Origin of the sequence: Paeniglutamicibacter antarcticus (genome assembly GCF_039544305.1) — a bacterium.
Lineage (GTDB): Bacteria > Actinomycetota > Actinomycetes > Actinomycetales > Micrococcaceae > Paeniglutamicibacter > Paeniglutamicibacter antarcticus_C.
Genome location: NZ_BAABLK010000037.1, coordinates 115,344 through 173,014, shown reverse-complemented (window position 1 = coordinate 173,014; position 57,671 = coordinate 115,344). Strand labels below are relative to the sequence as shown.

Below are 57,671 nucleotides of genomic sequence, written 5' to 3'. Positions count from 1 at the left end.
CCCGCGGGTTCAACCGCCTGATGTCCGCACACACCACCATCACCCAGCCAAGGATCCCAGCGAGGCAAATCCGCTCGGCCAGCCCCAGCAGTGACGGCCACATCAGGGTGGTCATTCCCAGGGACGCGAGCCCGAAGGCGGCAATCGCCGCAAACGCGAGTGCCCCGGGAAAGGCCTTGGCCAGTTCCGGGCCGAGGCGTATCCAGCGGGTCAGCACGATGATGCCGGCCAACGCAGCAAGGAATCCTAAAGCGGCCACGCAGAGATGCACGGTGCCAATCACCGTCGCGGTCCCAGTGGACCCGGTATCCACGTCGGCCGGGAAAAAGGCCAGGACCGCTGAGCACAGTCCCCCAAGGAACATAAGAACCACACCGGTATCCCGTAAGCGGGAAACCGGAGCCACCCGGTTTATGGCGGCGATCGCGCACAAGGTGGTGACGGCCCGACCAAGAAAATTCAGGTTCATGATCCACCCGAACGGGCCAACGGCAAGGTTGCTTTCGGCATCGCTGAACACGCTGTAATGCGGCGGAAGCAACTGGAGCACAACGTCAACGAGAATATAAACGGCGACGCCGGCCATAGCCGAGGTGGCAAATCGCCGTCGGGCTCTCTGCGGTGTCGGCGGGCTCATCCTTCCAGCCTTCCACAGCAGCGCTCTTTCGCCCGTACGCCAACGGCCCGTTTCAACGCACAGAGCGTTCTTTGCGCCGATTGGTCCGGCTGCTGCTCTTTGGCTTCAGGTCTTCATGAACGGATTCTTCGTATGTGCCAACGCCACCTATTCACACCCGGCATCATGGCTCGGCACATCAAATCCATAGGTTGGCAGCTTAGAGTCATAAGTACCTCATGAAGGTGCGAGTGATGCGAGCACCGGTTGGATCCAAGGTTTCTCCCCCGAATCTTCCAGCCGGTGCTCAATTTTTTAACTCTCCGGACCCACTATGGAAATACACGGTTTCCTTGCCGGGCCCAGAGGTGCACAATCGAGGCATGGACACCATGTCCGCGCAGCAGCGCTCGATACTCATGTCGAAGATCAGGGCCAAGGACACCAAGCCCGAGCTTTTCGTGCGCGAGCTGTTGCACGCCGCGGGATATCGGTACCTGCTCCATGGACGCATCGCGCACGGAACGCTTGAGCGCCTGCACCGCCAGAGCCCGGATATTCGGTTGCCAGGAAACAAGTTGCCCGGCAGCCCCGACATCGTCTTCGCTGCGCGGAAACAAGCAGTCTTCATCCAAGGTTGCTTCTGGCACTTGCACAGCTGCGCCGCCGGGATTCATGCCCCGGCGACGAATGCCCGGTTCTGGGCCGCAAAGCGCGACCGCACCGATGAGCGCGACGGCCAAAACGCCGAAGAGCTCAAGGCGTTGGGATTCTCATCGCTCGTGCTGTGGGAATGCGAGCTGACCGATCCCGAGGCCGTTCTCCAGCGGTTGGCCCTGTTCCTCGGACCTACCTCGGTTTCCCGGCAAGAGCGGAGCGGTTAGGCGGCAGTGCGGTCCCAGCCGAACTTCTGCTTCAGCAACCGGCTCCACTTGTTGGCGGCAAGGGCAGGATGCAGCAACGCAATGCCGACGCAGTATTTGCTCATGCCCACCGGGCGGATCCGCATCGCGGACAGCGCCGCGTCAGCGGCACCGCGGCCGTCGGTGCTCTTGGTCTCGATCACAAACAGGTCCGGGCCGTGGATTGTGGTGCCATCCTGGGAATAGACCAGGTTCACGTCGCAGGTCAGGCGTTCCTCGTCCAACGGGTTCACGAAGGTGCCGCGGACATAGTCGCTGCGCATCACCGCTTGAAGGTGCGGCATCCCCTGGTGGTACTCGGTGGCCAGGCGCTCGGTGAGGAACGCCGCCGCCTGCTCATTGATGATGTCCCGGTCCCCCAGGTCGTAGGGAATCCGGTGTTTCACCGTCGCCCCGCGCAAGCCCTTGAACTTCGCCTCGAACATGCACAGGCCGGTGTCCGCGTAGGTGCGTGTGCGGATCTTGTACCGGCGGCGCCGTCCCTGCTTGTGCGCCGTGAACATCTGGAGGTCGGGAGTATCGAAGTACACCGACTCGTAGCTGAACAGTCTGCGGTCCTTGATCTGCATGATCCTGAATGCCGGGCCGAGCCTGTCCATCAACTCGGTGAACTCGACGGCGTTGAGCAGGAATTTCTTGTCCACCCGGGTTTGCAGGGCGGCCTCGCTCACGACCTCCTCAAGGGAGATCGGGTTCGCCTTCCCGGCAACGGTGTCAAGGGCCAGGGCGCAGGATCCGGCCAGCATCTGGGTTTCGGGCCTTTGGATCGTGGTCATTGCTATCGCCCCTGGTGCTGGGCAAAGCCACGCTCGTCGGGGGTCTGCGCTCCCGCATGCGCTGGAACCGGAATCGACTCGATTGATGGCGCCTCAAGCATAGTGCTGCGCTTGCCAGCCGGGGCGTTGGTGCGGAAGCGCACATCGACGATGGTCAGGTCGCGGACCATGTCGAGTTCAAGAACCAGCGTGCGCAGGATCTTGGCGTCAAGAAGCTCGGTGAGTGCGGCGTTCAGCTGGTGGGGCTGCGGGTAGGCCGCATCCAGCGTCACGGTCTGGTGCATGGTGCGACGGCCGAAGGCCGGGTGGTCGGCAACGAACATGACCAGGACCATGGCAGCGCTCAGCGCCGGGGAGAGCCAGAAAGGATCGGGGTGCAAACCGTTGATCAGGCCGATGGCCAGGGAAATGAAGTAGTAGGCGACTTCTTCCTGGGTCAGGGTGTTGGAACGGAGTCGGATGATCGACAGGATGCCGAAGAGACCCAAGCCAAGGCCGGCGCCGGCGCCTGAACCGTTGAGCAGCATCGTCACGCCGAAGATGCCCATGTTCAGTGCCAAGTAAGCCAGAGCCAGGTCCTTGCGGAAGTGCCGGCGGTAGTAGACGACACAAACCAGCAGAATAATTGCAACCATGTTGGCTGCCAAGGCTATCCAAAAGTTCATCATGTCGAACTCCAATCTTCTCAGGGACGTACGTTATTCCTCTGACTAGTACTGTATGGAGCCTTCATGAGACCAAAAGGAGAAGCAGATGAGAGATCTCTCATCTAAGACCCAGCTCCCGGACAGCCTGCACGCAGCACAGCACGAACCGGGCTCCGGTGCGAAGTTGCCCGGCCCCTGTTGAAGCATCAGCTTGCGCAGCCGGGGAGTCCAAGGGGTAGTGAAAGACGTCCAATCCTGAGGCAAAAATCTGCTGGATCGAACCGACCGGCGGCCAACGCTCCGGTGTGCAGTGTTACTGCTCTTGCTGGTAGACATCCGGGATGCCGTCGGTGTCGGCATCGACGCTGTCCCGCTCCTGGATCTTGCGGTATTGGCGGTTACGGCTGCCCAGCAGGATCGAGGCCAGGAGTGCGGCCAAGACCGAAGCCACCAGGATCGCGACCTTTGCATGGTCGTTGGCACTGGTTCCCAGACCGAAGCTGAGCTCGGCGACCAGCAACGACACCGTGAAGCCGATACCGGCCAGCAGGCTGACACCTATGAGGTCAACCCACCGAAGTGCCGGATCCAGCGTCGCCTTGGTGAATCTGGCCGTCACCCATGTTGCACCAATGATTCCGATGGGTTTGCCCAGGACCAGGGCCACAACGATGCCGATGGCCACCGGATCCACCAGTGCCGAGGCCAAGCCCTCGAACCCGCCGATGGCCACGCCGGCGGAGAAGAACGCGAAGACCGGTACGGCGAAACCCGCGGAGAGCGGGCGGAACCGGTGCTCAAAAAGCTCTGCCAAGCCCGGACCGGTGGATTGTTTTTGGTCCTTGGCGCGGTGGCGGACCGGAATGGTGAAGGCCAGCGCGACCCCGGCAACGGTGGCGTGGATACCAGAGGCGTGCAGCAGTGCCCAGGCGATGAATCCCAACGGGAGCAAGATGAACCAGGCCGCCGAAGGGTTCAGCCCGAAGAAACGGCGGTACTTCTGGGCCAGGAATCCGTAGAGCGCCATCGGCACCAAGGTGAGCAGCAGCGCAGTGGTATTGATTTCGCTGGTGTAGAAGATCGCAATGATGGTGATGGCCATCAGGTCATCGAACACCGCCAAGGTCAAGAGGAAGATGCGCAGCGGGGTGGGCAGGTGTGAACCGATGACCGCCAGCACGGCAACGGCAAAGGCGATGTCGGTGGCCGTGGGGATGGCCCAACCGGAGATGGTTTCCGGACTGTTCCAATTGATCGCCGCATAGATCAAGGCCGGGACGACGACGCCGCCCACTGCCGCGGCGACGGGAACGATGGCCTTGGAAACATGGCGCAGATCCCCGGCGACAATTTCCCGTTTCAGCTCGAGGCCCACCAGGAAGAAGAACACCGCCAGCAGTCCATCGGCGGCCCAGGCCCCCAGGCTCAGCTCCAAATGCCACGGCTCGAAGCCGACCTTGAAATCGCGCAGTGCGAAATAGCTTTCAGCGGCCGGTGAGTTGGCCCAGATAAGGGCGATGACCGCGGCGAAGACAAGCAGTGCCCCACCGATGGTTTCCTTGCGGAGGATTTCGCCGATGCGCAACGCTTCAGCGTAGCTGCCGCGTCCGATCAGCGGTCGTGTGGGAACGGGTTTGAGGCCCATAGGCGTAGGTCCTTAAAGTGGGATCGACAATATTATTGCCGACCAGACTTCCCGGCTCACCTGATTTCCACAGTACGTGAAATAGTTAGCTACCGACACCGAGTTTCCCGGTCATCGACTGGCGCATCTTCAAGCTCGCGGTGTTCAGGCCCACGATCTCGACGTTTTTGCCATGTTGCCGGTATTTTTCGCAGATGGCATCCAGGGCAGCAATCGTTGAAGCGTCCCATAGGTGTGAGGCGTGCATGTCGATGACCACGTTAGACGGGTCCATCGCGTACTCAAACTGGGTGTAGAGGTCGTTGGAGGAAGCGAAGAACAACTCCCCGTTGACCACGTAGGACGCCGTGTCCTTTGGTTCATCGACGGTGCGGGTGACGGTGACGAAGTGCGCCACGCGGTTGGCGAAGAGCACCATCGCGGTCAGCACACCGACCCCGACGCCGATGGCCAGGTTATGCGTCCACACGGTGAAGATCACCGTGATCAGCATGACCGTGGTTTCGCTCTTGGGCATCATGCGCAATGTCGAGGGCTTGATGCTGTGCCAGTCGAAGGTCGCGATCGAGACGAAGATCATCACGGCGACCAGTGCGGCCATGGGGATCAGCGCGACGATGTCTCCGAGCGCCACCACCAGGATCAGCAGGAAGACCCCGGCAAGGAAGGTGGAGATACGCGTCCTGGCGTGCGATCCCTTAACGTTGATCATGGTCTGGCCAATCATGGCGCAGCCGCCCATGCCGCCGAAGAAACCAGTGATGATGTTTGCCACACCCTGACCCCAGGATTCGCGGGTCTTGTTTGAGCGGGTATCGGTGACGTCGTCTACAAGCTTTGCCGTCATCAGCGACTCCAGCAAACCAACGAATGCCATAGCCAGCGCGTAGGGGAAGATGATCTTCAGGGTCTCAAGGTCCAGCGGGACGTTGGGCATGAAGAGTGCCGGAAGGCTATCGGGCAGCTCGCCCTTGTCTCCCACGGTGGGAACCGCCAGGGAAGCCACCACGGCAATGAGCGTCAAGACGACAATTGCCACCAACGGTGCCGGAACGACCGTGGTGATCTTCGGCAGCCCGAACACGATGAGCAAACCCAATGCCGTGAGCGGGTAAACATGCCACGGGACACCCAGCAGCTCCGGAACCTGGGACATAAAGATCAAGATGGCCAAGGCGTTGACGAAACCAACCATGACCTGGCGCGGGATGAAGCGCATCAACTTAGCCACACCAAGCAACGCGAGGATCACTTGGAAGACTCCGGCCAGGATGACCGCGGAGACAAAGTAGTCCACGCCGTGGCTGGCGACCAGCGGGGCGATGACCAGGGCAATGGCACCGGTCGCCGCGGAAATCATCGCCGGGCGGCCACCGAGGAACGAGATGGTCACGGCCATGGTGAAGGACGCGAAAAGCCCGATGCGCGGGTCAACGCCCGCAATGACCGAAAACGCGATGGCCTCGGGGATCAGGGCCAAGGCCACGACCAGCCCGGCGAGCACCTCGGTCTTGAGCAGTCGCGGGGACTTGAAGGTACGCAGCACTGATTGCCGCTCTTCCGGGGACAGGAGAGGACGCTCGGTGGTATTCGTGGCCATTGCTGGTTCCGTTCAAATGGGGGCGGCGCGCACGGCGCCGGTGACGTGCAATCTAACGGGGCGGTGTGCCCTGGTGCGGCGACGTGTTATGCCACCAAGAGGGCAGGCAGCGCGCACCGAAGAATTTAAACCCTACCCTAACGTCAGGGTAGGGTTAGCATCCATGGAGACGGGGAAATTGATGTCGAGCACCGCTGAACGGACAATGCACATCGGGGACTTGGCAGAGGCGACGGGTCTGTCCCAGCGCACCATCAGGCACTATGACGAGGTGGGGCTTCTGCCGGCCAGCACGCGCAGCGACGGCGGATTCCGGATCTATACCGAGTCGGACCTGAAGCGCATGCTGGTGATTCGTTCCATGAAACCGCTGGGGTTCACCCTTGAGGAAATGAGCGAGCTGCTGGAGACCGTCGACATCTTGGCAAGTGACGCAACGGATACCGGGGCCCGAACCAAGATGGAAGATTTCATCGCCCAAGCCAACGACAAGCGTGAAAAGTTGGCGCTGAACCTACGCCGAGCGGACGCCTTTCTGGCGGATTTGCGCACCAGGTAGGCAACACTCCCGGCACGGCCCGTCATACCAATCCGCCTGCCAAGCTCCGGGAGCGCTCTGCGGAAAGGCTTCTGAAGTTCCCCGACGGGCACTCCCCTGTTTCAGCTTTCCATGGCACTTGCGCGCAGGAAACCGCCTCGCAGGCAGGGTCTACGGCCCTAGCCACAGAACCAACGGACCGTCCCATGCAACACCGTATTCCGCTACGGACAGCGACTGATCCAGCTGTCTCTTGCTTGGCCAGTGAGTGATGGCTAAGTACAGCTGGTTCGCGAGCACCCCGTATAGTTGCCTATCGCTTTAGTTCGCAGAAAATAGTTTCCAGGACGGGAAATAGACCGATGCCGAAAAACCAAGGTTCCGCGCCACCGGTGGAGGGGGATGATCCGATCATTTCCGAGGATCATTCGTTATTGCGCAAGATTGAGGCAAACTACCCTCATAAGATCCACCCGGGGCTTGTTCCCGGGATATCGGTGGACGACCAGCGGATCAAGTACGGTACCGACCGTCTGGTCTTCAGCATCGCGGCAGTGCTGATTCTCGCGTTCATTGCCTGGGGCGTGATCTCCACCGAATCGCTGAAGAGCGTTTCGGATATAGCGTTGAGCTGGGTCGTCGCCAACGTCGGATGGTTGTTCACCTCGTTGGTTTCCTTGGTGCTGGTGTACATGATCTTCCTGGGATTCAGTAAGTACGGCCGTATTACCCTGGGAGTGGACGGAGAGAAGCCCGAATACTCGAAGTTCTCGTGGATTGCCATGATGTTCTCGGCCGGCATGGGCATCGGCCTGTTCTTCTTTGGCCCCTACGAACCGTTGGCCTACTTCATCTCTCCGGCACCGGGCACGGCAGACCCGGAAACACGCGAAGCAATTCACCGCGCCATGGCCCAGACGATCTTCCACTGGGGTCTGCACGCGTGGGCGATCTACGCATTGGTCGGAGCAGCAGTGGCCTACGGCGCATACCGCCGTGGCCGGGTCCCGCTGATGAGCTCAATCTTCACCACGCTGTTCGGCAAGCGCCAAACCGAAGGCATCCCCGGCCGCCTGATCGACATGTTCGCCATCGTCGCCACCCTGTTCGGCACCGCAGCTTCCCTGGGAATCGGAGCGCTACAGGTTGGTCGCGGGGTGGAAATCGTCAGCGGCATCGGCAAGCTATCCAATGCCGGGCTCATCATCATTATCGCGATCCTCAGTGCTGCCTTCGTGGCCTCGGCCGTTTCCGGCATCGGGCGCGGTATCCGTTGGCTCTCGAACATCAACATGACATTGGCCTTCGCCCTGGCAACCTTTGTGTTTGTCGCCGGGCCAACCCTGTTCTTGTTGAACCTCGTCCCCGCCTCGTTGGCCGAGTACCTCTCGGAACTTCTGCACATGATGAGCAAGGGACCCTCATGGGGTGGCGAGGCTGCTGACTTCTCCGCCACCTGGACGGTCTTCTACTGGGCTTGGTGGATTTCATGGTCGCCATTCGTCGGTATTTTCCTGGCCCGGATCTCCCGCGGCCGGACGATCCGCGAGTACGTGATGTACGTGCTGGTTGTCCCCACCCTGGTCGGCGCCCTGGCCTTCACCGTCTTTGGCGGCACCTCCATCTGGTTGAGGATGAACGGTTCGGACATCGGCACCGATTCATCCCCGCAGGATTTGTTCTTCAATGTCTTGGACCAGCTTCCATTGGCCCAGATCACTCCCTTTGTGGCCATGGCATGTGTTTCGATCTTCTTCATCACCTCCGCCGACTCGGCCTCCGTGGTGATGGGCATCCTTTCCCAGCGTGGCAAGGCTAACCCTGACAAGAAGATCATCGTCTTCTGGGGCCTGGCGATGATGGGGATCGCGGTGGTGATGCTGCTCGTGGGAGGAAGCACCGCACTGGAGGGCCTGCAGAACCTGATCATTGTCTCCGCCCTGCCCTTCGCCTTGATTCTCATCCTGCTGATGATTGCCTTCGCCAAGGACCTGCGCAGCGATCCCTTGATGATCCGCCGGGACTTCGCCTACCAGGCCATCGAAAACGCCGTCAGGACCGGCATTGACGACTACGGGGATGATTTCGAGCTCAGCGTGCAGAAGGCGGAGAACGGAAACGGCGCCGGAGCCGGCTTCGACTCCCACGGAGCCGAAGTCACCGAGTGGTACCAGCGCCACGACGAGGAAGGCACTCCCGTGGGATACGACTACAAGGCCGGTGAATACGACGACGGTTGGGTTTCGGAAGGCAAAGCCGCCGAAAACGCAGCCAAGGCAGGCGAGGAAGAGGATCCCAAGACCCCCTGACACCGATGAGAGGCAAAGGCCCGACCTTTCCCTGTCTTGTATGCATGTAGGCCGTGGTTGGCCAGATCCCCGCAAGGGAGATGGCAGAGCACGGCCTGCGTCGTTTTCACAAGTTCCCGACCTCTGGCACCGCACGGATCCTCCCGGCAACCGATTCCAGGTGTCCGGCCCGGACGGCCGATTCAAGCCCGGTCTGCAGCCACTGGGAAACCTTCTTGGTCATGCGCGAATATCCCATCACTCCCATCGCCTCGCGTTTGAGCTCGTCAACACCCCATTGCCCGCCCTCGAGCACCAGGGCACACATGAGGTTGGCGATCTCGCGGGGAGCGATCTCCTCGATCGCGATCTCCCGCGCCGCGAAGCCCGTGCGGTAATTGGTCCATTCCTGCCCCCGTTCACTGGCGGTGCAGATGAAGCCATCGACATCGGGTTCGTGGAGCCGTGGATCCAAGGCAGCCAACATGGCGTCTTCCCTGGCCCCCGAGACCCTGCCGGATTCATAGGCGTTGATGGCCAGCTTGGCCAGGCGCTTGGGATCGATCGGGGCTTCGGCCGCAAGAATCTCTCCCAGTAGCGCAGCAGCCTTCTTCTTGCCCGCCTTGGTACCCAGGTCATCGAGTTCAGCTTGGTTCCCCACCTGGCGCACCCGCCAAGGCACATAGTCCGTGGCCTTGCCGGGCTGGCGCTGCGGAGGCATCCCGGGGTCCACGGCCTCTTCGGTTCCGTTGTGCCTCGAGGCCGCCGTTGGATGCGGCTTCCCCGCATCCGGTTCCCGGGTTGCCCGCAGGAGTTCGGCCTCCAGGGAATCAAGGACCTTGCCTGGATCCTCAAGCCAAGCCGGCAGCCAGATCCGCGCCACCGCGGACCAGCCAAGCAGATCGCGCAGGATAGCTTCCGGCAACCCGTCGCGGTCCCCCACCGTCTTGCGCCGGGCCCAGGGTTCGTTGTCCAGCAGTATGGCCATCACGGGCTCCTTGGGGGATTCGGCCAGGGCTACGGTCACATCGATCCTGAACTCGGAGAGTCCGACGTTGGTGCGCACGTGGTGCCCGCGTTCACGCAACGCGACCGCCACCTGATCGCGGTGCCTGTCGCAGATCATAGCCACGGTGGAACCCTGTCCCAGTGCCCGTGCACCTTCCAGCGCCATGTCGAGGTACGCCCGCAGGTGCTTGATGCCCAGTGCCGAGGAGTCCTCGGCACGCAGCTGCCCGGGGTCGAAGCTGGAGAACACGACGACCTGGCGCCGGGCGCGGGTGATGGCTACATTCAGCCGCCGCTCGCCGCCAAGGTTGTTCAACGGGCCGAAGTTCAGCGGCAGCTTGCCTTGCTCGTTGGCGCTGAAGGCGGTGGAAAACAGGATCACGTCCCGCTCGTCGCCTTGGACGTTTTCCAGGTTCTTCACGAACAGGCCCTCGGACCCCGCATCCAGGGCCGCCTCGAGACGCTCGTCCGGGTCATCGCGCAGCAGGGTCTCGACAAGGTCGCGCTGTGGGGCGTTGAAGGTGACGACGCCGATCGACGGGGTCGAATCCGGGGATGCGGCAAAGCGCTTCTTGATTTCCATCACGATCTCGTTTGCTTCCACCGGGTTGGTGCGCAGCACACCGGCATCCCCGGAGCGGTGGAAGGTTCCCGGGACCCTGCGATGGGTGATGCCATAGCCCGGCGGCGCCTGGGACGTGGAGCCGTTGCGCGGGGAGGGAAAGGAGGAGAGCTTGCCCTCGTAGTAGTACTTGTTGCTGAAGGCGATCAGTGACTCGTCCTGGCTGCGATAGTGCCAGGACAGCCAGCGGCGCCCGATGCGCGCCATGACGGCCTCGCTGAGGATCGATTCCTCATCGGCGACCAGCAATTGAGATTCCGGGTCATCCTCGCTCCCGGTGGACACCTCGGCAAAGGAGCTTGGCGGCATCTGCTTCGAATCCCCGACGATGACCGCGGACTTCGCACGGCCCAGGGTGCCGATCGCGTCGGCGACCCGGATCTGGGACGCCTCGTCGAAGACGACGATGTCGAATTCCCCGGCCCTTGGCGGGAAGAACCTGGCGGCGGAGTCCGGGCTGACCAGCACGCAGGGCAGGATGGTGGCCACCAGGTCGCCATAGGAATCCATGAGCTGGCGTACGCTCATCCCGCCGCGACGGCGCTCAAGCTGCCGGGCCAGTTCCCCCACGCGGCTCTCGGATTTCTTGAGTTCGGTCGCGCGACGGGTGATGATTTTCTCGGGCAGGGACTTGCCCAGGTGCTTGCGCAGCGCCTGGGACGAGGAAGTGAAACGCTCGATCATGCGCATCTGGGTGTCGGTGTTGAAGGTATCGAATCCGTGGGTGCCCAGCCTCTCGGCTAGGGACGATTCTGCGGTGCCGCGCATGAATCCGCGCCATGCATCAAATGCCGGGAAGTTACCGGTGGCCAGCTGTGTCCACGCCTCATCCAGCCCGTGTGCCTTCAGCGGTTCGAGCGCTTCGATGAATGCCACCCAGCGTTTCAGCCCCCGGCCCCGGGAAACTGCGCTGCCGCGCTCGTTGGCACTTTTCAGGTAGCTTCCCAGGAATCCGTGGGTGGAAGGCCAGATCGAGTGTGTGCGGGTTTCGGGTGGGATCGCGCCGGCCAATCGATCCCAAGCGGCGGCGATGCACCGCAGCTCGGCAGCAAGCTCCGGGGCCAACGGAGCCTGGCGGCCCAGGGCCTCACGCAGCGTGTGGGCGTATGAAGCATTCGTTTCTGCACCTGCGACAGGGACGAACCGGGAAAGGTGCAGCAGCCGGTCGCGCTGTTGGGCCACCGAGTCGATGTCGCCTTCAATGAACGGGTTCCAGTGTGATCCCAGCACGACGCCAGGGGATTCATGCAGGTTCGCAACGAGACCGGAGCATCGGGCGCGGGCCTCGATGAGGGAGTGGAGAACGGCCACGAGGTTCTTGGCATCCGATTCGTTGCCTCTCCAGTGCGCACCGAAGTATTCACAGATGACCTGAGCGCGGCGCTTCTTGCGTCCCAGGCCGAGGAATCCAAACCTGTCGGCTTCCGCTGCGGCAGCTTCCACCGGGGCAAGATCCATTTCCAGAACAACGGGGTCCACCACCTTAGGGAGCCAAGGCATCGACGTCGCCAGCTCGGTGGCTTCGGCCAGCAGCTTGTGGGTGCGCTGGCGCCACGTCGGTTCGCCGACCGCATCAAGCACCTCCAGCGGCACCACGGCATCGATGAGTTCGGCAAGTTGACGCAGGTCCTCGGGACCCGTTGCCGCTTCGATAAGCACAGTGATGGCCGCCTCGGCGTTGGCGAGCCCTGCATCGGCCAACGCGGCATCTAGCTCACGGGTGGATGCAAGCAGGGCGTCCATGCCCTCACTGTTGATCGGTCCGGCGATGAAACCCCAGGAGTGATCGTTGCTCGGGGCCGCTGGCTGCGCGGTTTCGGGCAAGCGCAGAAGCGTCTCGCGCACCGCGGCGAGCTCTTGCTGGCCCGCCCGGGCGGCAAAGGATACGGGGACCGGCAGCGCCGGGATCTCCGGGTCCATGGACAGGGCGGCGTTGTGTGCCCCGTAGGCGGAGACTCCGGCAGGGTTTGGATCGTGCAGGTCGCGCGCGTAGGAGCGGAGTCTGCGCGCCGAAGATTCCAGGTCCCCTTCCGCTAGCTTGATCCCGGCGTGGTCGGCGAAAACCAGGTGGTCCAGCGAGGCCTTGATCTGGGCGCGCACCGCATTCGGGGAGGACCTCTTGTCATGCAGGTCCAAGGCGAATTCGCCCAGTCCCACCTCGTCCAGGCGCTTGCGCACCACTTCGAGCGCCGCACGCTTCTCCGCCACAAAGAGCACCTTCTTGCCTTCGGCCATGGCGTGGGCAAGCAGGTTGGTGATGGTCTGGGACTTTCCTGTCCCCGGAGGGCCCTCCAGCACAAAGGTGCGACCGGCGGAGGCTGCGGCGACCGCCTCAAGCTGGGACGAGTCGGCGGGTACCGGGCAACGGGCCGCCAGCGCATCGAGGTCCTCCACCAGCGCCCCGGAATCAGTGCCTGCAGGATCGTTGAATACGCTGGTTGGGGATTCAACCAGGTGGCGCACCAACGGGGCGGCCATAAAGGTCTCCCAGTTTTCGTCCAGGTCCCGCCACATCCTGAACTTGGCGAATTGCAGGATCGCAAGATCCACGGTTCCCTCCACATGGAAGGGAAGATCCGCTGCCACCAGCGCCTCACGCAGTGCCGCGAGCGCCGCGGGCACATCGATGCCAGAGGCATCGAGCACGGGGTCCTCGAAACCGGGGATGCGCAGGCCGAATTGCTCGTGCAATTTTTCGGCCAAGGCAAAGTTGGGGGTGGAGGTTCCGGTCTCGTCGATTTCGACGCGGTAGTGCTTTCCGCGTCCGGCGGGTTTCAGGTGGACGGGGATCAGGAACAACGGGGAACGCAAGGCACGCGACTCGACCGACCAGTTCAGCGAACCCAGGGCGAGGTAGAGGTTGTTTGCGCCGTTCTCATCGGTGATCCTCTTGGCTTCACCTGCGAGCCTGCGCAGCCGTGAGACGTATTTCTCCTCCTCCAGCCGGGTGTAGACCCTTGCGCGGGTCAGGAGCAGCTCGATGCGGCGTTCGATGGGAAGCAACGGACCCGAGGAGTAACGTTGTGCATCCAGCGCACCGATCTCGTTGGCCGGCAGCAGCTCGATGGCCTTGCCGTCGTTGATCAGGTCCTCGAACCCGTCAACCACCGATTCGGGCACCGCCAGCGGGACGCGTGAGCGTTCGGTGAAGTTCAACAGCCGGTTGCGCAAGGACAGATCGAGCAGCCCGTTCTTCCATGCCGTGATGCGTGGTGGCTCCGTCCTTGAAGTGGAAAGCGGTGTTGGGAGGCGTCGTTCGGATTTTTCCTTGAAGAAGCGCTCGAGCGTATCCGGGGCAGCCGCCTTGTACTCGATGACAACGGGCCGTCCTGTATCCGAGAGGCCGCGGGCCGGAAGCGGTGTGATCCCGGAGCGTCGCGCGGCCCTGACATCAACCCCATAGACCAGGCGCCCGGCAGCTTCGGCACCTTGGGCGTACTCGCGCAGAGTACCGGCCGATGCCTCGGCGATGGGCTGTGGGATCCCGCTGGTGACACCGGTGCTCTCCACAACACGCAGGTGCCCGGCGCCGATGAGGTTCAGCAGAGCGCTTGCGCCCTCTGCATCGAGGCTGGCGCTGGGCAGTGCGCCGTCGGGGATGCGCCAATACGCCAAAAAGGCGTGGTCGGTGGACAGCCAGATCACCGAGTTGATGCCGATGGCTTCGAGCAGCGCGGCCAGCAGCAATGTGGTCTCCAGTGCGCTGCCGACGCGTTCAGTGAGGACCTCCTGCGCGCCGCGGAGGTATTGCCCTCCCACCTCGCCCAGGTCCCAGCCCGTGGGCTGGGCACCCAGGCGGATGCCGCGGGAGCCGAGCACCTCGAAGATGCACGACACCGACAGGTCAACCCGTTCGGTCCCGCCCACCGTGGTTTCGAGGTCTTCGCCACCGGTGCGCGTGCGAAACAGGTCCCCGGCAGCGGAGAGCAGTTGGCCAAGCGCCGGATGCTGGGGTTGCACGAATGCCGCCAGCAACTCGGCGTTCGCTTGGTTCGAAGCGCCGGGCCAATGGCTTGCCGGCAGTAATTCGAGCTCGCCTGATTCCTCGGCAATGAGCTTTCCGTTTTCGGCCACCCTGACCACGAGCCGGCCCGGACTCCGCGCATCGACCAGGGAGAAGGCGGCCAAATCCAGCACCACGTCCAAGTCGTGGACTGTGCTGGTTCCGCACGGCAATTCCATGGACCGACGTGCCACGGCGGAAACCGGCAGGTTCCCGCGCATGGCCACCGCCGTCACCAGGACCTGCCGGGCCCTTTGCCCGTGGTTATCCAGCACGATCCGTTCAAGGATCCGGGCATGGGTGTGTGCGGTGGCGTAGTTGACTGTTTTGCCGTGGGTGATTCGCACCGAGACCGGACCGGCACCGGGTTCACGGGCTGAAACCTTCCCCATATCGCCTACGGCAAGGGATTGCAGCATCTGACGTACTTGGTCGGCCGCATCCTGCAATTCCAACCCGGCCAGGAAGTCCGTACAGGTTTCCAGGCTGCGCTGCGCTGCTCCGGAATCGAAGTCGGTGTTGTTCGCCCAGCCTTGGCGAATTTCCTGCACCGCCCGCGTCAATCGTTCCTGCGCCATTGTCAGTTCGGGGTCTGTGGAGGAGAGCAACACGCGCAATTGGGCACCCAGTGCGCCGACGCCGGTGGAGACCTCGGGGGTTTGAAGGACGTGGTCGAGCTTGTTCGACAGCTTCGTCCAGCCTCCTGCGGCGATGCGCATCGCCCGCTTTTCTTCAGCGAACCCGGCCAAGGCACCTGAGATGATTTCCAGTGCCGCTCCCACGTAGTCACCCTGGACACTCACGAGCGCATCCCTCTTTCCTGCGTGGGCCCGGCCGGTCGCGGGTGCTTGGATTCACTTAGTAGAACTTATCCCATCAACCCCGTGTGCGGGCCAAGAAACGTGAAGGCGGGTTCTTTCCACTTTGACGATGTGAACCGGCTTTCACGCTATCAGCCAGCCTCGGCAAGAACGCCGCAGGACGAAGCACACCGCGGTGTCTCGCTCTTGCTAGTGTCCCGCGCCGTAAATTCGTTGAATAAGTGTTAAAATTGATACATGGCACGCACCGGACGCCCCAAGGCAGAACTGATCCTCACCGATGAAGAACGCGACCAGCTTTCACGATGGACCCGCAGACGAAAGTCCTCCCAAGCGCTGGCGCTACGTTCACGGATCGTCCTGGCCTGCGCCGAGGGGATGACCAACAAGGACGTCGCCACCTTGGTCGGATGCTCGGCACCGACGGTGACGAAGTGGCGCTCACGGTTTGTGGATCATCGATTGGATGGGCTCAGCGATGATCCACGCCCGGGACGCCCTGCCACCATCAGCGCCGATTAGGTCGAAGACATCGTGGTCGCCACCTTGGAAAGCACTCCGGAAAACGCGACCCACTGGTCCCGCTCCAAGATGGCCGAACGCAGCGGACTATCCAAGTCCACCGTCGGGCGGATCTGGAAAGCCTTTAGCATCAAGCCTCACCGCACCGACGGGTTCAAACTCTCCAACGATCCGTTCTTCGTGGAGAAGGTCTACGACATCGTGGGTCTCTACCTGAACCCGCCCGAATCCGCCGTCGTCCTGTCGGTGGATGAAAAGTCCCAGGTCCAGGCTTTGTCCAGGTCGCAGCCCGCGTTCCCGATGATGCCGGGCATGCCCGAAAAGCGCACCCATGACTATGCCCGGCACGGCACCACGAGCCTGTTCGCCGCCTTGAACGTGGTTGACGGGACCGTGATCGCTTCCACCCATCGCAAGCACCGGGCCGTGGAGTTCAAGAAATTCCTGGCCAAGATCGATGCGCAGGTCCCGGAGGAACTGGACGTGCATATCGTCTGCGACAACTACGGGACACACAAGAGTCCGACCATTGTGTCCTGGCTGGCCCGGCACCCGCGGTTCACGATGCACTTCACGCCCACGTACTCGTCCTGGATCAACCAGGTTGAGCGATTGTTTGCCGAAGTGACGCGGGAACTGCTCCAACGCAGTGACCACCGAAGCGTGCAGACACTGGAGAAGGACCTGCGCAACTGGGTCAAGGGATGGAATGAAAATCCCAAGCCGTTTATCTGGACGAAGACTGCCGAGGAGATCCTTGAATCGTTGGGACGACTATTGAAACGAATTAACGGCGCGGGACACTAGGTACTTTCGACACCGCGAGCTCCAAGTACGCCGGATAAGGAGGCTGCAGATCTCCTCACAGTGGCCGCGAAGAACTAAAGACGGATCGCAAGGAACCACTCTCCTCATCTTTCAAGGGGCTATTGATCAGGCACCCGGATAGTCTCATGTACCAAAGCGCTTCCATTGCCGGGTGCCGGTCTTCTGGAACGACGGACCGGCGGCCGGACTGCAGTGGCGCCTATCCAGAGCAATGCCCCCACAAAGCAAGGAAGCCAAGACCTCATGAGAAGCACCAGCATCCCGCAGTCCCTGAGGATGAACCCGGACTCGACTGCCGACCTGCACGAAACTTACAAGTACTTGCACGCCAACCCGGAGTTGTCCATGCAGGAGCACCGGACCGCCGACTACCTGGCCAAGCGCTTGGAAGATCTGGGATTGGAAGTCTTCCGCTGCGGAGGCACCGGAGTTGTGGGCGTGCTGCGTAACGGCGAGGGTCCGGTTATCGGTCTGCGTGCGGACACCGACGGATTGCCGGTCCTCGAAGACACTGGCCTGGATTATGCAAGCACCGCCACCGGCAAGCTTCCGGACGGCACCACCGTCCCTCTCATGCATGCCTGCGGTCACGACACTCACATGGCCACCGCATTGAAAACCGCCGAGCTTTATGCAGGTGCCCGCAACGCGTGGTCCGGGACCGTGGTGTTTATCCTGCAACCCGGGGAGGAAACGGGCGTCGGAGCCCGCGCCATGGTCCAGGACGGACTCTGGGACAAGGCCCCTAAGCCCGAGGTCATCTTCGGCCAGCACGTGATGGCGTCCCTGGCAGGAACCGTCAGCTTGATGCCGGGGGCGGCAATGGCCACCGCGGATTCCTTCAAGGTCACCGTGTACGGCCAAGGGTCCCACGGGTCCATGCCAGAAAACTCCGTCGACCCCATCGTGTTGGGCGCTTCCATGGTGCTGCACTTGCAGAGGATCGTCTCAAGGCAGGTGGCCCCCCAGTCTTCCGCAGTGGTGACCGTCGGCTCGTTCCACGCCGGGTTGAAAGAGAACATCATTCCTGACCGCGCGGTGTTCACCATCAACGTGCGCACCTTTGAAGCCGAAGTCCGCGACATGGTGCTCTCCTCGATCCGGCGCATCATTGCCGCCGAGGCCCAAGCCTCCGGCGCCATGGAACCGCTGATCGAGGATATCTCCGCTTTCCCGCCATTGCACAACGACCCGACGGAGACCGCGAAGCTCGCCGAGGCGTTCCGTGCCGAATTCGGCAAGGAGCATGTTGTGGACGGAGAACCGGTGATGGGCAGCGAAGACTTCGGGGCTCTGGCAGCCGCCATCGGTGTGCCCTCGGTGTTCTGGTTCTTCGGCGGCAACGACGCCGCGGCCTTGGCTGCCGGCACCCCACCGGCAAACCACTCGCCGTTCTTTGCCCCGGTTATCGAACCGACACTGAGCACCGGGGTCCAGGCGGCGGTGCGCGCACTGTTCTCGAAGCTCGGCAAGGTTTGATGTACCCGACGTTTTTTCCATCCAAGGGACACTTGCGTGATTGGTGAGGTGCCGCGAGGCTGGTTGGACACCTCACCCAACCCGTGGCAAGGACGCATGATGCTGAAACTCGAAGACCTTGATCTGGACATGATCGCCAGTGTCATGCAGGATGATGGTTCCATGGGCGCCGAGTACTACCTGGATCTTGACACCGGCGATGTAGTGCTCCCCGGATTCTCGGACGACCTGGAGATTCAAGACATCCAGGAGGGCAACTACGTCTGGATCGATCGCATCGAATCCTATGAGTCATACCGGCACATGGAGGATTTCACCCACGCACTGCCCGAGGGCCAAGCCCGCATGAAACTCGAGCAGGCGTTGATCCGCAGCAAACCGTTCCGTCATTTCAAAGAAACATTGAACTCATTCCCGGATCAGCGCAAGGCGTGGTTCGATTTCAAGGACGAGGCCATGCGCGAGGTGATCGTGCGGTGGTTGGTCTCCGTCGAAGCCATCGAGGATCCCGACCCCGACTCAGAAAGCGAAAACCTTCAGGAGTAGTGGCTTCGCTGCCTCGCAACCCCAAGTATGGCTTCGCAGCGAGATAGCGGGCGCCATTAGACCCATTGTTTAGTCGTGACATCCGGAATCGACAGACCTGTCACGGGGCAAGCCAACGAGCTGCAGCGCCGGAAACCCGCCAACAAGCAGAGCCTTTTTCCTCTCATTTATCCCTACACCGAAAAAACTAGCTAGCTTAGCTAGTAATCAGATAGTATTGGCAATGCGTTACCCATGCTGTGCCGGCCTGAACATTCGTTGAAGAGGTTTACACGTGAGAGTCCAGATTTGTCTTGATGCGGTGAAGAAGGCCGAACGGCTGGTCGATGCCTTACGGCTCGGTGACGATCTAGCCGTGGAAGCGAGCCGGGATGGCGGGGTGCGCAACATGCGCCTGCTGCGTAGCACCATCGCCGCGAACGACCAGGTCGCTGCGATCGCAGCTATCCACGCACTGGCCCAGATCGGTGACGAGGAAGCCGATGTCGTCCTCTCTGAGTTGCTCTCCAGTGACCAAGGGTTCATTCGCGAACATGCCGCGTGGGCACACAGTTCCCGAGCACCACGCGCAGGATCCTTGGGACGCCTCATCGGGCTGGTCTCTTCCGGGGGGTTCGCCGCCATGTTGGCCCAACGCACCTTGGAGGGCTGGGCGGTCCCGGCACCGGAAATGGTTGCCGTCGGACTCGAAAGTGCGTTGTTGGGTGTCACCGAACCGGCACGCCGCTATCGATTGGTGGAAACCCTGGGCTTGGTGCAGCACTCCATGGCCGCTTCTCCCCTGACCCGCATTGCGCGGGACGCTGCCGAAGAACAAACAGTCCGCGTCGCAGCCGTCATTGCCCTGGGACAGCGAAGCACCGAGGAATCAACATCCACAGTGCTTCAGGAGATCGCCCAGGGAACCGGCCTGCTCGCAGAAGCCGCACGGCTTTCACTGAGCGATCTTTCCGAGGCGACGGGACCGGTTGCCACTGAGGTTCCTGCCGCACGCGAAACGGGCCTGACCGTTGCCCAGCTCTTCCTGCATGCCGATATCGATGCGGAACTGAGCCAGGCGGGCAGCGGGGACAACGGCGGGATCGCCACCTTGTTGGTTCGCTTGGGCGATGCCCTGGTCGCCGGCCACGAGGACGGATCCCAAACCGACGGCAGCCAGGTTCCGGTCGACCGAGTGTTGACGCTTTCGCGCGGTGGCCTTGAAGCGGCCGCGCAAAGCATGGCCACCTTGGCCGAGGAACAAACCGGACACCTCTACGGCCGGGTTCCGCTATTGCAGGGACCTTTGCCCTCGGCGAGCGCATGGCCGCTGCGCGTGGCTGCCCGCCGGGGTATCCACCGCATCCTCAGATCCGTGGGACATGTGGACGCACTGCACCTGCGTATGGCGGACGTGGGCAGCCTGGCTGCTTTCGATGTTGCCCGGAAGCTCGATATCCCTGTCATCTTCACCGCGGCGCCCGACCCGCACGCAGTCATCAATTCCATGGATCTCGCCGGACAGCTGACCCGGGAAAACTTTGGGGAAATCGACGCCGTGGAACATTTCTGGTTCCGCGCCCGACTGGTGCAGCGCATGGCGTCCAATGCCGCCCACACCATCTTCTTCCCCAGGCCCAACCTCGAAAACGACATGAAGCAACTGGTGGGCCTGGACATGGCCGCCGAACCGAACAGGCACACCATTGTTCCCGAAGGAATCGATTTGGGTGTCGTCGACCACGCAGTCCGCCGGGCCCAGGAGCACGCCGCAGGACAGCAAGCGGCCGAGCCGCTTCAAGAACTGGCCGAACTACTCAGTGCCCTGCCACAGGAGCGCCGTGGTTTGCCGCTGGTCATCAGTGTGGGGCGCTTCCACCGGGTCAAGGGAATGGCTTCGATCGTAGAGGCCTGGGCGAACTCGGATCTGCGCAACACCGCAAACCTGTTGCTGATCGGCGGGAACATGAAGAATCCCTCGGCAGATGAACGTGAACAGCTTGCACGGATTGATTCAATTATCGATCCGGGCGAACGTGCCGCGCACGGGCTGTTCCTGCCGGGCCACCGCCCCAACGGCACAGTGGCCCACTGGGTTGCAGCCGCACGTACCGGGCTACCCGGGTTTGCGGCACCTCGCGGGGTCTATGTCTGCGGAAGCCTTAAGGAAGAATTCGGCATCGCGTTGCTCGAGGCCATGGCCACGGGCCTGTTGGTGGTTGCGCCCAATGGCGGAGGCCCGGCCACCTATCTGGAGCAGGGACGCACCGGATTCCTTACCACCACCTGGGACACCAGCCTCTTGGGCAACTCCATCACCGAGGCACTGGCCTGCGCCGCCGCGGAAACCACCGAGGAGCGTGCGAGGTATTCACGCGCCGTCGTCGAGGCCGATTTCACGGTCGAAGCCATGGCCCGGGCCCTGGCCAAGGTATATTCCGATGTACACCACGCAGATGTGGAACTTCAAAGAGAGTTGGTTTCCGCCCCATGACCCTGCTGATTATCTCTCCCGACTATGCCTCCCACCTATACCCGCTGGCTGCCTTGGGCACCAACTGGCTGGAAGCGGGCGAACGGGTGGTGGTCGCCACGGGGGAAGCGACCGCGTCAATCGTGGAGTCCTTTGGTTTTGAGCATGTGCACCTGCAGCTGAGCCGTGGCTCGAATCCCGGGGTGATCCGGGCCGAGGAGCAACCCGACGGCGAGGATGATGCGCTGCGTGGGTTCTTTGCCGCCACCCGCCTGGGCATGGTCCAGACATTGGCGTTCCAGGCCGAGGCACGCATGAACGACCTCATGTGGGAACCGGTGAAGACCGCGAAGGCCGTGCAGAAGATCGTCGAAGAAGTGAAACCGACGACGATCATCGTGGACCACTTGGCCTTCAGCGCACGCCTGGGCATGGTTGCCGCCGGCATCGAGCACATCGACGTGGTCCTGGGCCATCCCACGGCCCTCCCCCTCCCGGCGGCTGCGGAAGTCTACGGCCTTCCCCCGGCCTGGCCAACGGCATTCTCCCCTGAAGACCAGGAAATCGAAGAGCTGCGCAACCTTTGCACCCGGGTGTCCGAGTCGTTTACCTCCGAGTGGAATTCGGCCCTGGCCCAGTTGGCGCCCCAGCTCCCGCCTTCCCCCGATGCCTTTGCCGAACACGGCGACGTGCTGGTCTTCAACTACCCCGGTGAGCTCATGACCGAAGAACGTACCGGACACCTGCCCCCTCACGTCTTCATCGGCTCGTCGGTTCGCGCCGAATCCGCCGAGGACCACATCGAAGCCTGGCTCTCGGAGAGCGATGAACCCTTTGTCTACGTCAGCTTCGGCAGCTTCCTATCGGTGCGCGGGGATGTGCTCAACAAGGTTGTCACCGCCCTGAAGGAATCCAATATCCGCGCAGCCGTTGCCTACGGCTCCGCCGGAGCCGAGTCCTTGGGCGAGGTCCCCGAAAACTGGCTGGTGGGTGAATTCCTGCCGCAGGTCACGCTGCTGGGTTCGGCCGCCGCCGCGGTGACCCATGGCGGAAACAACTCGGTCACCGAGTCCCTGACCTTCGGGGTGCCCACCGTCGTCCTGCCGTTTTCGACCGACCAGTTCGCCGGGGCCGCTGCATTGGAGAACATCGGCTTTGGTGCGGCACTGGCACCGAACACCGCCACGGTTCAAGAGCTCCGGCTAGCCCTTGGCGCCATGCTCTCCCTTCCACAGGACACCCGCGATGAGCTGCACTCCCTGGGCCAATCGCTGCGCGACGGTGCAGGAAGCGCCCAACTGCGCGCCGCCTTGGCCAAGGCAACCGGGCCCAGTAGGCAAGACCCCTCGCGCGTTGGATAATTGATCACGACGTTGGCTCTAGGAGAGGATTCCCGCAGGGCCTGATCAGCTGTCCGTGGTTCCCTCGGACCGTCCCTGTTGCGTCGCGCTTGGTCTGCCGATGGCCGGGGCATCCCGGGCATGCCGTGGATTTTTTGTCTCGACCTCGTCGCCCACCGCCGGCTCCTCATCGTGCGGCATCGCGGGCTTGAGCCGCAGGCTTGTCAGCAGGCCCAGCACCAGGACGCCGGCCGCTATCCAGGCGGCCACGGAGACACCTTGAGTCAATGCGTTGCGCGCCGCATCGGCGATGGCTGCCGTTTGCGGATTTGATGCCAGTGCGGAGATCGTTCCGCCCGAGCTGTGGGTCACCGAGTCGACGGCACCCTTCAGTTGCGGGAACTGGGCCACCAGCCCCGAGACCTGGGACTCGGTGGAATTCTTCAAGGTGGTGAACAATGCGGTGCCCAAGATCGCGATTCCCAGTGCCGAGCCCACTTGGCGTGCGGTGGACTGCGTGGAGGCGGCCTGTCCCGATTGCTGCACCGGAACATCGGCCAAGACCACTTGGGTCAGCTGGGCGGTGGCGAACCCCACCCCGATCCCATAGACAAAGAGGATCACCGACGTCATCCATGTGGAGGAATCCGGTCGGATCAACAAGGCCAGGGTGGCGACCGAGATGATCTCCAATCCAACGCCCAGCTGCACCATGCGCACCGCGGGCAGCGACTTGGACAGCGCCGAGATTGCACCCGAGGCCACGAAGGATCCCACTGCCAGCGGCACCAAGGCCAGACCCGCCTGGAGTGCGCTGAGACCAAGAACGTTCTGGAACCACAGCGGAAGGGAAAGGATCAACCCGAACTCACCTAGGCTCACCGTCAATGCAGTGAGGTTTCCGCGTGAGAAAGAGGAGATATTGAACAAGGAGAGATCAAGCAGAACACTACGATTGGCCTGTGACCGCGAACGCTCCAGCGCGATAAACCCGGCCAGCGCCAGGATGGACAAAACGAAGGTCGCCGGTACCGGGGAAAGCCCGAAGAGGGAGAAGGGTGCATCGGAGTTGGCGCTCCACCACCCGTAGTGGCGCCCCTCGATCAGGCCGAAGGCCAAAGATCCAAAGCCCACCACGGAGAGCAAGGCACCGAGGTAGTCATCGAGCCTCCCGGTGGCGGTCTCCCGGGACTCGGCAACGAAGTACAGCACCCCGCCTGCGGCTATCAACCCGAGCGGGACGTTGATCAAAAACGCCCAGTTCCAGCTGTAGGAAGAGGTCAGCCAGCCTCCGACGATGGGCCCCACGGCGGCCATGCCACCGATGGTCGAGCCCCATACGGCGAAGGCGATCGTGCGCTCCTTGCCACGGAAGTTGGCGTTGAGCAGTGAGAGGGTGGTGGGAAGGATCATTGACCCGCCGATTCCCTGGACGGCACGCGCCGCGATCAACCACATCCCCGAGGGCGCCAGCGCGCACAATGCCGAGCTCACCAAGAAGAGCAGGATGCCGAGCACCAAGATCCGGCGTCGCCCCACCCGGTCCGCAATCCTTCCCCAGACCAGCAGCAGCGCGGCGAAGACCAAGGTGTAGATTTCTTGGATCCACTGGACCTCGGTGGTGCTCAGGCCCAGGTCGTTGATGATCGCCGGAACCGCGACCGCCACGATGGTGCTGTCCATGATGATCAGGGCCACGGACAAGCTGATGGCCCCGAGACCGAACCAGCGCAATTTCACGTATCTGTCTGTAGTTGCTTCCACGGTTCACACACTACTCCTAGGTAGTTCCATCATGGAAGCACTTTTTCGGGGTTATCGAACCGTTTTGTCATCGGCCAACCCGGTGCGGGTTCCAATTTCCCCGGCTTTACAGGGGTCGGGTCGATCTCTTGTCATGCCCTTCCCGGCGTAGGAGATGTCTACCCCTATCGCTGGACTAGCCGTGAAGTGCCCGGGCAAGATCCAGCATGGCCTCGGCCGCAGCCGAAAGCTTGGTCTTCTCGGGCCACACGATGGACACCGGAACATGCTGGACCCCTGGATGGATCGGGCGCACCGCCAAGGGCCGACCTTCGTAACTCACGTCCCCGGCCGGGCGCTGGACCAAGATGGCGTATCCCATGCCGCGCGCCACCATGGAACGGGTGGTCTCGAAGTCTGTGGTGCGGAAGCGGACCCACGGAGCAAGCCCCTCCGCGGAAAACATCATCTCGGTGTTCTGGCGGCTTGGGTCCACGTCTAGAAGGATCATTGGCTCGTTGACCAGCTCGCTCAGTGCGACGTGCTCGCGTGCGGCAAGTCCATGGTCGGCCGGCAGCACTACAGTGGGCACCGAATCGGCCAGCTTGCGCTTGACCAGCCCGGCAGGGACCGCCAAATCGTAGGCAATACCCAAGTCCAGGCGCCCGGCAAGCAGCATCTGGTGGATCTGATGCTGGGTTCCGGCATGGAACTCGAGCTCCACTTCCGGATGCCGTGTGCTGAATTCTGCCAGCAGCTCGGTCAGCAGCGTCGGGGCCAGCGAGGAATAGCATCCAACCACAAGTTGCCCGCGCAGCGCTTTCCCCGAACTGGCCGCCAGGGTTTGAAGGTCGGTGGCCGCATGCAGGAGGCTACGCGCATGGGCGAGCACGTAATCCCCGGAGGGCGTCAGGGTCACTCCGTGGGCCTTTCGCCTGATGGTCAGTTGGGTGGCGAAGATGCGCTCCAACTCATTCAATGCCCCGGTGACCGCCGAGGGAGAGACCAGCAGCGCCGACGCGGCCGCGGCAATGGAGCCCTGTTCACCCACGGCAACGAAGCATTCGAGCTGCCGCAAGGTATAGCGCGCCATCACTACCACTCCCAAACCGTGGATATATCGCTAAAACAAGTACTTTACCTGACGATATGCCCTCGCTCACACTGGTAGTCACGATCATCAAGGTTCCGTCGGCCCAGGAGTACACACATGAGCAACCAGCCCAGCAGCACCACCGGATGCCCGTTCACCGGGGAGCTTCCCACCGATCCGGCCGAGCTAGCTGCCCTCATGGCGCAGGTTCCCGCCACCGGCGAAGCCGCCGCGACCGGCATCGAAGCCCCGGTTGCCGACTGGGTGACGATCGAGGATCTGTACCGTGATCCGTTCCCGATCTACCGCAGGATGCGTGGAGAAGCAGCCGTGCATTGGGTCCCCGCGGTCAACCGCTACATGGTCACCTCATACGCCGCCTGCCACGAGATCGAGCAGGACGAGGCCATCTACTCGGCCGACGAGCACAATTCCTTGATGAAGCGCTCGATGGGCCATTCGATGCTGCGCAAGGACAATCCCGAGCATCAGGTCGACCGCGACTCCTACGGGGCCACCCTGCGTCCGGGCACCATCAAAAAGCACTGGAACGCCATCTTCGAGGCCAATAACGAGAAGTACCTCGCCGAACTGCTGGACAAGGGCCCGGGCGCCGACTTTGTCTGGGACTACGCGGCCCCCTACACCGGTGAAAACCTGCGCATGGTCATGGGATTCCATAACGCCACGCAGCAAGACCTGCAGCGCTGGAGCCAGACATTGATCGACGGGACCGGCAACTACGCCGATGATCCCGATGTCTGGGCGCTGGCCAAGAAGTCCTCGGACGAGGTCGATGCCGCGATCGACGAGATGCTGCCCTACCTGGCCAAGAACCCGGAGCCCTCGCTGATCTCGGGCCTGTCCTCCATGCCGATCCCGCTCGAGGCGATCCGCGCCAACCTGAAAATGACCATCGGCGGCGGACTGAACGAGCCACGCGATGTGCTGGCCACCACCGTGTGGGCGCTGTTGAACAACCCGGACCAACTGGCCGCCGTGCTGGCCGAGCCCAAGCTCCACTCGGTCGCCTTCGAGGAGTCGGTCCGCTGGGTCGCACCGATTGGCATGTACCCGCGTGAAACCACCAAGGATGTCGTACTGGAAGGGGTCAACCTGCCCAAGGGCGCGCGCCTGGGCGTGGTGCTGGGCGCCGCCAACCGTGACCCAAAGGTCTTCGAGGACCCGGAAGCTTTCAACATCTTCCGCCCGAAGAAACCGCACCTGGGCTTCGGTGGCGGTGTGCACTTCTGCGCCGGCACCTGGATCGCCCGCGCCCAGGTAGCCCAGGTCGCGATGCCTTCGGTGTTCGAGAAGCTGCCGAATCTTCGACTGGATCCCGCCGGAGAGACCATCGATGCCGGCTGGGTTTTCCGCGGCATGACCAAGATGGCGGTGCTCTGGGGCTAGTCCCTGAACCTCGCCCTTTCTAAAGCTTCAGCCGAATCCACTTCTAAGGAACACCGACATGCCTACCATTACCTTCACCCAGCCATCCGGAGAAGCCACGGTTCTCACCGTAGACGAGGGCACCTCGTTGATGCGCGCCGCTGTCACCAACGGCATCGAGGGAATCGTGGGCGAATGCGGTGGCCAAGCCATGTGCGCGACCTGCCATGTCTTCGTCCGTCCGGAATTCGCCGACCAGTTGCCCGAGATCAGCGACGACGAGGAGGAAATGCTCGACTGCACCACGGCCGAGCGGACCGAGTCCTCGCGCCTGGGTTGCCAAATCAAGATGTCCTCCACGCTGTCGAACATTGTCGTCGATGTTCCTTCGGACCAGGTGTAGCCGCCATGGAAGCAGCCAAGTTACACGCCCCTGTCCTGATCATCGGTGCCGGACAGTCGGGGATCCAGGTCGCCGACTCCCTGCGCTCCGAGGGCCACACCGGGAACATCACCATCCTTCACGACGAGGATGGCGTCCCCTACCAGCGTCCCCCGCTGTCCAAGGACTACTTGGCAGCAGATACACCCGCAGCGCCATTGCCCTTGCGCGGCCCGAATTTCTTCCTCGAGAAGAACATCACCTTGCTCACCGGCCGGGCAGCCGCCGTGGACACGACTGCCCGCGCCGTCACCCTCGAAGACGGGAGCGTGCTGGAATACGCACACTTGGTCTTCGCCACTGGCGCCGCCAACCGTCCGCTTCCCTGCTCCGGAGCGGATCTGGCCGGGGTCCATGCGCTGCGCACGCTCTACGACGCAACAAACCTCCAGGGCGCGCTGTCCAACGCCCGCAAAGTGGTGGTGATCGGTGCCGGGTTCATCGGGTTGGAGTTCGCCGCCGGGGCCAAGGCCCGGGGCCTTGAGGTCACCGTGCTGGAATTCGCCCCTCGCCCCATGGGCCGGGCGTTATCAGCAACGTGCTCTGACTGGTTCGCCTCCCGACACACGGCCGACGGCATCGACCTGCGCCTGAACGAAGGTGTCGCGGCCATACACCGCGACGGAGAAGACCTGGGCGTCGAGTCGACCACCGGTGAACGCTACGCCGCGGATCTGGTCCTCTACGGCGTGGGCGTCATCCCGCGCACCGAGCTGGCGCAAGCGGCCGGTTTGGCCGTTGAGAACGGCATCCTTGTCGATTCCTCCCTGTGCACCTCGGTGGACGGCGTTTTGGCCGTCGGGGACTGCGCCGCGTTCCCCAGCATCCACACCGGGACCACCACCCGCATCGAATCGGTGCAAAACGCGACCGACCACGGCCGGCACGCGGCGCGCAGCATCCTGGGGGCACGCGATCACTACACCGAGGTCCCGTGGTTCTGGAGCACGCAGGGAAAAATTCGACTTCAGATCGCCGGCATTTCTGCACCAAGCGACGAACCGGTAGTGCTAGGGGACCCCAGCACCGGAAAGTTCTCCATTGCACTGCTGCGCGACGGGGTGTTGGCGGCAGTCGAATCAGTGAATTCGGCGGCGGACCACATTGCCGCCCGCAAGCTCGTCGCCCGCGGCATCAAGCTGACGCCGCAGGGCCTCACAGCACCCGGATTCAGCCTCAAGGCCTTGGCGAAGGAGACTCAGGCGGTACCCGCCTAAGACGGCGCGGCAATCAGGCCTTCGGTTCTCAGCGGGCGATGGGACGAACACAACGCTCTCTTCCGCCGCCGCGGAAGGCCAGTACGCCTCCGTGGATTTTATCTAGCCGATTCGCCCTGACACGACTCGGGCTGTGCAGGTTACAGCCCAAAATATCAACACTCGCTATGCCACCGGACCGTTCGGCCCCGGTGCACGACTCCCCCCATCAGGAGCATCATGAGCCGCACCCAAACCCCAACCCAACGCGCCAACCAGCGCCGGGTCGCCTTCGCCACCATCATCGGCACCACCATCGAGTGGTACGACTTCTTCATCTATGCGACGGCAGCAGGCCTGATATTCGCCGAGCTCTTCTTCAAACCGGCTGGTGCCGAGATCGGATTACTGCTCGCCTTCGCCTCCGTGGGCATATCCTTCCTCTTCCGCCCGTTGGGCGCATTCTTGGCCGGACACTTCGGCGACAAGATCGGACGCCGCGCCATGTTGGTGCTGACCTTGATCATGATGGGCTCGGCCACCACGCTCATTGGCGTGCTGCCGACGTTCGCCACTGCCGGGGCCGTCGCCCCAATCCTACTGCTGACCTTGCGCATCCTGCAGGGCATCTCGGCCGGAGGCGAATGGGGAGGCGCGGTCTTGATGGCAGTGGAGCACGCTCCCAAGGACGGCCGCGGCCGCGCCGGTGCTTTCCCGCAGCTCGGCGTTCCGCTGGGCATGCTGTTGGCCTCCGGCGTCATGGCCATCATGACCGGGATCGTTTCCCCGGGTGAGGCCTTCATAGCCTGGGGCTGGCGCGTGCCGTTCCTGCTCAGCTTCATACTGATCGTCGTCGGATACTTCATCCGCCGCTCCGTTGAGGAATCCCCGATCTTCGAGGAAATCGCCGCCAAGAAGAAGCAGACCAAGGTCCCCGCCGTCGAGCTGTTCCGCAAGCACTGGCTCCTGGTTGTCCTTGCCGCGCTGGTCTTCGCCGAGAACAACGCCGCCGGCTACATGACCACCGGTGGCTTCCTGCAGGCCTATATGACCGATCCCGAGGGACCCATCGGCTTCACCCGGACCCAGGTCCTGCTTGCTGTGTCCTTCGGTGCGGTGATGTGGTTCATCTTCACCTTGCTCTCCGGTTTCATGGCCGACAAGATCGGGCGCAAGAAAACCTACATCATCGGTTTCGTCTCCCAGGCGCTGTGCGTGTTCCCGTTGTTCTGGCTGGTTAACTCCGCCAATCTGGGCCTGCTCTACCTCGGATTCGCGCTCTTCGCCGTCGGGCTGGGCCTTTCCTACGGTCCGCAGGCGGCACTGTACTCGGAGCTGTTCCCTGCCTCGGTGCGCTTTTCCGGGGTCTCGATCTCCTACGCCCTGGGGGCGATCCTCGGCGGTGCATTTGCCCCGATGATCGCCACCGACCTGGTCCAGGCCACCGGCAGCACCACAGCAGTCTCGGTGTACCTGTTGGCCATCACCCTGGTGTCGTTGGGCGCAGTGAGCCTGCTCAAGGACCGCACCGGCATCGACCTGTCCATTGAAAACCAGGCCGAACAGGAAATCGGAGCCACCATTTTCGACAAGCGAGTGCTTCCAGCCGACGTCAAGTCCACGGTGCTCACCCGCTGAGCCGCTCAACGTATAGGTGCAGGCTCGCCCTATATGTTGAGCCTAGCTTTCCCGCGGGCGAGTGAAACGTTGGATTCCTCGAAAGTCTCAGGGGTCATGCTTGCGCTTCCCGTCAAAAGGGAAGTCTCATTTCTTGAGGAGGAAGCCAATGTATCCACTCGTTCGGTACCAGCAGGCCATGTAGCAACCAAACAGCCACGGGTCCATCACAGGCCCGATTACCTCGATCGCGAGCGCTTGATCCCCCAGACTATCCAAACAGGAATTTCCGCCACCGCAACCAACCACGACACAGCTGCCACCGGTATCCAGGCATCTGGGTCGGTGGCGGAGTCGGATCAAACGGCGCCAAGAATGAGCATGCCCAACGTCAAGAAAAGGAACAGTCCACCCATCAGGGTGTGAATCTTGCGCCCGCTGGCTGGTTTTTTCCTCGTAACCTTGCAGCTGGCCGTCGGAGCGGCTAGCAAGTGCGGAAGACCACGTCCTGCCGTTCCTTGTGCGCATTGGTATCACGGCTGATGGAGACGTGCTTGATGTTCGCGCACTCTTCCAGGGAGTAGATCGACATGTCGTTGCCGAACCCCGAAGACTTGTACCCTCCGTGCGGCAGCTCGGAAACCACGGGAATGTGGTCGTTGATCCATACGCATCCTGCCTGGATTCCGCACTGGCCCGCATCGAGCGGTTCACGTCGCGCGTCCGGGCCGAAGCCGCCAACCCGTAGATCGTGTCATTGGCCAATTCGATGCCCTCGTCGTCGATATCGAGGGGCAAGGCGACGAGCACGGGCCCGAAGATCTCTTGCTGCACCACCTCGGAGTCCTGTGCAGCATCGATGATCAACGTCGGGCGGTAGTACGCCCCGGCCGCCAGGTCTCCGCCCGGCGCCACGCCGCCGGCGAGCACACGGGCACCGGCTTCCTTGGCCCGCTCGACGAATACGGCAACAATGTCCCGGTGCTTGGTGGTGATCAGCGAGCCCATATCGATCGGGGCTCCCAGCACGACGGTGTCCATCAGTTCCGCGACCCGCGTGGTGAAGGCCTCGAACAGGGGGCGCTGGATGTGGGCACGCGTCGCCGCAGTGCAGTCCTGCGTTGATGATGGACCCGGCTACGGCACCGTGGGCGGCGGCCTCGATATCTGCATCGTCGAAGATGACCATCGAAGCCTTGACGCCCAACTCCAGGTGGACCCGTTTGCCCGACTCGGCGGCCAGCGCCATGATCCTGCGGCCCACGGCGGTGGAACCGGTGAAGGAAACCATTGCCATATCCCGGTGGGCAACGAGATGCTCGCCAACATCCCGGCCGCGGCCCGCGATGATGTTGATGACCCCGTCGGGGATCCCCGCAGCACTGGCGGCCTCTTCGAAGAGCAACGATGTCCTGGGGGTGTTCTCCGCGGGCTTGAGCACTATCGTGTTCCCGTCCGCGATCGCGGACAGAACCTTCCAGGCCGCCATCTGCAGCGAGTAGTTCCACGGGGCAATCGATCCGATGACCCCTATCGCCTCCCGGCGGACCATCGAGGTGCCCCCAGTACCATATTTCCCGGCTGCCACGCTCGAGAGCTGGCGGGCAGCTCTGGCTAAGAACTGGATGTTGTCGATCGTGCCCGGGACATCGAAACCGGTGGCCAGGCGCAGGCTCTTGCCCGTTTGCTCGGTCTCCAACGCGGCGAACGCCCCTGCCCTGCGCTGGACTTCGGCCGCGAAGGCGAGCATCGCGCTGGAGCGTTTTCCCGGCAGGAGTCCGGAGCAAATCGGCAGGGCCGCCTTGCCAGCAGCCACGGCGTCCTGGATGCTGGCGTGGAACTGGGTTCCGGTGATTATCCCGGTGGCAGGGTTGATCAGCTTGACCTCGGCCCCGCGGCCACGACGGTACTAGCCATTGATGAACTGGTGATTTGCCATGCCGCGCGCTATAGCTTCGTCCAGGCGTCTGTCAGGGCGCCACGGAGGATCTGTTCCATTTCATTGAATTCGTTGCCTCCGATGATCAGGGGCGGGGAAAGTTGGATCACCGGTTCGCCACGGTCATCGGCGCGGCAGTACAGCCCGTCGGCGAAGAGCCGCTTGGAGACGAAATCCTTGAGCACACGTGAGCTTTCCTCGGCGGTGAAGGTCTCCTTCGTTGCCTTGTCCTTAACCAGTTCGATGCCGTAAAAGTAGCCGTCGCCGCGCACGTCACCGACGATGGGAAGATCCAAGAGCTTTTCCAGCGTGGAGCGGAAGGCACCCTCGTTGTCCAGCACGTTCTGGTTCAGGCCCTCACGCTCGAAGATATCCAGGTTGGCCAGCGCTGCCGCGGCGGCCACCGGATGCCCGCCGAAGGTGTAGCCGTGCTTAAAGAAGGAACCATCCGAAGAGACCGCGTCGAAGATCTTGTCACGGGCCAGCATCGCTCCCATGGGGGCGTACCCGCTGGTCAGGCCCTTGGCGCACGTCATGATGTCAGGAATAAAGCCGAATTTTTCGGCTCCGAAGTAGGTGCCCAGACGCCCGAAGCCACAAATGACTTCGTCGGAAACCAACAACACGTCGTGGCGGTCGCAGATCTCGCGCACGGCCTGGAAGTAGTTTGGCGGTGGCGGGAAGCAGCCTCCGGAGTTCTGTACGGGTTCAAGGAAGACGGCGGCAACCGTGTCGGGGCCCTCCGCCATGATCATGCGTTCGATTTCGCGGGCGGCCCAGGCGCCGAATGCTTCCTCGTTCTGGCCATGTTCCGGCGCCCGGTAGAAATTGGTGTTTGGAATCCGGTGGGTGGAGGGCACCAGTGGCTCGAAGTCCTCCTTGATTTCCGGGATCCCGGTAATGGACAAGGCGCCGTGTGTGGTGCCGTGGTAAGCGGTGTTTCGCGATAGCACCTTGTGCTTGCCGGGCTTGCCAATGGCCTTGAAGTACTGCTTGGCCAGTTTCCAGGCCGACTCAACGGCCTCTGAACCGCTATTGGTGAAGAAGACCTTGTTGATGTCCCCGGGGGCTAGCGCGGCAAGTCGTTCGGCAAGTTCGGCGGCCGGCTCATTGGCGTATCCCCAGAGCGGGAAGAACGCGAGCTGCTCTGCCTGCCGGCCCATGGCCTGCGCGATCTCGGAGCGGCCGTGGCCCACCTGAACCGTGAAAAGCCCGGCTAGGCCATCCAGGTACCGATTGCCCTCGTCGTCATAGATGTATGCGCCATCCCCGCGCACCATCAGTGGGACCTTTTCGGCCTCGGTGGGCTGCGGGACGAAGTGCATCCACAAGTGCTTCTGTGCTGCAGCCTTGGTCTGCGCTGCGGTTCGATTGCCGGCCAACTGTGTCATTGCCATCCTTCGCCTAAATCCGATGAATCCATCACTTCTCACTTATAAATATCGTACATATCTTGATAATTGACAAGCTTTTACATCTCAATTTCATAGATTTACTTCGAAAACCGAAAATAGCGGACGGCCTCGTTGAGCTCGCTCAATCTATTTGGCCGGGGCGCCCCAGTCATAACGGCTGCTGTGCAACTTGAGGTAAACGGAGGTTTCGATGGTCGCCACATCCTCGAGGTTCCGGATTGATTCCAGGCAGTCGTAGAGCTGCTCGTCGCTGGCACAGACCACCTCGGCCAGCAGGTCGTGAACCCCGGCAGTATGGACCAGGTAGGACACCTCGCTCAACGCCGAGAGTGATGCGGCGACCCCGGGGGCGTTGCGGTGAACCCGAATCCCCAGCATCGCCTGGCGGGCGAAGCCCAGCTGCAGCGGGTCCGTCACAGCGACAACCTGGACGACGCCGGAGTCGACCAGTCGCTTGATCCTTAGGCGCACCGCGGCATCGGAGAGACCGACGGATTCAGCGATGGCCGAGTACGAGCGCCGCCCGTCTTCCTGCAATTGGGCGATGATCTTGAGCGACACTTCATCGAGGTCTGCAACCCTGTGCTCCATGGGGACTCCTTGGTGGTCGTGGGGCCGCAGGATGGCCCCTCGCGTTGAGGTTAGCATTTCGCTCAGGTCTCCGGGCGACACAAGAGTGCAGTGGCACCCCCAGCCATACACAGGCGCAACCATAATCGCAGGCGGCATCGGTTCACCGCGTGGAGCCCAAATGCACCAGACGATTTTGCGAAAAAGAAGACAAAAGCAACAGAATACTTTGAAAGTCTTGTCTTAATCGGTGATCTAGGTCATATTTGATCGAATATGTTTCTTTGGACAACGGATTTCAAACTCCGGTACTTGTTCGGTGGAGTGACGGCCAGCGCGTTCTTTGCAGATTCTGGCCGGAACCGACGAACCCTCCGGTGAAAGTAGAGCGTCGATGACCCAGACAACCCCCAGCCTTCGCAGAGTCGTTGGCCTGAGCGGACTAGTACTCTTTGGACTGGCCTACATGGTGCCTTTGGCGGTGTTCGACACCTTTGGCATCGTCACCACCATGACCGAGGGCCACCTTCCCGCCGCCTATGTCGTCACCACTCTGGCCATGCTCTTCACCGCGTACAGCTACGGGCAAATGTCCAGGGAAATTCCCCGGGCCGGTTCCGCCTACGCCTACTCACGGTCCGCCTTCGGTGGCCACGTGGGCTTCCTGACCGGTTGGGGGTTGATGCTCGACTACGTCCTGCTGCCCATGCTCGATGCCTTGGTCATTGCGATCTACCTGCATGCCTCCTTCCCTTCCATCCCGGCCGCTGTCTTCATCATTGCCGTGCTGGCACTATCCACGGCTCTCAATATCCTCGGCATCAAGTTGCTGGTGAAGGCCAATGCCGCATTGATCGGGGTGCAGGTCGTATTCTTGGTTTGTTTCCTGGCTCTATCCCTCAAATCCCTGGCGGCCGGCGAAGCACCTTCCCTCCTGGCACCGCTGATGAGCGAGGACCTGGACGCCTCGAAGGTCTTTGCTGGTTCCGCGATCCTTTGCCTCGCGTTCCTGGGATTCGACGCGGTGTCGACCCTCTCCGAGGAGGCCCGCCATCCTCGGAAAGACGTACCGCGCGCCATTTTGCTGGTGACCATCTGCGGTGGCGTCATCTTCACCGGCACGGCATACCTGGCCGCGATTGTCTTCCCCAATTGGCAGGACTTCCAAGATCCGGATGCGGCCGCCATACAGGTCATGCAGCACGCCGGTGGCGCATTCCTGGGTGCGTTCTTCGTTGCAGCCTACGTGGCCGGTTCGTTCGCCTCGGCGATGACGTCGCAGGCCAGTGTCTCGAGGATCCTGTACTCCATGGGCAGGGACAATGTCCTGCCACAGAAGGCGTTTGGCCAGTTGCACCGGAAGTACCGGACCCCCGTGACAGGCATCGTCATCGTTGGGGCCATTGGGTTGACCGCGATTTGGATTGATCTCGAGCAGCTTTCCTCGATGATCAGCTTCGGCGCACTCTTTGCCTTCTCCATTGTCAACTTGGCCACCATCAAGCACTTCTTGATCGATAAGGGACAGCGCGGGATGTCAACAATGATCCGCCATGGCGCGGTTCCAGCCATCGGCTTCGCCCTCACACTGTGGCTATGGACCTCACTTTCGCCGACCACCTTCGTCATCGGTCTGGTATGGCTGACGCTCGGTGTTGCATGGCTGGCCTACATCACCAAGATGTTCAGTCGTCGTCCGCCCGAGATGGATCCCTACAGGCAGGACGAGCTCGTGACCGATGAGGCTGACGAGGAAAAAACGGCCGTCCACGTCCGCTAGCTCAAGGCTTCACCGTTCGTTGCGATCATCTGACAGTCTTTGGGGAGCCAGCGGGATGTTGAAGGTGGCCGTGAAACAGGCAAGGAGCTCGACCGGGATTCTTGGTCGAGCTCCTTAGTTTTCGTTGTCTCGGCTTGGGGCAGGCAAAACGTGCATCCATCGAGGAGCCCGTTGGCTGATGCCACAAAGCACGGAACGCAGCACGTGGCTCATCTCGGACACGGGCCGGAGGGTTTAGGCAGACACCAATACATACACGTGCACCTACCCAGCTGGCGCAGGCCGAACAGCATCTTTGCGTTCCATCAATTGAGGTAACCCACGTATTAGACGCGATTTGGCGCCATGGGCTCGGCCAGCCTTCCTTGGCACGTTGAACAGGTCGACGTCCAAAACTACCCATACCACCGAGAAGAAAAAGCAGAGGGCTTGATCAACAACGGTATTTTTCTGCTGAACCACCATGACGCAGTAGGCGATAAGGATGTTCCGGGCTGAAGCCGCAACCGCCTGCATCGGTCCCACGAGGTCAGATGGACCTCACTGCCAAAGGGTTCCTACGGGGGCTTGGCTGAATCGCCCACGTACACATTTTCCGTCCGGAATTCCAATGCACGAAAACCAACGGGCAAACCGGAACACCAAGATCTTGGCCATGAACCAACCACGGATATTGACGTTGATGGCCAGCGGTTTCCATAGGGATGGCAGTCTTTGCGACCTGAGGCGGCGATTCGCCTTCATGGGGGGGCCTTGGATCCGAAGTTTGCGCGTAAGGTCGTCTCTATGACAGCTCAACGAGGCTCGCACCTCAGCCGCTCCAGGGGATCACAATGAGCCCGAAACATGCCAACGCCACCACCGATGAGGTGCACGCTCCCGGCGTGGACTCGAAAGCCCTGACTGGTCTGCGGCGATGGAATATCGCCCTGACCATCTTGCACCTGGCCCAAGCGATCGCCGTGCTGGTTCTGGCCACCGACTTCGCGATCACGGTGACAACGTCGTTCCAGCAAGGACCTCCCGGAGCCCCGGCACCTGCGCCGGAGGCTTTTTTCGACGTGCGGATCGGGTGGGCGATCGCCGCATTCCTGATCCTCGCCGCCTTGGACCACGGCCTGACCGGAACTCTGATGCGAGGCCGCTACGAGAACGGCCTGCGCAGCGGTATCAACCGTTTTCGCTGGATCGAATACTCCTTCAGCGCCACGATCATGATCGTGCTGATCGGCTTCTACAACGGCCTCACCGGGCTTGCTACGGTCATCTTGATCATCGGCGGCAATGTCGCCATGATCCTCTTCGGCTGGCTCCAGGAATTGATGAACCCGCCGGGTCGGGCGCGCACCACCATGTTGCCGTTTTGGTTCGGCACCCTGGTGGGACTGGCTCCGTGGATCGTGATCCTGGTGAACCTCATCGGCGCGACGCAGGCAACCGACGGAGCGATACCGGGCTTCGTGTACGGCATCGTCATTTCACTTGCGGTCTTCTTCTCCAGCTTCGGGGTAAACCAGTGGTTGCAGTACCGCGGCATCGGACCTTGGAAGAACTACGCGTACGGGGAGAAGGTCTACCTGGTGCTCAGCCTGGTGGCCAAGTCAGCCCTTGCGTGGCAGATCTTCGCCGGTTCACTGTTCGTCTAGGGTTTTCTGGCTTCCCGTGTGCGGTGTGTGACGTTACTGGCGAAACCAAAAGATGTTTACGTGAAGGAGGGCGTGGGTATGCGGCAATCGCCGCTACCCACGCCCTCCTTCATTTGTATGCCGCTACCGCTGCCTGAAAACGGTGTTTTGCCATTCCTTGTGCGCGCTGGTGTCATGGGACAGCAGCACATGCTTGACGTTGGTGTAGTCCTCAAAGGAGTACGTACTCATGTCCTTGCCGAACCCGGAGGACTTGTATCCACCATGAGGCATCTCAGAAGCCATCGGAATGTGCTCGTTGATCCACACGCATCCGGCTTCGATCTCTGCCGCTGCGCGCATCGCCAGGTTCACGTCCTTGGTCCAGGCGGAAGCCGCCAAACCGAAGGCGGAATCATTCGCCAAGGCAATGGCCTCGTCCTCGGTCTCAAAGGGTAGTGCCACCAGCACCGGGCCAAAGACCTCGTCCTGGACGATTTCACTGTCCTGCTCAGCACCGATGATCAACGTCGGACGGTAAAAGTAGCCGGGCAGCTCCGGCGCGCAGCCTCCGGCAACGATGGTGGCTCCGGCATCCACTGCTCCCTGCACCATGGAAGCAACCTTGGAACGATGGGCTTCGGAGATCAAAGATCCCATGTCGGTGTCTTCGTCCAGCGGGTCCCCCACCACCATGGATTCCATCAGCTCCGCCACCCGTGCCGTGAATATCTCAAAAAGCGATGAATGCACATACGCCCGAGTCGCGGCCGTACAGTCCTGCCCCGCGTTGATCGTGGACCCGGCGACGGCTCCGTGGGCCGCCGCCTCCACATCCGCGTCCTTGAACACCACCAGGGGCGCCTTGCCACCGAGTTCCAGGTGGACCCGCTTGCCGGTTTCCGAGGCCATCTCCATGATTCGGCGTCCAACCGCGGTGGAACCGGTGAAGGAACTCATCTTGACCAATGGGTGCTTGACCAATGCCTCGCCTACCTCGCGTCCGGAACCGACCACCACGTTGATGACACCCTTAGGAATCCCCGCTTCGGCGGCAAATTCGGCGAAGAGCAAGGAAGTTCCGGGGGTCAACTCGCTGGGCTTGAGGACAATAGTGTTTCCGGCGGCGATGGCCGGCAGGATCTTCCACGCCGCCATTTGCAACGGATAGTTCCAGGGCGCAATGGAACCGATGACGCCAAGGGGTTCCCGACGTATCATCGAGGTCGAATTTCCCGCATAGTCGCCCGCCGCCAGTCCTTGGAGCTGGCGGGCAGCCCCGGCAAAGAAGTTCACGTTGTCGATGGTTCCCGGAACGTCGAATTCGTTGGACATGCGCGTGGTCTTGCCCGTTTGGGCCGTTTCCAGCTCAGCCAACCTATCCGCGTTGAGGCTCAAGACGGCAGCGAACTTCAGCATGTGTTCCGAGCGTTCTCCTGGGGTGAGTTTCGCCCATGCGGGGAAAGCCGCGGCAGCAGCCTGAACCGCGTCATCCACATCTTCGACACTGGCATAATCAATGCTCTCGGCTTCTTTCCCGGTGGCAGGATTCACGTGTGGGAAGGTGCCTCCTGCGCCGACCCGGTACACGCCGTCAATGTACTGGTGTCCGTGGCTGTTCTCGTTCATTCGTTGTTCCTCTCGTGTGCTGTGTCAGCTTCGGGGGTGGCAGGCGTGAAATAGACCTTGCGCAGTGTTTCGGTCGCCGTCCAGGTTGTTTCCATTCCCTCACTCAAGCGCATCAGCGCTCCGGGGAATAGTTCAATGCGTTGTTCCGGTATGTCGCCAAATGGCTCGATAACCACCGATCCGCGGCCTGCAGTGACAACAAAGATCTCTTCGGCCTCCACATCGAACATCGTTCCGGTGCTCATTTCCCACACACCGAACTCGGTCCCCGCCAGGACCCCCAAAGCAGCGAACCCGGTGCTGGGAGCATTGCCGCCGTCCTGTTCCGCAGGCACCGAACCATGAGCCACGTGAAGTGCTGCAACATCAATCCGATGCCCCTCACCCAAATCGACGTATTGGTCGGTGGCTTCGACTGTTTCTGGATTCTTCACGAGTCGAATCCCATTCCCACGGCGTCAAGTGCTTTGAGCAGTGGACCGCGCTTGCCCTCGTTTTCGTCGGCCTTGATCATGGCTGCTGTTGTTGCCTTGACGCCGATCCACGCGAAAGGTTCGGGTGGGAAGGGCAACGGCAACTTCTTGACCATCTCCAACTCGGTGCGTTCGGTTTTTTTACCCGAGAGCAAATCCAGCATCACGTTCGCGGCGAAGCGGGTGGCGCCAACTCCCAGGCCGGTGAAACCGGCCGTGTAGGCCACTTGTCCGGAGTATGCAGTGGTGAAGAACGGGAAGAAGCGGGTGCAGGTGTCGATCGCCCCGCCCCACTTGTGGGTGAAACGCACGTGGCCGAGCTGCGGGAACGTTTCGTGGAACTGCCGGGCCAAGGTCTCGAAGGATTCGGGGCGTTGGTCGTGCTCGGCGTTCAGCGAGCGTCCGTAGTGGTAGATGGCGTCCCACCCGCCCCACAGGATCCGGTTGTCTGCCGATAGCCGGTAGTAGTGGAAGCGGTTGGCGCTGTCCGCCAGACCGAATCGATCGTCCCATCCGATGGAGCGCATCTGCTCATCGGTGAGGGGTTCAGTCATCAGTGTGTAGTCATAGACCGGAACGGTGTGCAGGCGCATGCGCTTAAGCAAGGAGGGGAAAGCGTTGGTTCCCAGGGCCACCTTGGCCGCGAGAAGCTCTCCGGCGTCGGTGGTGAGCACCATTTTCCCGTCCCGCCGTCCAAGTTTGCGGACCGGGGTATTTTCATGGATCTCGACTCCCAGTTCCAGCGCTACGCGCTGGAGTTCCCAGGCGAGCTTGGCCGGGTGCAGCAGTGCGGTGGCGCGCTTTCGCCACAGTCCGCCCTTGTAGGTCGGGGATTTCACCAGTTCGGCCAGTTCGGCTTGATCAAGGAAGTAATCCCCGATGTCCGGGTTGTGGCCGGCTGCCAGTTCGGGAACCTGGTAGTCCTCAGTGGCAACGTTCATTTCGCCGGTGCGCTCGAACTGGCAGTCCATCGAGTACCGTTTGATGGTTTCCTCGATCTCCTCGAGGTTCGCCAGTCCAAGCCGGGTCAGTTGTTCGTTTTCCTTGGGTAGGTGCTGCTCACCGTTGGATTCTCCGTGGGTCAGGCTGGCATCGCAGAAACCGCCGTTGCGCCCGGAGGCTGCCCAACCGATCCGGCCGCCTTCGAGCAGCGTGACCCGCCGAGCCGGCTCGCGTTCCTTGGCCAGCACTGCGGTCCAGAGCCCCGAGTATCCGCCGCCGACGATGGCAAGATCGGTTGAGGCCTTGCCATCCAAGGCTGGCAGCGGCTCTGGCCGACTGGGGTCATCGAGCCAGAAAGGCGTGGTGGAGGCCGCCGCCAGCGAGGACGTCGGGTCTTGGACATGGGTGCGTGGGTTGTTCGTTGCGGGGTTCATGGCTTTTTCCTTTGCGGTCGGCTCTAGGAGCCGGCCATGGTCTTGACGATGTCGGATGAGGAGTTGCCGGATTTCTTGAGCACCATTCCCACGGACAGCAACGCCAGCAGCGTCAGCGCCAGCATCACCACGGAGACCGCGGCAACTTCCGGTCGCAGGGCCACGCGGACGGCGGAGAAGATGTAGACCGGCCACGGCGTGTAACCGGGCTGCTGCACAAAGCTGGAGAGGATCGTGTTATCCAGCGACAGGGTGAAGGCCATCAGTGCGCCGGCGAAAATGCCCGGCCCTGCCAGTGGCAACGTTACGTCGCGGAAGCTGCGCCACTTGGTGGCGCCCAGGTCTTCGGCGGCTTCTTCCAGGGACCTGTCGATGCCGGACATGCGGGCCCGGATGATGAAGGTGACAATGGCGGTGGAGAATGCTGTGTGGGCGATCACCAGACGGAAAAGCCCGTTGTTGAACATCCCCATCCCGCCGTCAACACCCAAGGTGACGAACCAAGGAAGCATGGAGATGCCGTCAACGATCTCCGGGGTGACCAACGTGATGGCCAACAGTGCGGTGAGCACGATGGGCCACTTGCTGCCCTTCTTGGCCCGCGCCAAGGCAATGCCGCCGCAGGTTCCCAGGATGGTGGCCAGCACCGCGGTGCCTGCCGCGGCCTTCAGTGAGGTCATCACCGAGGCGATGATGACGTTGTTGGAGAGGCCCGAGAAATAGGCGTCGGTGCCGAACTCATCAAAGGAGGCCAGCAACCGGCCATTGTTGAAGGAGTAGATGACGATGACGGCGATGGGCAGGAACAAGAAGATGAAGACGATGACGCCCCAGCCGCGGAGCAGTGTATCGGTGGTGTTCCGGCGTGCGGGTCGTTCAGCCACGGTGGCCTCCTGGATTCGTCTCGTTGGTGCTCATTGACCCCTGCTGTGGCGTTATTGGGCTAGCGGCTGCCGGGCCGCGGGCACCCACCGTTTCCTTGATGCCTTGATTTGGCCATGCATCCGGGTCTTGGCCGTCTGCTGTGTTGGATCCTGCCTCCGGAGCAGCGGGACGTACCTCGACCCGACCGACCCGGTGAATGATCGCCTTCAGGGCCAGTCCCAGCAGGCCGGCAATGATCACCACGGCGAGGGTGAAGAGCATCAGCACCACGGCCATGGCCGAACCAAGTGCCCAGTTCTGCGCATTCTGGAACTGGTTGGCCACCAGTTGGCCGATCATCGTTCCGTTGGCGCCTCCCAGCACGGAGGCGGTGATGTAGTCGCCGGTCAGCGGGATGAAGACCAGCAGGCAACCACTGATCACGCCCGGTGCGGCCAGCGGCAAGGTCACCTGGAAGAAGGTCTTGAATTTGCCCGCGCCCAGGTCGCTGGAGGCCTCGCGTAGGGCGGCACCGGCGGAATCCATGGCGACAAAGAGGGGCAGGATCATCAGCGGCAGGTAGTTGTAGATGACGCCGATCTGCACTGCCGCCCGGGAGTAGAGGATATCCAAGGGTGCGGCCAGCAAACCGATCGATTGCATGGCCTCGGAGACAAAACCATCCGGGGAGAGGATGATCTGCCAGCCCAGGGTGCGCACCAGGAAGTTGGTCCAGAACGGAACCAGCACCAGGGCCAGCAGCAGCCCGCGGCGCTTGGGCGGGACCTTGACAGCCAACCAGTAGGCGAAGGGCAGTGAAATCAGCAGGCACGCGATGGTGCCAACGATCGAGATGCGCAAGGTGGCGGAAAAGACGGAAAGGAACGTCGGACCGACGGCTTCGGCGTAGCGGTCCAGGGAGATCTGGTCCATGGAGTGGGTGGTGAACTGGTCGGGCTTGAAACCGAAGCTGTACCAGATGACCAAAGCGACCGGGATGGCGAAGAAGAAGACCATGTACGCCCAGGTAGGGAAGGACAGGGCGCCGGGCCCGAGGAACCGGCTGAAGAACTTTTTCATGCTCCGCTCCTTGCCTGTGCGCGGGAGAAGATCTCCACGCGGCGCTGTTGGGCTTCGTTCATTTCCGAGGGGGTGAGCCGGTCGAGGATTTTCTGCGAGGGGAAGATCAATTCCGGCAGTTCCAGCTCTTCTGCCTCGGCAGCTTCCTTCAAGCCCTTGGTCCCGACCGGGTAGCCGATGTAATCCATCTGCTCGAAGGCGATCTCGGGAGAAATCATGTGGTTGATCAATGCGTGGGCGGCGTCCGGGTGCGGAGCACCGGACGCTATGGCCCAGTTGTCCATCCAGAGGTTGGCCGAGGGCGTGGGGTAGACGAATTTCCATTTGTCCGGATCATCGGTTTCGAGCATGCCTTGCCGCGCGTCCCCGTTGTAGGACTGCATGAGCGTGAAGCCACCCTGGACCATACCGGTGGATGCGGATCCGACGTAGGCCCGCACGTGCTTGGCCAGCTTCTCCACCACCGTCTTCTCGCAGGCGTCCAGGTCCTTCTCGGAGGTGGTGTTCATATCCACCCCTTGGGCGCCGAGGGCAATGGAGCATACTTCCCATGGATCCTCCAGCAGCGCGGTGCGCCCAGAGGCCTGGTCCATCGCAACGTCCAGGAAATCCTGCCACGAGGTCATGTTTTGCTTGATCTTGGTGGTGTCATAGACATACCCGGTGGTCCCCCAGGCTTTGCAGATCGAGTACTTGTTCCCCGGGTCCCACACCTGGTCGGTGAAGTTGGGATCCATGTTGGAGAAGTTCGGGATCAATTCCTTGCGCAGGGGCTGGAGCAGCTGGTGCTGCGCCATCTGCGGGATCATCAACCCGGTGGGTACGACGATGTCGTAACCGGAGGTGCCGCGGGTGGCGGCAAGCTTGGAAATCAGTTCCTCGTTGGAGCCGAAGGAATCGACCTGGACCGTGGCCCCGGTCTGCTCGGAGAAGGCAGCGATGGCTTCCGGCGGATCGTAATCGCCCCACGAGTAGAGGTTAACTTTTGGTTCGATTTTGCCGTCGGGCGCCGGGGAGGCCGCCATCCCCTTGGGGGTGCCGCACGCGGCCAGGCCCAGCAACCCTGCGGCTGCGGCACCGGCAAAGAGGGAACGGCGGGAGAATTCACGGCTCAACCCGATGGGTGCAAGCAGCTTGATATAGGGGCGCGCGGAGGCGCCGTACCTAGCTTTCATCGGCGTACACCTTGGCAGCTGCGCCGTCCCATTCGATGATGACGTCCTGGTCTGTGGGTAGTTGCACCGCTTGTGCCTGGGGAATGCGCACGATGATCTCCTTGCCGGCACCAATCAACAGGACATATTGGACCGTGTCTCCCAGGAAGGAAACGCTGGCTATGCGCCCCGGTACCGAGTTTGGCGCCTGGGCCGATTCGTCAGCCAAGCGCAGGCGCATGGATTCAGGACGGATCGCCACCTGGACCTGCTGGCCAAGTACCAGCGGGATGCCGTTGGCTTCGCCACCCGCCGGGTGGATGAGCGTCTGGTTCACCGAACGCAGCCCCACCGCACCGTCCTTCAGCGATTCAACGGTGGCGTCCACGAAGTTCTGCTTGCCGATGAAGCCGCCCACAAAGCTGTTTGCCGGGGATGTGTAGACTTCCTGGGCACTGCCGATCTGTTGGATCTTGCCGTCGTACATGACCACGATCCGGTCGCTCATGGCCAGGGCTTCCTCCTGGTCGTGGGTGACAAAGACGAAGGTGATGCCCAATCGCTTCTGCAGCAGCTTGAGCTCGACCTGCATCTCCTCGCGCAGCTTGCGGTCCAGCGCCGACATCGGCTCATCCAGGAGCAGGACGTCGGGTCGGTTGACCAGTGCACGGGCCAGGGCGATGCGCTGCTGCTGGCCTCCGGAAAGCTGGGCCGGGCTGCGGTCCGCGAATTCCAGCATCCGCACCATGGACAGCGCCTCGTGGACACGCTCGCCGATTTCCTTCTTGGGGGTCTTGGATTGCTTGAGTCCGTAGGCGATGTTCTCGGTGACATTCATGTGCGGGAAGAGTGCGTAGGCCTGGAAGACCGTGTTCACCGGGCGCTTGTGCACCGGCATGCCCACCAAGTCGACGCCGGCCAGCTCGATCGAGCCTTCTGTGGGGGCTTCGAAGCCGGCAATCATGCGCAGCAAGGTGGTCTTGCCGCAGCCCGAGGGACCGAGCAGCGAGATAAATTCCCCGGCCTTGATCTCCAGATCGAGGTCCTTGATGGCTGTCACGGCGCCGAAGTCCTTGCGCAGTGAGCGGATCGAGAGCTCTCCGGTGGTGGCTGGCGCGGCTGCGGTGATGGTCGTGGTGCTCATGCTGCTCCTTCGGTGTGGTGGGTCATCGACGTGGCGGAATCGTGGACGATCCGGCCGTCGGCAATCGTGAGGCGGTTGGTGACCGAGTGAAGTTCGCCCAACGGCGCATTAAAGGGGTCCCGGTCCGCCAGCGCCAGGTTGGCCGTAGTGCCCACGGCAATCCGGCCGGCCGCATCCACCCGGTTCAGCCGTGCCGAGCCGGAAGTGTAGGCGCGCAGCGCATCGATCAGGCCAAGGCCCTGGTCGGGGTTCAGCGCCGGGTCACTCCCGTCTCCTCCGGCCTCGGTACGGGTCACCGCGGTATGGATACCCTGCCAGGGATCGGGGGTGGAGACCGGCCAGTCCGATCCCATGGCCAGCGGGGCGCCGGCGTCCAGCAGCGCCTTGAAGGGGTACTGCCATCCGCTGCGTTCCTTACCGAGGACCGGAACGGTGAGTTCGAGCATGGCTTCGTCGTTGCAGGCCCAGAGTGCCTGCATGTTGGCGGTGATCCCGAGTTCGGCGAAGCGCGGGATGTCGTCCGGATCCACCACCTGCAGGTGGGCAATGTGGTGCCGTCCGGTACTGCCGGGATTGGCACGGCGGGCAGCCGCGAAGGCGTCCAAGCCGTGGGTGACGGCACGATCTCCGATGGCGTGCAGGTGTACATCAAGGCCAGCGGCGTCCACGGCGGTGATCGCTGCGGTGAGGAAGTCTGGAGCGAAGTAGTTCAGTCCTGTGTCTGCTCCGGGACATCCGCAGGAATGGTAGGGCTCGGCCATGGCTGCGGTTTGGCTTTCGATGACCCCGTCCAGCATGAACTTCACGGCCGTTGCCCGGAACTTCGTTCCACGCTCTTGGCTTCTGGCCACCAGGCTCCGCACCTGGGCCGGGATGTCCGTGACGTCGCGCGGCCACCACAGGGCCCCCACGACGTCGGCGCTTAGTTCGCCGGCCGCGTCGGCATCACGGTACGTGTCGTAGGGGTCTGCATGTCCGGAGTAGTTTCCGAGGATGGCATCCTGCCATCCGGTGATGCCCATTGAATGCAGGTATCGCTGGCCCTCGAGGAGCCCCGCACGGAATTCTTCCGGGGTTTCCTCCGGAAGCAGGTCCGCCACCATATCCAGCGCCGCTTCGTGCAGGGTGCCGGTGGGGTTACCAGCCGCATCGCGCTCAATCCGTCCACCGGCTGGGTCCTGGGTAGCAGCGGTAATGCCGGCGCGTTGAAGGGCCAGAGAGTTCACCCAGGCGCTGTGGTGGTCCCGGTTCATCAGGAACACGGCCCGATCCGCAACGATCGCATCAAGGTCGGTGGCCAGTGGGGCTCCGCCGGGAAAATCTGACATGGTCCAGCCACCGCCGCGGATCCATTCAACAGCACCTGCAGGACCGTGGACATACGCGGCGATCACGGCCAGTGCTTCGTGGCTGCCTTCGGCCTCGCTAAGATCGCAACCGAGCCGCTCCATGCCGGCGAACACTGTGTGGACGTGGGCGTCGATGAAGCCCGGAGTGAGCAATGCGCCACCGGCGTCGATGGTCACGATTCCGAGCCGTGCATGGGCTGCAAGGATTTCCTCGGCGGCACCCATCGCAACGATGGTGCCATCGGCGATCGCCACGGCGTCGGCGTTCAGCAGTTCCATCCCGTCGAAAATGCGCGCGCCGTGGATGACCGCATTCGCTGTCGGTCGGGACACGACAGGCACTTCATTGTGGCTTACATCACTTGTCATGATGAATAGCCTAAAGGTGACTCGAATTATAGTCAACGGCGTTGACTATGTTTACTTGACCGTCTTCACCCAGGCTGCCGTTTCGGCCTCTTACACCCGCGCAAGTCCGCCGGGTCAGGGTCCTTCTTGCGCGATTCTTCCGTCGCGCCCGGCTGCGCTGGACGGTAACCGGTCCGCCCGCCGGGCTATGGATTCCAGAAGCAAGTCGACCGCCAATTCGTAGGTCGGGTCCTCGTCAATGGCCGGCAATTCTTGGGCAGCAGCGGCGATAGACGGAAAATCCTGCGCGTCCACTTGGGAGTATTCATTGCTCCATGCTCCGGTGTCTTTTTCCTGCTCCGCGTGCGGCAAGATCCGGAAAGCGGCATCCAGGCCGGCGAAGGCCAGGTTCAAGTCATCGATGACTCGATAGAGGCGGGCTGCCTCCTGCGCGTGGAACCCTGCCCGGAAAAGCGCAGCCAAGATTTGCTCCACTATTTGCATCTCGCCACTACGGCGGGTCACGCGGGTGACACCCAAGACAGCTGCCTCCGGGTGCGCCATGTAGACACGACGGCTGCGGTGCATCAGGTCGCGAATCGTTTCCAACCAGTCTGCGTGCGGTTCAAACTCTTCGAGGGCGGAAACCATCAGGCTGTCCGCGATGGCAAGGATGAGCTCATCTTTGTTCTTGAAGTGCCGATATATCGCTGTGGGATCCACGTCCAGTGCTGACCCCAGCTTTCTGAAGCTCAGGGTGTTGCCCCCTCCGCTTTGCAAGAGCTTGAGCGAAGCGGCGACAATCAATTCAGGTGACAATGAGTTTCGAGGCGCCCGCATGAGCCAACCCTACGCCACCGGCTTTGGCCGTGGCTGATAATAAACCACAGCAAGTTCGCGGCATGAGTGGCTACCCCCGACGCCCGGCTAGCCACTGAACAGCTGCTGGGGTTCGCGTAGTGCGGTCCTACCGCCCTGAATCCCGTTCAACCAATACGTAATTTAATTTGCGACTAGCCTTCCAAAGGTCAATATTGCCGGTTGTGCTGGTGTCGACCGAACCCAATCCGGCAGGAAGCCCTTCTGCCCACATCCACCCGTGGTGTTCGGCGAGCGCCTGCAGGTTCTTCCTGTTGCGCTCGTGAACCGCGGTGGGCAATGCGGGGAAACTTCCCAGGATCAGGGCCCCGTGGACAAATCCGCGCCCGCTTGCAGCTTCGAGGGTCAGCGCCGAGTGGTTCAGTGTCCCGAGATCCGGTCGGGTGACCACCACCAGGTTCCCGCAGACGGCCTGTGCCAGCTCCGCGATGGTTTCACCGGCAGATGTGAGCTTCACCAGCAGTCCCCCGGCACCCTCCACGAGGATTGTTTCGTGTGTTTGGGCCAGTTCGTTGATCCGCGCCACGTGTTCCTCCAGCGTGGGCAGGTTGTCGACGGTGGACCGCCCGCCTTGTTCCAGGGCGGCATCGACCGGGGCCATTGGTTCGCGCAAGCGGATTCCCTCGGCGAGCGTGAGTTCCTTTGGGTTACCCAGCCAACGGCCAATATCTTGCGCGTCCCCGGACTCACCGGGCAGCACCCCAGTTTGGGTGGGCTTGTAGACGGCCACGCGATCCCCGCGCTCCAGGGCTTGTGCGGTCAACGCTGCGGTGACCACGGTCTTGCCCACATCGGTGTCTGTCCCGGTGACAACGTAGATCACGATGCATTCCTTTCCGTGGCGCTTGCTGCATCTGCCGTTTGGGCCCCCGCGTGGGCATTCGTCGGAACCGTGGTGGGTGCTTGGAAGGACAGCAGGTGTATCCAGTCCCGGTGCCCCGGCTGCAATTCAATTTCCGGCAAGGCGCGGGCAGCCTCGAAGAGCACCAGTTCCGTTTCCAGTCTTGCCAACCCCGCTCCCAGGCAACGGTGAATCCCGAAGCCGAAGGCCAACGAGTCATCGCCCGCTTCTCCCAGTGCGCCACCGGAGAGGCGCAGCACCAGCTGCTCGCCTTTCATGAAGCTCTCCCCGTCAATGTCCGTATCGGCCGTGGCGATGCGCCGCCAGGTGGGTACCGAAGAAGCACGTGCCAAAACCCCGCTGACGATTTCCTTGGCCTTTTCCTCTCCGGTCTCGGGATCAGTACAAGCGGGCCACAAGCCTTGGTCCAAAGCGTTGAAGAGTGTCGTCTGGATCAGCATGGAGGTTGTTTCCTGCCCGGCAATGGCCAGGAAGTATCCCAGGGAGCGGATCCGGCCCGACTCCACCCCGGCGTTGTGCAGCGCCGCGTAGAGGTTCCCGTCATCACGTCCGATCCCCTGCTCGACGCTGTCCCGGAGCCATGCATAGAATTCCGCGGCGCTTGTTGCCAGTTCGAGTTGGCGCTCCTCGGTGGGCCATCCCCAAAAGAGCTCCAGCGAGTCTTGGCTCCAGCGCTTAAGCAAGGAAGGTTCCGGTACCGGAATGCCGATGAGTCGGTGCATGATTTCCGGAGGAAGCACCGCCGCCAGTCCGACAGCCAGATCCACTCCCGCGCCCCGGCGGTACTCGTGCTGCAATGTCCCACAGATCTCCTTGACCCGCGCCCTGATGAATCCGTCTTGGGCAGCAACTTTCGCCGGGGTGAAGAACCCGGTGACTATCCGGCGCACCGTGCGGTGTGCCGGGCCCGAAGCACTGGCCAGGACCGGCGGCAAGGCAAACTTCACGGAGGCCAGGATCCGCAGCGCTGCCGGCGTCAGGTCGATCGCGGTGCTCAGCGCGTTGGCCGGACTGAAGTCCTCGACCCGGCGCAGGATTTCGCGCACCACCTTGGGGTCTTCGATGCTGCGGTAGCGCTGGTTGATGGCTGCCGGGTAGGCCCTTTCCAAGGGGATACCCAGGGGCGCCTCCAATCGATCCAGAGTTGGGGTGGTGCTGAAGGGGCAGCTCATACTGGTTCCTCGGTGATGGTCCTGGCTACGGTCTGCAAGGCTGTGACCAGTTCTTCTGGTTGGTGGTGTGCGTGGGCGGTGATCCTGATGCGGGAGATTCCGTCGGGGACGCTGGGCGGTCGGAAACAGGCGACGGCAATCCCCTTTTCCCGCAGTGCGGCGGTGACCCGCATGGCGGCATCGGCACTGGGCATTCTCACCGAGTGCACCGCCCCGGCGCCGGGCTCGATGAGACCGCGTAGGCCGGAATTCCCGGACAGCGTCTCGTAAACAAGGTCCGTGTTCCGGGCCAGGTTGTTCAACCGGTGAGATGTCGCCAGTTCCAGCGCCTTCAACGCAGCCCCTGCCGATGCCGGCGCCAGCGCGGTGTCAAAGAGGAAACTGCGTGAGGTGTTGACCAGATGCTCACGCAATGCGCCGGCGTTCGGGCCGCCGAAAAGCACGGCCCCGCCTTGGGCGCCCAAGGCCTTGGAAAGCGTTGCCGTGACCAGCACGTGGGTGGCGCTGGACAGCCCGGCGGCGCATACGGCGGAGCCCCGCTCGGTGGCAGCCAGCGAATGGGCCTCGTCAATCACCAGCAGGGCGTTGTACTCAGCGCAGAGTTCCGCGATCCGGGCCAGCGGGGCAGCATCGCCGAGCAGCGAGTAGATGGACTCAACCACCACCGCGACCCGTGGCCGGGGTGTCTGCTCTTGGAAGTTTTCGCGCAGCAGCCGTTGGATAACTTCAGGGTCATTGTGTCCGGCCATTCGGACCTGCGCTCCGGAGAGCCTGGCACCGTCAATCAGGCTCGCGTGGGCGTGGGCGTCGAGGATGAACAGGCTTCCGGGACCCCCAAGCGCCTGGAGCAGGCCGAGGTTCGCCATGTATCCGCTGGAAAACACCAGGGCTTTCTCGCGACCGCTATAGGTGCTCAGGGCCTGTTCCAGTTCTCGATGGATTCCCAGGGTTCCGGTGGCCACGCGGCTGGCTGTCGCTCCGGCGCCGTAGGTGCCTACCGCCTCGGTTACCGCTTGTTGGACCTCGGGGTGCCGACTCAACCCCAAGTAGTCATTGGAGGCAAGGTCCATCAGCAACCCGCGTGAGGTATCGGTGCGCTGGAACCCTCGCAGCTGGCGCACCCGGGCCCGGGATTCCAACCAAGAGGTCCAGTCCTCAGGCACCGTGGATCTCCTCGATGGCTCCGGTCAGCGCGACTCCCAGGGTGCGTAGCTCCTCTTCGGTGCAGATATAGGGCGGCATGACGTAGACCAGGTTGCGGAAGGGGCGGACCCACACCCCGCGGGCCACGGCCGCATGGGTCAGTTCATGAACCTTCACGGGCACATCCAGCTCGATCACTCCCACACCGCCGAGCACCCGGACGTCCTTCACCGCGGTGAGATCCGTAGCAGGCATGAGCGAATCGTGCAGGCCCTTCTCCAGTTTTGCGACCTGTTCACGCCAGGGCGCCTGGGGGGATCGTGGGTCGCCGGGACCGGTCAGCAGATCAAGCGAAGCGCAGGCCACGGCACAGGCCAACGGGTTTCCCATGAATGTGGGCCCGTGCAGCAGTGCATTGCCGGTGCCGGAGGAACCGATGCGCAGCGTCTCGGCCACCGCCGGGGTGCACAGCATGGCCGCCAGCGAGAGATAGCCACCGGTCAAGGCCTTGCCCATGCACATGATGTCCGGGACAACATTCGCCCATTCGCCGGCAAAGAGTTCACCGGTGCGGCCGAACCCCGTGGCAATTTCATCGAAGATCAGCAGCAGGGAATGCTCGTCCGCGATCTCGCGCAAAATCCGCAGGGCCCGGGGCGGGTAGATGAACATCCCACCGGCTCCCTGCAGGACCGGTTCGCAGATGATGCCGGCCAGTACCGTTGCGTGCTCCGCCGCGAGACTCCGGGATTCGGTTTCCCAGTCGGCCAGCAGCGCTTCATCGTATTCCCAGGTTCCGTCCTCGGTGCGCCGGGCGCTCGGTGGCCGGGGCAAAAATACCTGCTCTCGTCCCAGCGGCGCGAAGGCGGCGTGCATCCCGTCCACGGGATCACACACGCTCATCGTGGCAAAGGTGTCCCCGTGATAGCCGCCTCGCAGCGCCAGGAATCGCTGCCCGGTACTCTTGCCGCGGGCATCTTGGTACTGCAGTGCCAGCTTGAGCGCCACTTCAACGCTGATGGATCCCGAGTCGGCCAGGAAAACGTGCGCAAGCTCCCCCGGCGCCATGGCCACCAAGCGTTCGGCCAGCTCAATGGCCGGTGCGTGGGTGAGGCCGCCGAACATGACATGGCTAAAGGTGTCGATTTGTGCGTGGGCGGCGGCGTCGAGGACCGGGTGGCGATAGCCATGGACCATTGACCACCAGGACCCCATTGCGTCGATGACCTCGTGGCTGCCGTGGGCGTCAGCCAGCGTCAGGGTGGCACCCTTCGCGGCAGTCACCGCATAGTGCGCCCCGCCATCCAGCGACGCGTAGGGGTGCCAGAGCAGGCCTTCGTCACGCGCCAGCAGGTCCGTGTTCAGGTCACTCATGCGTTGGGGCTTTGACCGGTTCCGGCACCGCGGCGGCGCAACACCGGTTCTCCCCCGCCGCCGCCGGGACCGCAACCCTGCGGGGCGCATGCCGATCCGCAACCACTTCCGCAGCTTGGTGCCTCCGTGGTTTGGCTCGTCACCTTGGCGGCTGCTTGCCTGAGCTCTGCGGAAACCTCGACGGGATCCCGGGATTCCTGTCCGAGGACCACGAACCCGGCATCTGCGATCATCTCCAGGTCCTTTTGGGCGTCTTGGCCCTCGCTGGTGAGGTAGTCCCCCAGGAAGAAGGAGTTCGCCACTTCCAGGGCCGTTGACTGCAGGGAGCGCAAGTGCATCTCGCGTCCGCCGGCCATGCGCAATTCCTTGTCCGCGCAGACCAGTCGCACCAACGCTAGGATGCGCAGGCAATCCAAGGGGGTCAGGAGCCAGGTCCCTTCAAGTGGCGTGCCGTCAAAGGGCATCAGGAAGTTCACGGGGATGGAGTCGGACTCCAGGTCGCGCAGCGCAAAGACCGCTTCGATCAGCTGCTCGGGGGTTTCCCCGAGTCCGACGATCAGGCCCGAACATGGGGAGAGCCCCGCGGTCTTGGCATGTTCCACCGTATCGATGCGTTCCTGGTAGCTGTGCGTGCTGCAGATCTGCGGGTACAGGGATTCGGCGGTGTTCAGGTTGTGGTTGTAGGCATCTGCGCCGGCGGCTTTGAGCTTCTCGGCCTGTCCGTCTTTGAGGATGCCCAGACATGCGCAGACCTCGATGTGTGGATGCTCGTCCTTGAGCTGCTCCACCATTGTTGCTACCCGGTCCACGTCCCGGTTGCTCGGTCCCTTGCCTGAGGCGACCATGCACACCCGTGAGGCACCGCCAGCAACACCCAGACCAGCCTGGTGGACCGCTTCCTCGGGCTTGAGCCATGAGTACTTGAGAATCTCGGCTTTCGAGCCCAGCCGTTGGGAGCAATAGGTGCAGTCTTCCGGGCAGAGCCCCGACTTCAGATTCACCAGGTAGTTGACCTTGACGGTGTTGCCGAAGTACTTGCGGCGCAGTGTGCCGGCGGCACCCACCAGCGCCAGGGTTTCGGAGTCGGGCACCTCGAGGACCTGCAGAGCCTCGGATTCGGTAACAACGTGCCCAGCAGTTATCCGCGCGACCAGATCAGCTACATCCAGCGCATCGCCGGCGTCGGATTCCCGTGTTTCATCGTCAAGCACGGTTGCGCTTACCTGGGTCGGGGTCATGGTGGGGGCCTTCCGGTGCGGCGGAGTTTTGGTGCGCGTGGATCCGAGGACTGTTTCCAGCCTTCGAAACTATGAACTGAACACCGTTCAATTATGGTCAAAACAACCGTACACCCTGAATTCTCATTTCACTGAACACCGTTCAGCGAGCCTTGTTGATCCAAAAATGTAATTGATCAAGAAAAACAACGCTCTCGTGTAGTCCTAACGTCTTGGACTGAATGCCCGGATTGGGAGGGTTCATTGACTCGCGTACGGTTGCGTCAGAAATCTGCTGATACACCTAGCTGGACTGTCAAGGTCAGATCGTCACCAAAATGAGCTGGTGGAGCGCGCTGCAAAGATAGTTGCTGAACAGGATCCAACCGATGGATGAAGATCTCCCCACAGACATTGGCGGGCACAGCGCTGAAACAGTTTGGAATGCCACGAAACGATCGCGCTGGTATGCGCAGCAACACCGAACAAATGCCTAATTTCCCCAGACTTGAACTCACACGCTGGGAACAACGCGGGCCAACTCGATGTCTCTAGCCGCCACCCCTCGGCGCGCAGGGTCTTTCAGCATGCACCAGCCTGGCCCAACAAAACGTGCCCGAACTCACCGCTTGCATCGAATACTTCCTGCTACCTAAAACGACGGCACTCCGAACGATTCAGTGCACTCCGAACGCCGGCTTTCGATCTGGTTACTTCCTGAAAGTTTAAATCTCGAAATTTGGTGCTAAGCCGGCGTTGCGTTCAAAAACCTGTCGTATGCGATCTCCAGCAGATCCGCGCGCGGCTGCTCTACCTTGCGATTCGGCAACATCATTAACTTCTGGCCATGCCGTTCCTTCAGCCCATATTGCAACATGGGTCCATCGATTTCTTCCAACAGGTCCGGACGAATCTGAACGACAAGGTCTGGACGAATACCTAAGATGGACGAATCAAATGCTGCATGGTGGATCTTGCAAAGTGCCAGCCCGTTCACCACCGAGGCGATGCCAAGTTCGTGGGAGTCGGGAACTATGTGGGCTGCGTCCAAAAGTACGCGGTGACCGAGATTGCAAACCGAGCATCGGTCTTCGTAGGCTCGAAGGACCGTTGATCTGAAAACTGGTTGGTGCAGACGAATCTTTGTCTCGCGTGTCAAATACCGCTTCACGGTCTCTTGAATGACAGTGTCCTGTCCTGCCACACGCGGAAGAAATGCCTCTTCATCAAATGGTGCCAGCACGAACCGCTTAAGGTCCGGCTCTTCGGAAACGATATAGACAGGACACACTGCCTGGAATATGGCTGGTGCCATCCCAACACCAATAAACCAGATCAGTGGAAGGTCGTTCTCAAGTGCTGCCCGCAAAGCCATATTGTCAGGTATCTCGGGGTCTTCCCCTCGCCACATGTAGCGGAGTAATCCGTCTGAACCCATGGTGTCTTCATACGGACGAGGTTGCCCTGGCGACCGATACACCGTTTGAATAGAAAGGGCTGCTTCTAACTGTCGTGGTTTACGAATGCCCTGTTGGGTTGCTTGCAGCGCGAACGTATCACCGTCAAAGCTGAAATCTTTGATCTCAGAACGTGTAAGCGGAACCGCGCCATCGTTGGTACGCAATTTCAGCCAAGCAATCGCTTCGTCTCTTAACCGTCGGTCCCGTTCAGCGGACCAAAAAACATCAGCCAAAGTTCAACACCTTTCGAATCAGAGGGTGTATGAACCCTACCAAGGTCACCCTGTTCCAAGCACCGGGCGGCATTGGGCAGAGCTGCAGAAAGTCCACGCGACGAATCATCTACAGGTGCAGGCCCTGACTCCTGTGTCGATCTGCGGATGCTGACAAGCCGCAATGCGACCCGTTTCTAGCGATTGACGCTAAATCGGGAGCCGTATAGAAAAACTTGTCAAGTCAACCCAATACGCCAATACGCGCAGTGCCATCGAAGTGCCGATATAGCGACCAGCTTTGTTCTTCCTACAGCACTCCAGCCGTGAGTCGAGCATTGTCATTGCACTTCCGTAACTTCCTCACGGTCCTTATTCGAAGAAGTCCTCGTCGATATCCACCACGTCATAACTCTGTTCAACCTGGACACCGACCCTGTATTTGATCATTAGCGATACAAGGCGTTTACCGTCGATAAGAATTGTTCTTGTCGGAATGTTTGCAGCGTAGTCACGGGCATTCTGGGTGAACGTGCTAGTCGTGATAAATACACCTTTAGTTGCCGCAACCCCATGTAGCGCACCTACAAAAGCCTGAATCATTTCTCGGCCGATGTTGCTGCCTTCGGCATATCGTTTGGCCTGCACGTAAATACGGTCAAGGCCAAGGGCATCCTGGTCGATAACTCCGTCGACTCCCCCGTCGCCGGAACCACCGATGCGACGACCGCGCTGTTCAGCGCCTCCGTAGCCCATCGCCAAAAGAATCTTGACCACGGCCTCTTCAAAGAAGTCTGGATGGCTTTCACGCAGCCGCAGCAGAAGCGCATCTCCCACATCGGCAGTGATCCGGTTGATTCCGGATTCGATCTGTTCGATGGGATCGATAACTTCAGCCTGGGTGCTCACCGGAATGACTGCTTCCCGCGACTTTTCCGGTTGTGGCCAATACTCTGCAAAGATCCTGTTGGCTTCGGTAAAATTCCTAATCCCTTCGGAATTCTCGGCAAGCCACTGGCGTCCGGAATCAGTAATCCGGTAATTGGCTCGAATAGGACGCTCGATCCAACCAGCCTTGAGCAAATTACTGATCGCCCAACCCATCCGTTGCTTAGAACGAAGCCCACCCGAATTCAAGGTTTCCGCGCGAGCCGCAGAAGACAAGCCTGCAGCGTCAATTGACCGTCCGACGATATCCCTTCGATGGAGGGTCTCTCCATCGTGGAGGACTTCAAGAACGTATCGAACGAAATGTGGCCAAATGGGGACTTCAGACTCGTTGATGCTACTAATTTCTTGAGTCATGGTTCCGAGATCCCCTCGCTAGTACACTCCTCATGCTGTCCAAGTAGAGGTTCCTCCCAGTTTAGCCACTTGCTCAGGATAGGTTCGCCTGTCGGCGTCATCCACGCACTCGGTTCGCACTTCCGTGTCCAGGAACCGACCAATTCACGAATTGACGCTTTTCCATCGTCCGCCTCAAACAAGATATAACTGACGGGTTGGAAAATGACCGAAGGAGTATTGCTGGTGGACCCATTAGTCGAGTGGGATTGGGCTGACTGTATCTATTTCGCTGTAACGATACTGACTGGTATCGGGGTTCTGGCCATCGGCTGGCAAATAATCGGTGAACGAAACGCCCGGCATCGCGAGTTCGAGAACATGTATGTACAACGCTACTGGGATATTTCTTCACGCATGCCCTCCCGTTTTGTGCATGGGCACGTGGACTACGTTCCAAATAACGCGGAACGAAACGCACTCTGCGATTATTTGCTCCTATGTGAGGATGAGCTTGATCTTCGTGAACAGGGCTTCATTACTGACCAAACTTGGCATATCTGGATGTCAGGTATCGTTTTTGCGCTGCGTGATCCCCAACTCATCAAACTTGCGCAGGGCTTCCCTTCGGAACGTCTGGATAATTTTAAGGCACTCATCGAAGACCCACGCATCGAATTTGACCCTCTCAAACGGACTAAACTTCGAAGATGGTGGACGGGGCTTTCTTAGTTCTTCGTACACCGGGGAACAATTTCGTTCGAGCAAGTTCACCACATCCCTTCTGGCGAAATCGTCAAATCCGCGCGGGAACGCGCACTACGTTCACTCCGTTTTCCTTTTCGCCTAGTTCGTGGGATATAAGTCGGTTATGCCTTCGCTGATTTCATGGCTTGATGCCAACACCGCAGAGACTAATCGCATGCGAGAGATCGTCAAGCTTTTCGAACTCCCCGGAAGCGTTGATGACCTTGCCCTGGGACAGTTTCGCGATGTCATTAGCAATAGCCTGTTCCCCGGTACCTCGGTGCTGCATGTGGCGGCCAAGTACTTGATCCTTATTCCGTGGTGCTACCAAGCCGGGAGCCTCGCGTCCACGGGTGAAGAACAACGGGCCAAAGGCGAACACACCGAACGGCGCCTCATTCGCAACTTGCAGCGCATCGGTGCCAGACAGTTCATCGGCAG

At 61.7% G+C, this 57,671-nt stretch carries 41 protein-coding genes and 2 pseudogenes (2 of these 43 cut by a window edge); 16 read left to right on the top strand and 27 right to left on the bottom strand.

Going from position 1 to position 57,671, the window contains the following annotated elements; all coding sequences use genetic code 11:
* Positions 1 to 637, bottom strand: partial view of a DUF998 domain-containing protein gene (locus ABEA12_RS14885; protein WP_210099508.1) — the 5' portion only. 5 nt of this gene lie to the left of the window's left edge; 637 of the gene's 642 nt are visible here — the first part of the coding sequence; its start codon is at positions 635 to 637; its stop codon lies beyond the left edge, outside the window.
* 362 nt (positions 638 to 999) lie between these two features.
* Here ABEA12_RS14885 and ABEA12_RS14880 point away from each other — a divergent pair, with 362 nt between their 5' ends.
* Positions 1,000 to 1,500, top strand: coding sequence for a very short patch repair endonuclease (locus tag ABEA12_RS14880; protein WP_210099507.1), 501 nt, complete (start codon positions 1,000 to 1,002; stop codon positions 1,498 to 1,500).
* Here ABEA12_RS14880 and ABEA12_RS14875 read toward each other — a convergent pair.
* From ABEA12_RS14875 to ABEA12_RS14860, 4 genes are all read right to left on the bottom strand, one after another.
* Positions 1,497 to 2,315: a polyphosphate polymerase domain-containing protein gene (locus ABEA12_RS14875; protein WP_210099506.1), complete on the bottom strand. Its 819-nt coding sequence runs from the start codon at positions 2,313 to 2,315 to the stop codon at positions 1,497 to 1,499. The genes ABEA12_RS14880 and ABEA12_RS14875 overlap by 4 nt on opposite strands.
* 2 nt (positions 2,316 to 2,317) lie before the next feature.
* The gene (locus tag ABEA12_RS14870; protein WP_210099505.1) at positions 2,318 to 2,983 is read right to left on the bottom strand and encodes a DUF4956 domain-containing protein; all 666 of its coding nucleotides are present in this window, start codon (positions 2,981 to 2,983) and stop codon (positions 2,318 to 2,320) included.
* 292 nt (positions 2,984 to 3,275) lie between these two features.
* Complete coding sequence (nhaA, locus tag ABEA12_RS14865; protein WP_210099504.1) at positions 3,276 to 4,607, bottom strand: Na+/H+ antiporter NhaA; 1,332 nt, start codon at positions 4,605 to 4,607, stop codon at positions 3,276 to 3,278.
* An 85-nt stretch (positions 4,608 to 4,692) separates the two neighbouring features.
* Entirely contained in the window at positions 4,693 to 6,207 is a 1,515-nt protein-coding gene (locus ABEA12_RS14860; RefSeq protein WP_210099503.1) for a SulP family inorganic anion transporter, read from the bottom strand.
* Between the two features lie 181 nt (positions 6,208 to 6,388).
* On the opposite strand from ABEA12_RS14860, the gene ABEA12_RS14855 reads away from it, so the two are divergent.
* Entirely contained in the window at positions 6,389 to 6,766 is a 378-nt protein-coding gene (locus tag ABEA12_RS14855) for a MerR family transcriptional regulator (protein WP_345468775.1), read from the top strand.
* Positions 6,767 to 7,107: 341 nt separating this feature from the next.
* Positions 7,108 to 9,054, top strand: coding sequence for a BCCT family transporter (locus tag ABEA12_RS14850; protein WP_210099502.1), 1,947 nt, complete (start codon positions 7,108 to 7,110; stop codon positions 9,052 to 9,054).
* Positions 9,055 to 9,160: 106 nt separating this feature from the next.
* Here the strand turns inward: ABEA12_RS14850 and ABEA12_RS14845 are convergent, their stop codons facing one another.
* Complete coding sequence (locus ABEA12_RS14845; protein ID WP_210099501.1) at positions 9,161 to 15,469, bottom strand: anti-phage protein ProA; 6,309 nt, start codon at positions 15,467 to 15,469, stop codon at positions 9,161 to 9,163.
* Positions 15,470 to 15,724: 255 nt separating this feature from the next.
* Here ABEA12_RS14845 and ABEA12_RS14840 point away from each other — a divergent pair.
* From ABEA12_RS14840 to ABEA12_RS14820, 5 genes and pseudogenes are all read left to right on the top strand, one after another.
* A pseudogene (locus tag ABEA12_RS14840) lies at positions 15,725 to 16,816 on the top strand (IS630 family transposase).
* Positions 16,817 to 17,080: 264 nt separating this feature from the next.
* Entirely contained in the window at positions 17,081 to 18,316 is a 1,236-nt protein-coding gene (locus tag ABEA12_RS14835; protein WP_345468772.1) for an amidohydrolase, read from the top strand.
* 96 nt (positions 18,317 to 18,412) lie between these two features.
* Positions 18,413 to 18,862, top strand: a complete 450-nt coding sequence (locus ABEA12_RS14830) for a UPF0158 family protein (protein ID WP_210099500.1) — start codon at positions 18,413 to 18,415, stop codon at positions 18,860 to 18,862.
* A gap of 274 nt (positions 18,863 to 19,136) precedes the next feature.
* Positions 19,137 to 21,335 carry a glycosyltransferase gene (locus tag ABEA12_RS14825; protein ID WP_210099499.1) on the top strand — a complete coding sequence of 733 codons (2,199 nt, stop codon included), beginning with the start codon at positions 19,137 to 19,139 and terminating at the stop codon, positions 21,333 to 21,335.
* On the top strand, positions 21,332 to 22,675 hold the full coding sequence (locus tag ABEA12_RS14820) for a glycosyltransferase (protein ID WP_210099498.1): 1,344 nt from the start codon (positions 21,332 to 21,334) through the stop codon (positions 22,673 to 22,675). The genes ABEA12_RS14825 and ABEA12_RS14820 overlap by 4 nt, the downstream gene beginning before the upstream one ends.
* Positions 22,676 to 22,720: 45 nt before the next feature.
* Here ABEA12_RS14820 and ABEA12_RS14815 read toward each other — a convergent pair whose 3' ends face one another.
* Positions 22,721 to 24,418 (bottom strand): DHA2 family efflux MFS transporter permease subunit, encoded by a 1,698-nt coding sequence (locus ABEA12_RS14815; protein ID WP_345468769.1) that lies wholly within the window; start codon positions 24,416 to 24,418, stop codon positions 22,721 to 22,723.
* A gap of 175 nt (positions 24,419 to 24,593) precedes the next feature.
* Positions 24,594 to 25,490: a LysR substrate-binding domain-containing protein gene (locus tag ABEA12_RS14810; protein WP_345468767.1), complete on the bottom strand. Its 897-nt coding sequence runs from the start codon at positions 25,488 to 25,490 to the stop codon at positions 24,594 to 24,596.
* Positions 25,491 to 25,607: 117 nt separating this feature from the next.
* Here ABEA12_RS14810 and ABEA12_RS14805 point away from each other — a divergent pair, with 117 nt between their 5' ends.
* The 4 genes from ABEA12_RS14805 to ABEA12_RS14790 all read left to right on the top strand — a co-directional run bounded on the left by ABEA12_RS14805 (position 25,608) and on the right by ABEA12_RS14790 (position 30,155).
* Complete coding sequence (locus ABEA12_RS14805; RefSeq protein ID WP_210099497.1) at positions 25,608 to 26,900, top strand: cytochrome P450; 1,293 nt, start codon at positions 25,608 to 25,610, stop codon at positions 26,898 to 26,900.
* Positions 26,901 to 26,958: 58 nt separating this feature from the next.
* A complete protein-coding gene (locus ABEA12_RS14800; RefSeq protein WP_210099496.1) occupies positions 26,959 to 27,282 on the top strand; it encodes a 2Fe-2S iron-sulfur cluster-binding protein in 324 nt (107 codons plus the stop codon).
* Positions 27,283 to 27,287: 5 nt separating this feature from the next.
* Positions 27,288 to 28,538, top strand: a complete 1,251-nt coding sequence (locus ABEA12_RS14795) for an NAD(P)/FAD-dependent oxidoreductase (RefSeq protein WP_210099495.1) — start codon at positions 27,288 to 27,290, stop codon at positions 28,536 to 28,538.
* A 219-nt stretch (positions 28,539 to 28,757) separates the two neighbouring features.
* On the top strand, positions 28,758 to 30,155 hold the full coding sequence (locus tag ABEA12_RS14790; protein WP_210099494.1) for an MFS transporter: 1,398 nt from the start codon (positions 28,758 to 28,760) through the stop codon (positions 30,153 to 30,155).
* 463 nt (positions 30,156 to 30,618) lie between these two features.
* Here the strand turns inward: ABEA12_RS14790 and ABEA12_RS14785 are convergent.
* The 3 genes and pseudogenes from ABEA12_RS14785 to ABEA12_RS14775 all read right to left on the bottom strand — a co-directional run.
* Positions 30,619 to 32,016, bottom strand: a pseudogene (locus ABEA12_RS14785) (aldehyde dehydrogenase family protein); the annotation flags it as partial.
* 65 nt (positions 32,017 to 32,081) lie between these two features.
* A complete protein-coding gene (locus tag ABEA12_RS14780; RefSeq protein ID WP_210099493.1) occupies positions 32,082 to 33,464 on the bottom strand; it encodes an aspartate aminotransferase family protein in 1,383 nt (460 codons plus the stop codon).
* Positions 33,465 to 33,614: 150 nt separating this feature from the next.
* Positions 33,615 to 34,079: an Lrp/AsnC family transcriptional regulator gene (locus ABEA12_RS14775; protein ID WP_210099492.1), complete on the bottom strand. Its 465-nt coding sequence runs from the start codon at positions 34,077 to 34,079 to the stop codon at positions 33,615 to 33,617.
* A 373-nt stretch (positions 34,080 to 34,452) separates the two neighbouring features.
* On the opposite strand from ABEA12_RS14775, the gene ABEA12_RS14770 reads away from it, so the two are divergent.
* Together ABEA12_RS14770 and heR are read left to right on the top strand one after the other, a co-directional pair.
* Positions 34,453 to 35,838 carry an APC family permease gene (locus tag ABEA12_RS14770; RefSeq protein WP_210099491.1) on the top strand — a complete coding sequence of 462 codons (1,386 nt, stop codon included), beginning with the start codon at positions 34,453 to 34,455 and terminating at the stop codon, positions 35,836 to 35,838.
* Between the two features lie 833 nt (positions 35,839 to 36,671).
* Positions 36,672 to 37,484: a heliorhodopsin HeR gene (gene heR / locus ABEA12_RS14765; RefSeq protein WP_210099490.1), complete on the top strand. Its 813-nt coding sequence runs from the start codon at positions 36,672 to 36,674 to the stop codon at positions 37,482 to 37,484.
* Between the two features lie 123 nt (positions 37,485 to 37,607).
* On the opposite strand, the gene ABEA12_RS14760 is transcribed toward heR, so the two are convergent.
* The 16 genes from ABEA12_RS14760 to ABEA12_RS14685 form a co-directional block, all read right to left on the bottom strand.
* Positions 37,608 to 39,092, bottom strand: coding sequence for a gamma-aminobutyraldehyde dehydrogenase (locus tag ABEA12_RS14760; protein WP_210099489.1), 1,485 nt, complete (start codon positions 39,090 to 39,092; stop codon positions 37,608 to 37,610).
* Positions 39,089 to 39,526, bottom strand: coding sequence for a cupin domain-containing protein (locus tag ABEA12_RS14755; RefSeq protein ID WP_210099488.1), 438 nt, complete (start codon positions 39,524 to 39,526; stop codon positions 39,089 to 39,091). Before ABEA12_RS14755 ends, ABEA12_RS14760 begins: the two co-directional genes overlap by 4 nt.
* Positions 39,523 to 40,941 (bottom strand): NAD(P)/FAD-dependent oxidoreductase, encoded by a 1,419-nt coding sequence (locus tag ABEA12_RS14750; RefSeq protein ID WP_210099487.1) that lies wholly within the window; start codon positions 40,939 to 40,941, stop codon positions 39,523 to 39,525. Before ABEA12_RS14750 ends, ABEA12_RS14755 begins: the two co-directional genes overlap by 4 nt.
* A gap of 23 nt (positions 40,942 to 40,964) precedes the next feature.
* On the bottom strand, positions 40,965 to 41,825 hold the full coding sequence (locus tag ABEA12_RS14745) for an ABC transporter permease (protein ID WP_210099486.1): 861 nt from the start codon (positions 41,823 to 41,825) through the stop codon (positions 40,965 to 40,967).
* Positions 41,818 to 42,885 carry an ABC transporter permease gene (locus tag ABEA12_RS14740; protein WP_210099485.1) on the bottom strand — a complete coding sequence of 356 codons (1,068 nt, stop codon included), beginning with the start codon at positions 42,883 to 42,885 and terminating at the stop codon, positions 41,818 to 41,820. The genes ABEA12_RS14745 and ABEA12_RS14740 overlap by 8 nt, the downstream gene beginning before the upstream one ends.
* Positions 42,882 to 44,060: a polyamine ABC transporter substrate-binding protein gene (locus ABEA12_RS14735; protein WP_210099484.1), complete on the bottom strand. Its 1,179-nt coding sequence runs from the start codon at positions 44,058 to 44,060 to the stop codon at positions 42,882 to 42,884. The genes ABEA12_RS14740 and ABEA12_RS14735 overlap by 4 nt, the downstream gene beginning before the upstream one ends.
* Positions 44,050 to 45,183, bottom strand: a complete 1,134-nt coding sequence (locus ABEA12_RS14730) for an ABC transporter ATP-binding protein (protein ID WP_210099483.1) — start codon at positions 45,181 to 45,183, stop codon at positions 44,050 to 44,052. The genes ABEA12_RS14735 and ABEA12_RS14730 overlap by 11 nt, the downstream gene beginning before the upstream one ends.
* Positions 45,180 to 46,901: an amidohydrolase gene (locus ABEA12_RS14725; RefSeq protein ID WP_210099482.1), complete on the bottom strand. Its 1,722-nt coding sequence runs from the start codon at positions 46,899 to 46,901 to the stop codon at positions 45,180 to 45,182. Before ABEA12_RS14725 ends, ABEA12_RS14730 begins: the two co-directional genes overlap by 4 nt.
* 114 nt (positions 46,902 to 47,015) lie before the next feature.
* Positions 47,016 to 47,699, bottom strand: a complete 684-nt coding sequence (locus ABEA12_RS14720) for a TetR/AcrR family transcriptional regulator (protein WP_210099481.1) — start codon at positions 47,697 to 47,699, stop codon at positions 47,016 to 47,018.
* A gap of 148 nt (positions 47,700 to 47,847) precedes the next feature.
* The gene (gene bioD / locus ABEA12_RS14715) at positions 47,848 to 48,582 is read right to left on the bottom strand and encodes a dethiobiotin synthase (RefSeq protein ID WP_210099480.1); all 735 of its coding nucleotides are present in this window, start codon (positions 48,580 to 48,582) and stop codon (positions 47,848 to 47,850) included.
* The gene (locus ABEA12_RS14710; protein ID WP_210099479.1) at positions 48,579 to 49,793 is read right to left on the bottom strand and encodes a cytochrome P450 family protein; all 1,215 of its coding nucleotides are present in this window, start codon (positions 49,791 to 49,793) and stop codon (positions 48,579 to 48,581) included. Before ABEA12_RS14710 ends, bioD begins: the two co-directional genes overlap by 4 nt.
* The gene (locus ABEA12_RS14705) at positions 49,790 to 50,956 is read right to left on the bottom strand and encodes an aminotransferase class I/II-fold pyridoxal phosphate-dependent enzyme (protein ID WP_345468757.1); all 1,167 of its coding nucleotides are present in this window, start codon (positions 50,954 to 50,956) and stop codon (positions 49,790 to 49,792) included. The genes ABEA12_RS14710 and ABEA12_RS14705 overlap by 4 nt, the downstream gene beginning before the upstream one ends.
* Positions 50,949 to 52,310, bottom strand: a complete 1,362-nt coding sequence (locus ABEA12_RS14700) for an adenosylmethionine--8-amino-7-oxononanoate transaminase (RefSeq protein WP_210099478.1) — start codon at positions 52,308 to 52,310, stop codon at positions 50,949 to 50,951. The genes ABEA12_RS14705 and ABEA12_RS14700 overlap by 8 nt, the downstream gene beginning before the upstream one ends.
* On the bottom strand, positions 52,307 to 53,548 hold the full coding sequence (gene bioB / locus ABEA12_RS14695) for a biotin synthase BioB (protein WP_210099477.1): 1,242 nt from the start codon (positions 53,546 to 53,548) through the stop codon (positions 52,307 to 52,309). Before bioB ends, ABEA12_RS14700 begins: the two co-directional genes overlap by 4 nt.
* A gap of 724 nt (positions 53,549 to 54,272) precedes the next feature.
* Positions 54,273 to 55,220, bottom strand: coding sequence for an HNH endonuclease (locus ABEA12_RS14690; RefSeq protein ID WP_210099476.1), 948 nt, complete (start codon positions 55,218 to 55,220; stop codon positions 54,273 to 54,275).
* A 351-nt stretch (positions 55,221 to 55,571) separates the two neighbouring features.
* A complete protein-coding gene (locus ABEA12_RS14685; protein WP_210099475.1) occupies positions 55,572 to 56,504 on the bottom strand; it encodes a restriction endonuclease in 933 nt (310 codons plus the stop codon).
* A gap of 204 nt (positions 56,505 to 56,708) precedes the next feature.
* Here ABEA12_RS14685 and ABEA12_RS14680 point away from each other — a divergent pair, with 204 nt between their 5' ends.
* Complete coding sequence (locus tag ABEA12_RS14680) at positions 56,709 to 57,215, top strand: hypothetical protein (RefSeq protein WP_210099474.1); 507 nt, start codon at positions 56,709 to 56,711, stop codon at positions 57,213 to 57,215.
* A 139-nt stretch (positions 57,216 to 57,354) separates the two neighbouring features.
* Positions 57,355 to 57,671 carry the beginning of a DUF6361 family protein gene (locus ABEA12_RS14675; protein ID WP_210099473.1) on the top strand. The gene runs 877 nt beyond the window's last position, so only the first 317 of its 1,194 coding nucleotides appear in the window; it begins with the start codon at positions 57,355 to 57,357; its stop codon lies beyond the right edge, outside the window.

What these genes read in the sequence shown, in the direction of transcription:
- ABEA12_RS14800 (WP_210099496.1), top strand. Translation starts at nt 26,959, where the DNA reads ATGCCTACCATTACCTTCACCCAGCCATCCGGAGAAGCCACGGTTCTC.
- ABEA12_RS14880 (WP_210099507.1), top strand. Translation starts at nt 1,000, where the DNA reads ATGGACACCATGTCCGCGCAGCAGCGCTCGATACTCATGTCGAAGATC.
- ABEA12_RS14740 (WP_210099485.1), bottom strand. Translation starts at nt 42,885, where the DNA reads ATGAAAAAGTTCTTCAGCCGGTTCCTCGGGCCCGGCGCCCTGTCCTTC.
- nhaA (WP_210099504.1), bottom strand. Translation starts at nt 4,607, where the DNA reads ATGGGCCTCAAACCCGTTCCCACACGACCGCTGATCGGACGCGGCAGC.
- heR (WP_210099490.1), top strand. Translation starts at nt 36,672, where the DNA reads ATGAGCCCGAAACATGCCAACGCCACCACCGATGAGGTGCACGCTCCC.
- ABEA12_RS14735 (WP_210099484.1), bottom strand. Translation starts at nt 44,060, where the DNA reads ATGAAAGCTAGGTACGGCGCCTCCGCGCGCCCCTATATCAAGCTGCTT.
- ABEA12_RS14850 (WP_210099502.1), top strand. Translation starts at nt 7,108, where the DNA reads ATGCCGAAAAACCAAGGTTCCGCGCCACCGGTGGAGGGGGATGATCCG.
- ABEA12_RS14820 (WP_210099498.1), top strand. Translation starts at nt 21,332, where the DNA reads ATGACCCTGCTGATTATCTCTCCCGACTATGCCTCCCACCTATACCCG.
- ABEA12_RS14805 (WP_210099497.1), top strand. Translation starts at nt 25,608, where the DNA reads ATGAGCAACCAGCCCAGCAGCACCACCGGATGCCCGTTCACCGGGGAG.
- ABEA12_RS14680 (WP_210099474.1), top strand. Translation starts at nt 56,709, where the DNA reads ATGACCGAAGGAGTATTGCTGGTGGACCCATTAGTCGAGTGGGATTGG.
- ABEA12_RS14795 (WP_210099495.1), top strand. Translation starts at nt 27,288, where the DNA reads ATGGAAGCAGCCAAGTTACACGCCCCTGTCCTGATCATCGGTGCCGGA.
- ABEA12_RS14810 (WP_345468767.1), bottom strand. Translation starts at nt 25,490, where the DNA reads ATGGCGCGCTATACCTTGCGGCAGCTCGAATGCTTCGTTGCCGTGGGT.
- ABEA12_RS14750 (WP_210099487.1), bottom strand. Translation starts at nt 40,941, where the DNA reads ATGAACCCCGCAACGAACAACCCACGCACCCATGTCCAAGACCCGACG.
- ABEA12_RS14760 (WP_210099489.1), bottom strand. Translation starts at nt 39,092, where the DNA reads ATGAACGAGAACAGCCACGGACACCAGTACATTGACGGCGTGTACCGG.
- ABEA12_RS14775 (WP_210099492.1), bottom strand. Translation starts at nt 34,079, where the DNA reads ATGGAGCACAGGGTTGCAGACCTCGATGAAGTGTCGCTCAAGATCATC.
- ABEA12_RS14730 (WP_210099483.1), bottom strand. Translation starts at nt 45,183, where the DNA reads ATGAGCACCACGACCATCACCGCAGCCGCGCCAGCCACCACCGGAGAG.
- ABEA12_RS14710 (WP_210099479.1), bottom strand. Translation starts at nt 49,793, where the DNA reads ATGAGCTGCCCCTTCAGCACCACCCCAACTCTGGATCGATTGGAGGCG.
- ABEA12_RS14700 (WP_210099478.1), bottom strand. Translation starts at nt 52,310, where the DNA reads ATGAGTGACCTGAACACGGACCTGCTGGCGCGTGACGAAGGCCTGCTC.
- bioB (WP_210099477.1), bottom strand. Translation starts at nt 53,548, where the DNA reads ATGACCCCGACCCAGGTAAGCGCAACCGTGCTTGACGATGAAACACGG.
- ABEA12_RS14725 (WP_210099482.1), bottom strand. Translation starts at nt 46,901, where the DNA reads ATGACAAGTGATGTAAGCCACAATGAAGTGCCTGTCGTGTCCCGACCG.
- ABEA12_RS14860 (WP_210099503.1), bottom strand. Translation starts at nt 6,207, where the DNA reads ATGGCCACGAATACCACCGAGCGTCCTCTCCTGTCCCCGGAAGAGCGG.
- ABEA12_RS14685 (WP_210099475.1), bottom strand. Translation starts at nt 56,504, where the DNA reads ATGACTCAAGAAATTAGTAGCATCAACGAGTCTGAAGTCCCCATTTGG.
- ABEA12_RS14875 (WP_210099506.1), bottom strand. Translation starts at nt 2,315, where the DNA reads ATGACCACGATCCAAAGGCCCGAAACCCAGATGCTGGCCGGATCCTGC.
- ABEA12_RS14790 (WP_210099494.1), top strand. Translation starts at nt 28,758, where the DNA reads ATGAGCCGCACCCAAACCCCAACCCAACGCGCCAACCAGCGCCGGGTC.
- ABEA12_RS14780 (WP_210099493.1), bottom strand. Translation starts at nt 33,464, where the DNA reads ATGACACAGTTGGCCGGCAATCGAACCGCAGCGCAGACCAAGGCTGCA.
- ABEA12_RS14830 (WP_210099500.1), top strand. Translation starts at nt 18,413, where the DNA reads ATGATGCTGAAACTCGAAGACCTTGATCTGGACATGATCGCCAGTGTC.
- ABEA12_RS14855 (WP_345468775.1), top strand. Translation starts at nt 6,389, where the DNA reads ATGTCGAGCACCGCTGAACGGACAATGCACATCGGGGACTTGGCAGAG.
- ABEA12_RS14770 (WP_210099491.1), top strand. Translation starts at nt 34,453, where the DNA reads ATGACCCAGACAACCCCCAGCCTTCGCAGAGTCGTTGGCCTGAGCGGA.
- ABEA12_RS14835 (WP_345468772.1), top strand. Translation starts at nt 17,081, where the DNA reads ATGAGAAGCACCAGCATCCCGCAGTCCCTGAGGATGAACCCGGACTCG.
- ABEA12_RS14870 (WP_210099505.1), bottom strand. Translation starts at nt 2,983, where the DNA reads ATGATGAACTTTTGGATAGCCTTGGCAGCCAACATGGTTGCAATTATT.